The sequence below is a fragment of the Actinomadura sp. 6N118 genome (genome assembly GCF_044326415.1).
Classification (GTDB): domain Bacteria; phylum Actinomycetota; class Actinomycetes; order Streptosporangiales; family Streptosporangiaceae; genus Spirillospora.
The window spans coordinates 1-49,384 of the sequence record NZ_JBIRAZ010000042.1; the positions used below are offsets into that span (position 1 = coordinate 1).

Genomic DNA, 49,384 nt, shown 5'->3' on the forward strand with positions numbered 1-49,384 from the left:
CGCCGGCGAGTTCGGCGACCAGGTCATGCACTCTGCGGCCCAGCCGCGCCAGGTTCCGCGCCGACACCCCGCCAGCCACCGCCTCCAACAAAATGCCCTCGGCCGCCGCACAGTCCTCATCGTTCAGGCGCTGCACGGCGTCGGCGATGGTCGCGGCATACCCATACGAGAGGGCGCCGGTGGCCAGCTGCTGGTTCACCTGCTGCAGGCGGGGGAGTTGCCGGGCCAGGGTGAGGCGCTCTTGGGCGCGGCCCTCGCGCATGCCCAGCCGGCACCGCAACCACGCCTGAGTGGACGCCAGACCCCAGTGCTTGGGCTCGCCGGTCCGGTCCACCACCGCGATCAACCCCGCCAGCACATGCTCACCCTGATCCAACGCGGCAGCGAACTGCTCGGCCAACTCCATGCAGGCGGTCCCGGAATCGGGTGCCGCTCGCTGGGCGAGTTGGGTGGTGATCGCGGCGGCCGCTTCCACCAAGTCAGCGGTGGAAGCGGAATCTAGACCCGCCACGATCGAATCCATGCTGTTATTCTATCGTCACGTTCGGTGATATCGCAAGGTGTTGAGTGATGATTACTGACGGTACCTGGCCACCTTTTTGTGCCGGGTGCGACAGGTGGCCGTCCCGCGATTTCCGTTGATCAGGAGCGGCGAGCCGGAAGGTTATGTCGATGTCGTTCGCGGGGATCGGTGTGGCTGTTTGTGGCCTGTTTTTGTGGGTGGCTGGGGTGGGAGTGTCGTCCCACGGTCGTTGTCGGTTGCGGACGGGTGAGTCGGAGGTTAAGTCGGCTGGTTTGGGTGGGTGGTTGAGCGGTGCCGAAATGACCGTTTGCGGGTTTGTGCGGCTTTGTCGTGGGTTGCGGTCACGTTGGTTGCGGTTGCGGGAGTCCAGCCATGCGACACAAGGGTGAGGGCGGGCGGTGGCCTGAGGTTGTGGCACATCCCGCGCTCCGCGCGGGCTTAAGGTCGAACATCAGCCACCAGCAAACCCGCACATCACCAACCAGCCGCGCCCGCCGCCCGCCTTCTTGTCACCGCCGCTTTTAGGTCTTCAGCCCCGCCCCACCCGCTGGCCGGGCCAGGTGCGAAGCCATAGGGGTGACCGCTGCCGCAACCGCGCAGCGGCACGAAGTAGGCTGCCGCCCGGAAACCGGTGCGTACGCACCTGCCGTGCCCGCCGTTTGCCTTCTTGTCGCCGCCGCTTTTAGACCTTCAGCCCCAACCGACCCGCCTGCCGGGCGGCGTGCGGCGCCAGAGGGGTGACCGCTGCCGCCAACCGCGCAGCGGCAGATCAGTAAGCTGCCGCCCGGAAACATGTGCCTACGCACCTGCCGTCCCCGCCGTCTGCCTTCTTGTCGCCGCCGCTTTTAGACCTTCAGCCCCAACCGACCCGACAGCCGGGCGGCGTGCGGCGCCAGAGGGGTGACCGCTGCCGCCAACCGCGAAGCGGCACGAAGTAACCTGCCCCCCAGCAACCGTGCGGACGCACCTGCCCCCGCCGCGGCCCACCTTCTCGTCGCCGCGCTTTTAGGCCTTCAGCCCCGCCTCACCCGCCTGCCGGGCGGAGTGCGAAGCCAAAGGGGAGACCGGTGCCGCTGACCGCGCAGCAGTAACCTACAAATTCACAAACCGGCAGGCGGACGAACGAGAACCCAAAGCCCTCGGAAATTTGGTGAATGGGACAAGTGACATGCCATTCTGGTACGCCAAATTGACTGCGGCATCCGAAACTCGAGTGGCATGTGTGGGCATGACGAATACGCTTGGGCAAGTTGATCTCAGGTCAGATTGTGTCCGCAATCGGGGAAGTTGAGTGCGGTGTCACCATGGTTCCGGGAGGGGAGACTATCTGGCTCGACTCACCCGACAATCTGACCGCTAAAGGGCGGGATTGTGCTGCAGTGCCTATGTAACGCCGCGTTCAGGATTGATCGGAGGTGATGCCGTTTAGAAGGAGGGACAAGCCGCCTCGGAACTCCTCGTCTGGAGTCACCCCACGAGCACTGCGGGCGGTTTCGGCCATGTTGGGGAACGTGTCGCTAGGCAGGTCGGCGATGGCTGAGGTACCGGGGCCCGAAAGGGGGCCTCGGTGTTCGAGCTGGATCGCGCCTATGACGTAGCCCAGGAGGCCGCGAAGGGCGATGGCGCGGCGGGCGCCCTCGATGCCTGCTTCGGCCAGGGTGCCGGCCACGGCTTCCGACCAGCGGAGCAGGGCGTGTGAGCTGTGGCGGTGGGTCATCGTGAGCGGGATGACCTCGGGGTGGGCAACGATCACGGTGCGGAGGCGTTCGACCAGTTCCTCGATCCGGGCGCGCCAGGGCGCGGCGGGCGGCGGGGTCGGGTCGACGGCGCCGAGGACCAACTCGACGACCAGGCCTTCCAGCTCGTGGCGATCGTCCACGTACCGGTAGAGGGCCATGGTGCTCATGCCGAGCACCTTGGCGACGGCGCGCATCGAGAGGCCGGCGAGGCCGTCACGGTCGATGACGGTGAGGGCGGCTTCGGCGATCTGGGTCTGGGTGAGTGAACGTGGTCTCGGCATGACGGTTGACAGCGTACGGCATACGCCTATGATCGTTAGTGTATTGCGTACACCTAAGAGGAGGAACGATGCACGTGCTGGACAGGACCGCCGACGCCGAGCGGTACGACGTGGTCAGCGGCGGTTATGACCTTGATCTGTTCGCGGCGGCCGGCATCGGGGTCGATGAGCATGTGCTGGACATCGGCTGCGGTTACGGGAGCACCACCCGGGCGGCCGCACGGCGGGCGTCGCGAGGGGCCGCCGTGGGCAACGACGTCACGGAGCCGATGCTGGAGAAGGCCCGTGCCCTCGCGGCAGCGGAGGGGCTCGGCAACGTGTCCTTCGAAGCGGGAGACGCACAGACCCATCCGTTTCCTGAAAGCGCCTTCGATGTGGCGATCAGCCGCTTCGGGGTGATGTTCTTCGCCGATCCGGTCGCCGCGTTCGCCAACATAAGGAGGGCACTCAGGCCGGGTGGGCGGCTGGCCTTCGTGACTGTCGGCCCGCCTGAGGGCAACGATCTGCCGAAGGTGGTGGGTGCGGCGATGCCGCGCCGCACGGGGCAGGCGGGCGCCGCGGCCGTGCACTCGCTGGCAGATCCGGCTCGCATCGAGGCCGTGCTCACCGGCGCCGGATTCCAGGCTTCCGTGTCGTCGGTGGAGACGACGATCGAACTGGGTGCGGATGCTGAGGCGGCGGCCGCGTTCGTTCTGGAGTGGGGCGCGTTCCGTGACGCGATCGAGGACGAGGACGAGGCTCGTGCGGCGCTGACGGAGGCCGCCCGGCCGTTCGAGGGGCCGGGCGGCGTCCGGTTGCGTGGCGCTGCTTGGCTGGTGAGAGCTGTCAGATCTTGAGGACGAGTTTGCCGGTGGTGGAGCCTGACTCGATGCGGCGGTGGGCTTCGGCGGCTTGTTCTAGGGGGAGCTCTTCGACTTGGAGGTGGAGGTCGCCGGCGGCGGAGACTGCTCGGCGTAGGGCCCGGCCTGCTTCGGCTGGGAAGGCAGCGGCGAACGCGGCGAGGTTGAAGCCGGACACGGTCTTGTTGGTGAACCAGAGTTCGTTGGCTGATATGCCGACGTCGTCGGCGCCGGAGGCGTTGCCCATCACGACCATGCGGCCCATCGGGGCGAGGGCGTTGAGGCTGGCGCGGCGGGCCGGGCCGCCGACCATGTCGACGACGATGTCGAATTCGCCGGTGCTGGTGAGGTCATCGCGGAGGATCACTTCGTCGTAGCCGAAGGACTTGGCGGTCTCGATTTTGGCGGGGTTGCCGACCGTGCCGACTATGTGAGTCGCGCCTAGGAGGCGGGCCGCTTGGCCTAGTTGGGATCCGACTCCTCCGGCGGCGGCGTGGACCAGGACGGACTCGCCGGGTTCGATGCGCGCCACGCGATCGAGGACCAGGAAGGCGGTGGTGCTGTTGGACGGCACCGCCGCGGCGATGTCCAGGCCGCTTTGGATCGGGGCCACCAGGTCGGCGGCCGTGACCACGACCTCGGCGTAGCCGCCGCTGTCGACGATGGTGAGTGCGGCCACCGGTTGGCCGATGCGGAAGCCTTCTACGTCGGGGCCCATGGCGCGGATGTGGCCGGATACCTCGATGCCGGGGACGAACGGCAAGGGGACGTCCACGACGCCTTGGCGATAGAGGATCTCGGCGAAGTTCGCGCCCGCGTACGTGACGTCGATCGCGACTTGGCCTGGGCCTGGTTCGGGTGGCTCTATGTCGGCGAGGGTCAGGACGTCAGCTTCCCCGAATTCGGGGATGGTGACTGCCTTCATCAGTATCGGCTCCCAACGGCGGCCGGTACGTCGTTCAGCTCGGCCAGGTCGGCCGGGGTGAGATCGAGGTCGGCGGCGCCGGCGTTCTCGTTCAGGTACTTGGACTTCTTGGTGCCGGGGATCGGGATGATGTGGTCGCCCTGCGCAAGCGTCCAGGCGATGGCGACCTGGGCCGGGGTTGCGCCATGGCGGGTTGCGACGCCCTTGACGATGTCGACGATCCGCAGATTGGCCTGGAGCGCCTCTTCCTGGAAGCGCGGGTTGCGGCCGCGGTAGTCGGAGTCCTCGAAGTCGGCGGCGGTGACGGCGCCCGTGAGGAAGCCCCGGCCGAGGGGAGAGAACGGCGCGAAAGCGGCGTTGTGATCCCGGCACCAGCCGACCACGTCGCCCGGTCCGTCACCCGAGAGGGTGTCGCCCGAGAAGCCTCCGGCGCTGCCCCCGGGTGCGTCCATCGGGTCCCGCGTCCACAGCGACAGCTCTGACTGGATCGCCGCAACCGGGTGGATGCCGTGCGCCTCCTGAGCCTCCGCGACGGTCACCTCGGACAGGCCCAGGTGCCGGACCTTGCCTTCGGCGACCAGTTCGGCCATCGCTCCCCACGTGTCGGCAAGGGGGACCTCGGGATCGATCCGGTGCAGGTAGTAGAGGTCGATGACGTCGGTGTCCAGGCGGCGCAGACTGTCTTCCAGCGACCTCTTCACATGCTCGGGAGAGCCGTCACGCTGCATGGAGATGGTCGCGCGGTCCGTGACCCGCAAGCCGGTCTTGGTGGCGAGCACGACCTGGTCCCGACGGCCGGCGAGGGCGCGGCCGAGGAGTGCCTCGTTGTCCCCGTCGCCGTAGACCTGGGCGGTGTCGAGAAAGGTGACGCCGAGGTCGATCGCCTCGTGGATCAGGGCGATCGAGGCGGCGTCGTCCCGCTCGGATTCGCCGTAGGCCCAGCTCATGCCCATGCAGCCGAGCCCGACCGCGCCGACCTGCGTGCCTGCGAACGTACGTGTCCTCATGATTCTTCCTTTCAGGCGGGGACGGCCGTGACGAGGCCGCCGTCGATGACCAGGTCCTGGCCGTTGATGTACGAGGCCTCGGCGGAGGCCAGGAAGGCGACCGCGCCAGCGATGTCCTCCGAGGAACCCAGACGGCCGGCGACCACCTGGGCGGTGTAGGCCGCAGCTTCCTCCTCGGAGGGGGCCGCGCCGCGGAACATCGGGGTGTCGATGTAACCGGGACTGACGGAGTTGACCCGGATGCGCCGCGGGGCCAGGTCGGCGGCGAGGGTCCGGGCCAGATTGTGCACGGCGGCCTTGGTCGCCGAGTACACCGAGGCGACCGGCAGGCCACGGTAGAGCGTCCAGGAGGCGTTGATCACGATGGCGCCGCCGTCGCTCAGCAACGGCACGGCCTTCTGGACGGTGAAGTAGACGCCCTTGAAGTTGACCGCCACCGTCTCGTCGAAGTCGGCCTCGGTGATCTCGGCGCTCGGCTTGAACGTGCCGACGCCCGCATTGGCGAAGACCACGTCCAGGCGTCCGAGCCGCTCCCGGACGGTCGCCATCAGGGTGTCGAGATCGGCAAGGCTTGCCGCGTCCGCGCGCACAGCCAGGACGCGGTCGCCGGCGTCCAGTTCCTTGACGGCGGCGTCCAGGCGGGTCTGGTCGCGGCCGGTGATGATCAACTGTGCGTCCTCGGCCAGCAGGCGGGCGGCCGTGGCCAGGCCCATGCCGCTCGTGCCGCCGGTGATCAGCGCGATCTTGCCGGTGAAGCGTCCCTCGTTCGTCATGACACTGATCGTGCTGGACGTCCGGGGAGACAAACAGACGCGGCTTATCCTGGGTGTGGCACCACCAGGATGCGGATCAGCTCGCTTGAACGAGGCGGACGCGGCGCATCAGGCGTTCGAGCCGTTCGTGGGTCTGCGTCCCCGGCTTGGGGTTGTGCAGCACCAGGTGGTGGCCGGGAATCTCCTCCAGCGGCATCGCCAGCGCCTCGAACGCCAGCTCCCCCACGTCCGGATGGTCGATGGTCTTGACGGCGGTGGTCTCGCCGGTGACCTCGTGCCGGGCCCAGATCTCGGCGAACTCGGGGCTGACCGCACTCAGATCCGCGGCGATCCGGCCGAACTCGGGGTCGTCCGGATAGCGGGCGGCGTCCGCGCGGAACCGGCCCGCCACCTTCTCCGCGGCCACGGCCCACTGGGTGTCCCGCGCGCGGTAACGCTCGTTGGTGAAGAACGTCACCACACAGTTGTGGTCATGCACGTCATAGCCGAAGACGACCTGCGCGGCCTGGTTGATCGCCGCGAAGTTCCAGTAGCGGTCCCGGACATAGGCGGGGCGCGGCGACCATGCGTCCAGTACCCGCTGGAGCTCGGGGCTGATCTCCACTGCGGTCTTCGCCTCGGCCTGGGGCGGATTGAGCCCGGCGAGGAGATACAGGTGCTGCCGTTCGGCCTCGTCCAGCCGCAGCGCGCGGGCGATCGCGTCGAGCACGTCCTCGGAGACCTTGATGTCGCGGCCCTGTTCGAGCCAGGTGTACCAGGACACCCCCACCCCGGCCAGGACGGCGACCTCCTCGCGCCGCAGGCCCGGCGTCCGGCGCCGCCCCGCGTCCGGCATGCCCACGTCCCGCGGCGTGAGCCGGGCGCGCCGCGTCCGCAGGAAGTCCCGCAGTTCGTCGCGGCGGAGACCGTGCGAGGTGCCCTTTGGACCGTCCGAGGTGCCTTCTGGACCGTCCGAGGTGCCCCCTGGAATGTTCGCGCTGCCCTCTGGACCGTTCGCGCTGCTCATTTCCCCCACGATAGCCGCGGCCCCGCGCCGGTCCGGACCCGCGCTGGCCCTTGATCACCCGCCGCTCTAGGCTGGCCCCGTGATCGGTTCGGGTCCGGCGATGCCGCGGTATGCGCGGGGTGGCTTCCTAGCTGCCGCCTGCACGCTGCTCGCACTCACCGGTCACTCGCTGGGCGCCGGCGGACCGTGCTGCCTGCCGCCCCTCCCCGCGGTGTTCGTGACCGGCGGCGTCGTGGGTGTGCTCTGCGTCACGATGGCCGCACGGCTGCTCTCGTTCTGGAAGATCCTGGTCGTGGTCGGCTGGGCCCAGGTCGCCTTCCACTTGTCCTTCTCAATGATGGCCTCCGGTCCGGCCCACCACCCGGGAGCCGCTCCCCCGGCGCCTCCGGCCGGGACGGCCGAAACGGCAGGCGCTGTAGAGGCGGCAGGCGCGGCAGGCGCGGCGTTTGGGCCGTCGATGCTCGTCGGGCACCTGATGGCCGCGATCGCCGCCGCCGCGCTGCTCGCCGGTGCCGACTGGGCCCTCTGGTGGCTCCTCACCGCCGTCTTCGCGATCGCGGTCACGTTCGTGTGGCCGATCCCGCGCCGCGTCGAGGCTCATCGCCCGCCGTGGGCAGTGCTGGTCGCCGCTGACCCGGCGCCGCTCCTCGGTGTGCTGCTCGCCCGTTCCGTCCGGCGTCGCGGGCCTCCGGTGGTACGACCGCACGCCGCCGCCTGATCCCATCGCTCCCGGTGGGCGGGCCCGGCGTGCCTTCATGCACGCCATCCGTCCACCGGAAGCAAGGAATCCCCCGATGCACGTTCGTACGATGCTGCCTGCCTTCGCCGCCCTCACGCTCGCCATCACTGCGACCGCAGCGGCCGGATGCGGCGGCTCCTCGTCCGGAGCCGACACCGTCTCGCCTGGCGCCGATGCCGCCCCGGCCAAGACCAGCTACCCGCTCACGTTCGACAACTGCGGCCAGAAGGTCACCTTCGCCAAGCCACCGCAGCGCGTCCTCATCCTCAACGGAACGTCGGTCGCCGAGGTCGAGAGCTTCATTCTTCTCGGCCTCCAGAAGCACATCCACGCCAACGCCCAGTCGTACGGGGTGTCGGATGAGCCCTCGATGATCCCGGCCATCAAGGCCCTCCCCACCGGCGGCCTCACGATGAACAAGAACTTCGAGGTGCCCGCCGAACAGGTCCTCGCGGCCAAGCCCGACCTGGTGATCTCGCACTGGTCGGGCGGCTTCGACGCGAAGAAGGGCATGGCGACGCGCGAGCAGCTCGCCGCCGCAGGCATCGCCACCCTCGTCAACCCGGTCAACTGCGCGTACGGCAAGCCGACCGCCACGCAGGCCGAACGGACGACGTACAAGAACGCCTCCATCGAGTCGTCGCACGACTTCCTGCGGCTCCTCGGCCGCGTCTTCGACGTCCAGCACAAGGCCGCCCAGGTCACCGGGGATCTCCGGCGCCGCATCGAGGCCGTCCGCGCGCGGACCGCGGGCAAGACCCCCAAGAAGATCCTCATCGCCTATCCCGGCATGGCGATGATGAACGCGCACGGGCTCCCCGCCGTCTGGACCGGTGGCGTCGCCGACCAGGTGCTCAAGGCCGCCGGAGGCGTCAACGCCTTCGCGGGCCTGGCACCCGAGGCGGTCTCGTCCATCAACAAGGAGCAGCTGGCCACCGCGCAGGTGGACGTGCTCGTGGTGGGCGCGTTCCAGCCGACGGAGGACCCGGCGGCCGAAGCCCGGAAGCTCTTCGCGCAGTACCCGCAGTGGCAGGCCTCCAAGACCCGCTCGTTCGCGACGGTCGCCGACGGCGTGTTCCTGGGGCCGCTGAACGCCGTGGCCGTCGAGAAGCTCGCCAAGGCGGTGCACGGTGTCGGCTGATCTCAAACATGAGTCGGTTGATCTCAAGCATGGGTCGGCTGATCCCAAACATGGGTCGGCTGATCTCAAACGTGGACCGCATCTGGTCTCGGGGCCGATGACCGGTGTGCTCATCGCCGGGCTGGCCGCAGGCCTGGTCCTGATGACGGTCGCGGCGATCTCGATCGGTTCGGTGAACCTCCCGCTCGGGTCGGTCTGGAACGTGATCGGCACGCGGCTCACCGGCGCCGGTGCGGGCGACCCGCTGCGCGACCAGGTGATCTGGGACATCCGGACACCTCGCGTCCTGGTCGCGGCACTCGTCGGTGCCGGGCTCAGCGTCGCGGGTGTCGCCCTCCAGGCCCTGGTCCGCAACCCGCTTGCCGACCCGTACATCCTCGGCATCTCGTCCGGGGCGTCGCTCGGCGCGGTCCTGGTCGTCGCGTTCGGCGCCTCCGCGGTGGGCGGGCTCGGGGTCACGGGCGCCGCGTTCGCCACGTCCATCCTGAGCGTGCTGGCGGTGTACGCGCTGTCGCAACGCGGAGGGCGGCTGCTCGACTCCCGGCTGGTCCTGATCGGCGTCGCGGTGGGGTATCTGTGCTCGGCCGCGACCACGTACCTCCAGCTGCAGGTCAACCCGACCGAACTGCACGGCTTGATGTTCTGGTTGATGGGCAGTGTCGCGGGCGCCACCTGGTCCGATCTCGGGGTCCCCGCCGCCGTGATCACGGCCTGCATGGTGTTCCTGCTGCTCCAGGCCCGCAACCTGAACGCGCTGATGGCGGGCGAGGACGCGGCGGCGGGCCTCGGCACGTCGGTGCGGTCGCTGCGGATCGCGCTGCTGGTGATCGGCTCGCTGCTGACCGCGACCGCCGTGAGCGTGGTCGGCGGAATCGGGTTCGTCGGCCTGATGGTGCCGCACGCGTCCCGGTTCCTGGTGGGCGGCGACCACCGTCGTGTGCTGCCCGTGGCGCTCCTGATGGGCGCGGTGTTCCTGGTCGCGGTCGACATCGCCTGCCGGACGGTCGACCGGCCGAACGAGCTGCCCGTCGGCATCTTCACGACCGGGCTCGGCGTGCCGTTCTTCATCTGGCTGCTGCTACGGCGTCGCTCGGGAGGTGCGTGAGGATGCGGCTGGTCATCGAGGACGTCACGGCCGAGATCGACTCCACGCCGATCGTGTCCGGCGTCGATCTCGTCGCCGAGCCCGGCCAGTTCGTCGGGCTGATCGGGCCGAACGGGAGCGGCAAGTCGACCCTGCTGCGCACCGTCTACCGGGCGTTGCGGCCCGCCGCCGGGGTCGTTTCGCTGAACGGGGCGGACCTGTGGCGGATGCCCGCCAAACGCGCCGCCCGGCATCGCGCGGTGGTGACCCAGCACGGCGACCTGACGGCGGAGTTCTCGGTCGCGGAGGTCGTCGCGATGGGGCGTGCGCCGCACAAGGGCCTGCTCGATCGCGAGGACGTCGCCGACCGAGCCGCGGTGGCGGAGTCGCTCAAACGGGTGGAACTGGCGTGGGCCGCCGACCGGCTGTTCTCGACGTTGTCGGGAGGCGAGCGGCAGCGGGTGCTGCTGGCCCGCGCGCTCGCCCAGGAGGCTCCGCTCCTCATCCTCGATGAGCCGACCAACCATCTGGACGTACGGGCGCAGCTGGGCCTGCTCGACCTGATCCGTTCGCTCGGGCTCACCCTGCTCACGGCGCTGCACGACCTGGATCACGCGGCTGCGTACTGCGACCACGTGGTCGTGCTGGAGAACGGTGCCGTACGGGCGGCGGGACCCCCGCTGGAGGTGCTCACGCCGGACTTCGTGGCGGAGGTGTTCGGGGTCCGGGCGCATATCGGCCCGCATCCGATCACCGGACGCCCGCACATCGCCGTGGCGTCGATATGAGCGCGTCGATATGAGCCCCGTCGAAAGAGCCGCGCCGATATGAGTCAGAAATGAGTCGATATGATCCGTTCTTCCGCGTGCGGCCCCGCGCCGCGAGAAGGAGACGCCGGTGTCCCTTGACCCCCCGCCCCCGGCCGCCGCCACTCCGCGCCGAGCCCGTGTGGTCATCGCGCTGCTGATGGCGTTCATGGCGCTCAACTTCGCGGACAAGGGGGTGCTCGGTCTCGTCGCCGATCCCATCCGCGACGATCTCGATTTGACCGCCACCGAGTTCGGCACCATCGCGAGCGCCTTCTACCTGCTCTTCAGCCTGTCAGCGGTGCTGGTGGGGTTCCTCGGCAACCGGATGCGCGCCCGGCCCCTGCTGGCCGTGCTCGTGCTGATCTGGTCCGTGGCGCAGCTTCCCATCCTGCTGCCCGTGGCCGGTTTCGCCGTGTTGCTGGGGACGCGCGTCCTGCTCGGCGCCGGCGAAGGGCCGAGCCTGCCGCTGGCCAACCACACCGCGTTCGGCTGGTTCCCGCAGGAACGGCGGTCGCTGCCTGCGGCGCTCGTCACCATGGGCGGCGCCCTCGGCGCGGTCATCGGCGCGCCGCTGGTCCTCGTCGTCAACAGCACCCTCGGCTGGCGTGGCTCGTTCGGGATCCTCGGTGTGCTGGGGCTGCTCTGGCTGCTGGCGTGGTGGCGGTGGGGCGGCGACGGCCCGTACGCGTCGGCGTCGACATCGGCGTCGGCGTCGGCGTCGGCATCGGCGTCGGCATCGGCGTCGGCATCGACCCAGGACACCGGGCAGGAGGAGGCGCGCGTGCCCTACCGGCGCGTCTTCCTCACCGGCACGTGGCTCGGCGGCACGTTCTCGATGTTCACGGTCATGTGGTCGCTCGCGCTGGCGCTCACCTGGCTCCCCACGTGGCTGGAGGACCACGTCCACTTCAGCGACGCCGAGGTCAGCGGAGCGATCGGACTGCCCAGCGTGTCGGGGCTCGTCCTCGCGCTGAGCGCGGGCGTTCTCGCGCAGCGCCTGTTGAAGCGGGGTGCCTCGCCGCGGCTCGCGCAGGGCGTGGTCGGCGCGATCGCGACTCTTGCCGCCGGTGCGTGCCTGCTCGGGCTGACGCGAGTCGGCCCGGTCGCGCTGATGTTGCCGCTGATGGCTATCGGTTTCGCGGCGGGCAACGCGCAGACGCCGCTGACCAACGCGGCGATCGCCCGGATCTGCCCTGCCGGGCAGCGCGCGGCCGCGCTCGCCACCGCGTACGCGATCGCGGCGACGTCGAGCATCCTGGCGCCGTACGTGTCAGGCCGCCTGATCGACTCAGCGGCGAACGAGGCCGCGGGCTTCGATCATGCCTTCGACCTGTCGGGATGGCTGCTGCTGGCCGGCGGCCTGGTCGCGTTCCTGACGGTCCGGCCCGACCGGGACGCTCAGGCGACCGCGCCGGAGGATCGCAGGCCGTCGATCGTCCCGGCGTCGTAACCGAGCTCGGCGAGCACCACCTCGGTGTGCTCGCCGAGCTCGGGGATCGGTGCCATCCGTGCCTCGGCGTCCGCGAACGTGATCGGCGGTAGGATCGCGGGCAGCGTGCCGGCCGGCGAGCCGACCTCGCGCCAGCGATCACGCTCGGCGAGCTGCGGATGGGCGAGCAGGCCGTGAGTGTCGTTGATGGAGGCGTTGGGCACCCCGGCGTCGTCCAGGCGCCGCACCAGTTCGTCGCGCGTCGTGCCGGCGGTCACCTCGGCGATGAGGGTGTCGACCTTCGCCCGGTTGCGGACGCGGGCCTGGTTGGTGGCGAACTCGGGATCGGAGGCCAGGAACGCCCGGTTGAGGACGCGTGTCACCAGGGCCACCCACTGCCGGTCGTTCTGCACACCGATGACGACGTCCTCGCCGTACGCGGTCGGGTACGCGTCGTACGGGGAGATGAGCGGGTGGCCGAGCGCCGACCGTGGCGGAACCTCCCCGGTGTAGCGGGTGGCGTACATGGCCTGGCTCATCCACTCGGCGACGGCGTCGAACATCGTCACCTCGACCGACGCGCCCTGCCCGGTGGTCCCACGCCGGACGAGAGCGGCGAGGGCACCGGAGAACGCGTACATCCCGGCGGCGATGTCGGCCAGGGGCGAACCCGCCTTGACCGGGGTCTCGGGAGTGCCCGTCACCGAGATGAGCCCTGCTTCGGCCTGGACGAGCATGTCGTAGGCGCGCTTGTCGCGGTACGGGCCACGCGAGCCGTACCCCGACATGTCGATCACGATGAGACGCGGGTGCCGGGCCCGCAGCTCGTCGGCGCCGAAGCCGAGGCGGGCGGCGGCGCCCGGCGCGAGGTTCTGGAGGAAGACGTCGGCCGTGGCGACCAGCTCGGCGAGGATCGTCCGGCCCTCCTCGCGCTTGAGGTGGAGCGCGACCGACTCCTTCGAACGGTTGAGCCAGGCGAAATGCGTGCCGAGCCCGCCGCTGTTGTGGGAGCCGGTGCTGGTGAGCGGGTCAGTGCTGGTGAGTGGGTCAGTGCTGTCGAGAGAGTCGGTGCTGATGAGTGAGTCATAAGCGCGGGCGAAGTCGCCGCCGTCCACCCGTTCGACCTTGATGACGCGGGCGCCGAGGTCGGCGAGCTGCCGGCTGGCGAACGGCGCCGCCACCGCCTGCTCCAGCGCGACGACCGTGATGCCTTCCAGGGGCAGCGTCCCGTCCACGGGCGGCATCTACGACTCCGCCAGCAGGCGGCGCCCGATGATCATCTTCTGGATGTCGGCCGTGCCCTCGCCGATCAGCAACATCGGCGCCTCCCGGTAGAGCCGTTCGATCTCGAACTCCTTGGAGTAGGCGTAGCCGCCGTGGATGCGGAACGAGTCCTCGACGACCTCCTTGCAGTACTCGCTGGCCAGGTACTTGGCCATCCCGGCCTCAAGGTCGTTGCGCTCGCCCGAGTCCTTGCGCCGCGCCGCCATCACCATCATCTGGTGCGCGGCCTCGACCTTGGTGGCCATCTCCGCGAGGCGGAACATGACCGCCTGATGCTCGGCGATCGGCTTGCCGAACGTCTCGCGTTCCTTGGCGTAGGCGAGGCCCAGCTCGTACGCGCGCCGTGCCACCCCGCAACCGCGCGCCGCCACGTTGACGCGGCCCACCTCGACGCCGTCCATCATCTGGTAGAAACCGCGGCCCGTCTCGCCGCCGAGGATCTGCGCGGCCGGGATGCGGTACGCGTCGAAGAGCAGCTCGGTGGTGTCGACGCCCTTGTACCCCATCTTCTCGATCTTGCCGGGAACGGTCAGGCCGGGCGCGACCTCGCCGAAGCCGGGCTCCTTGTCGACGAGGAAGGTCGTCATGCCCCGGTGCCCGGCCGCCGGGTCGGTCTTGACGAGAGTCGCCACCAGGTTGGACGTGGCGCCGTTCGTCAGCCACATCTTCTGGCCGGTGATCGAGTAGGCGTCGGCCCCGGCCAGCACCGCGCGGGTCTGGATCGCCGACACGTCTGAGCCGCAACCGGGCTCCGACATCGAGAACGCGCCGCGGACCTCGCCGGTGGCCATCCGAGGCAGATAGAAGGCCTTCTGCTCGGGGGTGCCGTGATGGCTGATCATCCAGGCCACGATGAAGTGCGTGTTGACGATGCCCGACACGCTCATCCAGCCGCGTGACAGCTCCTCCACCACCAGGGCGTAGGTCAGCAGCGACTCACCGAGCCCGCCGTACTCCTCTTCGATCATGAGGCCGAAGAGCCCGAGCTCCCGCATCCCGTCCACGATGGCCTGCGGATAGGCGTCGGCGTGTTCAAGCTCGGTCGCGACCGGGAGGATCTCCTTGTCCACGAACGCGCGGACGGTCGCCAGGATCTCGTGTTGCTCGTCGGTCAGCCCGTATGTCTGCTGCAATCTGCCCACGGTTCCCCAGAGTATTAGAACCACATTCTGGAAAGGGAGACCGGGGCGGGTTGTTCACGCCGATCGTTCGGCGCCGACCGTGACCGGCGGCGATCCAGGGACGCTGAGGGCCGCCACGAGCTCCCGGTAGAGCTCATCGGCCGCGAGCAGCTCGGCGTGCCGTCCCTGGGCGCGGATGCGGCCCGCCTCCATCACGAGGATGGTGTCGGCGTCGACCACCGTGGACAGCCGATGGGCGATCGTCACCACCGCTCCTTCGGCGGCACGACTGCGGATGCAGTCATGGATGGCCGCCTCCGTGAGCCCGTCGAGCTGCGCCGTGGCCTCGTCCAGCAGGAGCACGTCTGGGGTGCGGAGCAGGGCCCGCGCGAGCGCGATGCGCTGGCGTTCACCGCCGGACACCGAGGTGGACGACAGCGGCGTGTCCAGTCCGGATTCGAGGGCGCCGACCCGGTCGGCCAGCCGGACGTCCCGAAGCACCCTGTCGAGTTCCTCGGCGGTCGCATCCGGATGGGAGAACAGCAGGTTGTCGCGGATCGTACCCGGGACGATCGGGGTGTCCTGCTCCACGTACGCCAGCCGCTCGCGCAGCCGTTCGTGCCCGTGGTGGCTGTACGGCAGGCCGTCCAGGAGCAGCTCGCCTTCCTGCGGTTCGAGGAAGCGCAGGAAGAGGGAGAAGAGGGTCGTCTTCCCGGCTCCGGAAGGCCCGACGATGGCGGTATGCCCCCTGCGCGGAATGACGAGGTCCAGCCTGCGTACCACCGGATCGAGGTCAGGCCCGTAAGAGGCCGTGACGCCGCGCATCTCCAGCAGCGGGCCTCTGCCGTCCACGACGAGGGCGCGGGCAGGCACCGCCGGTGAGTCGATCTCCGACTCCAGCGCGTCCACCTCGCGGATCCGCTGCGCGGCGGCCATGCCCGACTGGAGGGTGGTGAGGTTCTGGCTGAGCTCGGTGATCGGGTCGATCAAGCCGAACGCGTACAGCAGGAACGCGATCAGGCCGGACACCTCCAGGCCACCCTGGTCCACCCGCCAGGCACCGACGGCGAGGATCAGGATGATCGCGAGCTGGAGTCCGGTCCAGGCGATCGTCCACGCCGTGGCCTCGCGCCGGACGGCGCGGACGCCGTGCACGGCCGAAGCGCGGGCGTCGGTCATGATCCGCTCGCTCTGGCGGTCCTCGGCCAGGCTGACCTTCACCGTCCGGATGGCCCGCAGCGTGCCCTCCAGCACGCCGCCGAGGCGCCCGATGTGGTCCTGAACCCGTTCCTGCGCCTTGGCGATCGACGGCATCAGCAGGGCGAACAGCACGACGACCACGGCGAGCGCCGCGACCGTGGTGCCGAGGAGCACCAGGTCGAGCACGCCCATGAGGATCAGCGTCCCGGCGAGCATGACCGCTCCGTTGATCAACCCGATCACGCTGGACGACGCGGCCTCCCTCAGCAGCACCGTGTCCGAGGTGACCCGGGTGACCATCTCCCCCACCGGGCGGGCGGTGATCGCGGGCACCGTCGCGCGCAGGAACCGCCGGACGAGCGACTCCCGCGCGTCCAGCACCACCCGTTCGCCCAGCGCGCCGAGGAGCGTCCACTGCCAGAACGCGACGCCCGCGCCGAGGACCATCAGCACCAGCAGGGCGATGATCGGGCCGCTCAGGGAACGGTCCTCGCCCAGCGAGTCCAGCACCCATTTGGTCACCATCGGCATCGCGAGGCCGAGCGCCGACCCGGCCAGCGCGAGAACGAGAGCGAGCGCCAGCTTGGCCGTGTGGGGGCGGGCGAACGACCACAGGATCCGCAGTCTCGGGAAGCGCCCCGACTGAACTGGAGCGGACTCAACTGAAACCGGCTCAACTGGAACAGACATGTCACCAATGGAACATCACTGTTCCGTTCTAGTCAAATGAGTTTCACTTTGGAGGAGGCGGTACCATCACTGCATGACAGCGGAGACCAAGACCCGGGTGCGGACCCGCCGCGCCATCCTGGACGCGGCCGTCTCGGTCCTCGCCAAGAATCCCGCCGCCTCCCTCGCCGACGTGGCGGCCGAGGCGGCGGTGGGACGTACGACCATCCACCGTTACTTCCCCGAGCGTTCCGATCTGCTGACCGCGATCGGGGCTGACGTGCTCGACAAGATCGCCGCCGCCACGGATCGGTCCCGCCCCGCCGAGGGCCCGTCACTGGAGGCGATCGCGCGGCTCTGCTCGGAGTTCTTCGATCTCGGCGAGAACCTGACCCTGATCTTCAATGTGCCGGAGTTCGGGGACTGGGAGGGCTGGGAGCAGGAGACCGCGGCCGACCGGGCCATGCTCGATCTCATCAAGCGCGGCCAGGCCGAGGGCGACATCGACCGCGAGATGGATGCGGTGTGGATCCAGCACCTGATCTGGTGCATGCTCTACACGGCCTGGTCGCACACCCACACCAACGGCGCGTCCAAGCACGAGTCCCTGACCCTGTGCCTGCGAAGCCTCAAGAAAGCGATCACCGCCTAAGCCGGGATCGTCGGCGGCCACGCAGCGGCACGCAGCGGCACGAGGGCACCGCCGCACTCGCGCTTCGTGGCCTTCCCCTCCTCATCGTGGGACGGAGCTACTCCTGAATGTGCGGTGAGTAGAGGACCGCGAGGAAGCGGACGAGCAGCGCTTCGCGGGTGGCGGGTGGCAACGCGTCAAGGATCGCGTTGACCACGGCCATCTCCGGGTCGCCGGCACCGCCGAGGTCGACGCCCACCGAGGCGAGCAGCCCGGCGAAGCCGGCGTCGTCGATCGCGTCGAGGTCGAGCCCGGCCAAGGCGTCCACGAGCTCGGCGGGCACATCGGGCGGCCCGGACGCGCGGGCGGCCTCGGCTGATTCGCGCAGCACGGACAGCAGCTCACCGGCTCGGTTGCCGCTCACGCCGGTCAGCGTCATATGCAGGTTGGCAGGGCTGTCGCCCGACGAGAGCTGCACCTGGAAGAACCAGCCGCGCTGGCGGGCCTCGTCGGCGAGGGTGAAGACGCACAAGCCCGGGTCGTCGGAAGCGATCGCGACCAGAGGCGCGTCCGGTTCGCCGAGGACGTGCAGCCCGGGGATCCCGGCGACTCCCGCGACGAGCCGTCCGGTCGCGCGCATGGCCTCGGCCGCCAGGACGCGGTATCCCTCCGCGCCGATCGCCTGGAGGGTCGCCCATGCCGCGCCGAGCGGACCGGCGCTGCGGCTGCTCTGCACGGTCGTGTTGATCACCGGGTAGCCCGGCCACTCCGCCGAGGCGAAGTAGGCACGCCGCCGCATCGCCTCGTCCGCGAACAGCACCACGGACGCACCCTTCGGCGCATACCCGTACTTGTGCAGATCGCAGGAGATCGACGTCACGCCTGGGACGGACAAGTCGAACAGGGGCACGTCCTGCCCATTCTCCCGGAGCCACGGCAGCACCCAGCCGCCCACGCACGCGTCCACGTGGCACGGCACACCCGCGCCGGCGGCCAAGGCGGCGATGCCGGCCACCGGGTCGAGGACGCCGTGCGGGTAGGACGGAGCGGAGGCCACGACGAGGGCGGTACGCGACGTCAGCGCGGCCGCGGTCGCCGCCGGGTCGGCCCGGAACGTCACCGGGTCGACCGGCACGGTAACCAGCTCCATGCCGAGGTAGTGCACGGCTTTGGCGAACGCAGGATGCGCTGTCGCCGGCGCCACGACCTGAAGCCGCCCGTATTCAGCCGGTCCAGCGTGGGCGGGGCGGGCATCACGGGCATCGCGGGCGGCCTTGACCGCCAGCATGATCGACTCGGTGCCGCCGCTGGTGAAGATCCCCGGTGTGCCCGCGTCCCCGCCCAGCCGCTCGGCGACGGCGGCGACCAGCTGCCGTTCCAGCGCGACGATGCTCGGGAACGCCGTCGGGTCCAGGCAGTTGACCTCCAGCATCTCCAGGTGTGCCCGGGCCGCCGCGTCGTGCACCTCAGCACGGCCTGTGTCGTAGACGTAGGCCGTGACGTTGCCGCCGCGCACGGGCAGGTCGCGGTCCCGGAGCCGGGCCAGCTCGCCGAGCAGCTCCGCGGCGGAACGACCGGTCTCGGGCAGCCCCGCCGCACGGGCCGGGTTCTCAAGCGGCGGCATGTTTCCCCCTGGAACGGCTGAGCGGGCTCGTCACTCCGCGACCTCGGGCAGGCCGAGCATGTGCCCGACGAGACGATGCAGGTGTGCGCGGAACCGTGTCAGCTGGCGAGGGTCGCCCATACCGACGCGCCGCCCGTCCGCGTCCAGCACGCCGCCGCGCCCGAAGCCGTGCGTGCACCAGATGACCGTCATCAGGGCGTATTCGAGGTCGACCTCCTCGCTGACGGCAGGCCTCACCACCTCGATGACCATGTTGAGCATGGGCCGGACGTAGAGGCTCTCCAGATGGGCGACGTCGGCCGCGTCCGACAACCACCGGTGCATCCAGAGCGCCGGCACCTCTGGATGCTCGACGCAGAAATCGAGATAGCCGTCCACGAGCCGCCGCACGCCCGCGGCGTCCGGGGTGAACTCTGCGAGGACGCTTTCCAGGGCGGCACGTTCGGTCCGGTGGGCCCGTTCCATGACGGCCAGGTACAGGTCGCGTTTGCCGCCCACGTGGTAAGCGACCGTGGCGATGTTGAGCCCGGCGGCCTCGGCGATCATGCGGGTCGGGGTCCCGTCATAGCCGAGTTCGGCGAACAAACGGGTGGCCACGTCCAGCACCCGTCCCGGGCCGGAATCGCTCGTCATGGCGGACACGTTAGAGAGGCCCGCGGAAGCCAGTCAATCGTTTGATGGAGACGGGCCTTTCCGCCTGTTCATCACTCCTGGATCAAAGACGCTCCAGGATGGTGACGTTGGCCTGGCCGCCTCCCTCGCACATGGTCTGCAGGCCGTAGCGGCCGCCGGTGCGCTCCAGCTCGTGCAGGAGCGTGGTCATCAGGCGCGCGCCGGTGGCGCCGAGCGGATGGCCGAGCGCGATCGCGCCGCCGTTGGGGTTGGTCTTGGCCGGGTCGGCCCCGGTCTCCTTGAGCCAGGCGAGCACGACCGAGGCGAACGCCTCGTTGATCTCGATGGCGTCGATGTCGGCCATGGTCATGCCGGTCTTCTTGAACGCGTGCGCCGTGGCCGGGATCGGCGCGGACAACATCCGGATGGGGTCCTCGCCGCGAGCCGAGATGTGGTGGATCCGGGCGCGCGGGGTGAGGCCGTGGTCGCGGACGGCCTGCTCGGAGGCGATGAGCAGGGCGGCTGCGCCGTCGGAGATCTGGGAGGAGAGCGCGGCGGTCAGCCGGCCTCCTTCGACCAGGGTCTTGAGGCCTGCCATCTTCTCGCGCGTGGTGTCGCGGCGCGGCCCCTCGTCGGTGGTGACACGCAGTGTCTCACCCCCCTGGCTACGCCCCACCGCCCCCGTATACGGGGCGATCTCGCGTTCGAAGCGGCCCTCGTCGATGGCGCGGATCGCGCGCTGGTGCGACTCGTACGCGAACGCCTCCATCTCCTCGCGGGAGATGTCCCAGTCGCGGGCGATCTGCTCGGCTCCCGCGAACTGCGAGACCTCGCCGTCGCCGTAGCGCCGCACCCATCCCTTGGAGCCGGCGAACGGTCCCTTGTCGAAACCGAGCGGCTCGGCGGCGGTCATCGCGTACGCGATCGGGATCTGCGACATGTTCTGCACGCCGCCCGCGACCACCAGGTCCGAGGTGCCGGACAACACCGCCTGGGCGGCGAAGTGCACCGCCTGCTGCGAGGAGCCGCACTGGCGGTCGACGGTGACGCCGGGGACCTCCTCGGGCAGCCCCGCCGCCAGCCAGCAGGTGCGGGCGATGTCGCCGGCCTGCGGGCCGACGTTGTCGACGCAGCCGAACACGACGTCCTCGACGGCCGCCGGGTCGACCTTCGTGCGGTCCATCAGCGTCGACAGGACGTGGGCGCCCATGTCGGCCGGGTGCACCGCGGCGAACCCGCCGCCGCGGCGCCCGACCGGAGCGCGGACCGCCTCGACGATGTAGGCCTCGGCCATGACGTGCCTCCTCAGGGGGTCGTGTACAGAGGTTTCAGGTCGCCTGGATCCCTTCCAGGACCATGGCGAGATACTGCTTGGCGATCTCCTCGGCGGACAGCCGCCCGCCGGCGTGGTACCAGGTCGCCGCGACCCACACGGTGTCGCGGATGAACCGGTAGACCAGGGACCGGTCGAGGTCGGGCCGGAACTCGCCCTCCTCGATGCCCCGGTCCAGCAGTGACAACCACATCTCCTCGAACCGCCGGCGCGATTCGAGGAGATAGTGGAAACGTTCGCTGGTGGCGAGGTGCTTGGACTCGTTCTGGTAGATGACGACGGCGGGCCGGTGCCGGTCGATCGAGCGGAACGACTCGACGACGAGGGCCTCCAGCGTCTCGCGGGCGCCGAGCCCGGAGGCGAGGACGCGGTCGTAGGCGGCCCACATCTCGTCCAGGAACGTCGACAGGATCTCGTCGGCCATCGACTCCTTGGAGTCGAAGTGGTAGTACAGGCTGCCGCCGAGGATCCCGGCGGCGTCGGCCACCTTCCGGACCGTGGTGGCGCTGTACCCCTGCTCGGCGAACACCTCGGCGGCGGTGGCGAGCAGCTCGGCCCGCCGCTCCGCCCGCGCCGCGGCGGTGCCCTCGGCGTCGCGCCGTCGTGGACTCATGATCGCTGGGTTCCTAGGGGTGCTGAGAGGAGACGGAGACGACCTCGCCCGTCATGTAGGACGAGTAGTCGCTGGCCAGGAAGACGATAACGTTGGCCACTTCCCAGGGCTCGGCGTAGCGGCCGAAGGCCTCGCGGCGCGTCAGCTCCTCCAGCAGCTCCTCCGACGTGACCTTGACCAGATGCGGGTGCATGGCGAGGGACGGCGACACCGCGTTGATCCGCACACCGAAGTCGGCGGCCTCCAGCGCGGCGCAGCGGGTGAGCGCCATGACCCCGGCCTTGGCGGCGGCGTAGTGCGACTGGCCCTTCTGTGCCCGCCAGCCGATCACCGACGCGTTGTTGACGATGACGCCGGCGCCCTGGTCGCGCATGCGGCGGAGGGCGGCGCGGGTGCAGCGCATGGTGCCGTTGAGGGTGATGTCGAGAACGCGGTCCCACTGGTCGTCCTGCATGTCGACCAGGTCGGCCGTGCCGCCGAGACCGGCGTTGTTGACGGCGATGTCGATGCGCCCGAAACGCTCGACGGCGAGATCATAGAGCGCCTGGACCTGCTCCTCCGCCGTCACGTCACAGGGCAGCGCGGCGACCCTGTCGGTGCCGAACTCCTTCTCCAGCTCGGCGAGCGACTGCCCGAGCCGCCGTTCGTGCGCATCGGAGATCAGGACGCGGGCGCCCTCCTCCAGGCAGCGCCGCGCGGTCGCCCCGCCGATGCCGGCCCCGGCCGCCGCGGTGATCACCACCACGCGGTCCTTGAGCAGGCCGTGCCCGGGCACGTAGGTAGGGGTCACGGCCGCGCCTCTCTGGTCTTGGATTCACGGGTCTTGGGTTCACGGATCTTGGGTTCACGCGGAAGGCCGAGCACGCGCTCGGCGATGATGTTGCGCTGGATCTCGTTCGACCCGGCGTAGATGGTGTCGGAACGCGAGAAGAGGAAGAGCCGCTGCCAGTCGTTCAGGTCATAGGGTGCGGCGTCGGCCACGAGCCCGGCGGCTCCGAGGACGTCCATGGCCAGCTCGCCGAGATCGCGGTGCCAGGTGGCCCAGACCAGCTTGGAGATCGACGATTCGGGGCCGGGCGCGCCGGACGCGACGCCCGCCATGGTGCGCATCGCGTTCAGGCGCATGATCTCCAGCCCCATCCAGGCGCGGGTGAGCCGGTCGCGCATCAGCGGATCGCCGATCGCACCGGTGCGCCGGGCCAGCTCGATGACGCCGTCCAGCTCGCGGCGGAAGCCGACCTGCTGGCCGAGCGTGGCGACGCCGCGCTCGAAGCCGAGCGTGGCCATCGCGATCTTCCAGCCGTCGCCGGGCGCGCCCACGATGTCGCCCGCGTCCGTACGGGCGTTGTCGAAGAACACCTCGTTGAACTCGGAGGTGCCGGTGAGCTGCACGATGGGCCGGATGTCGACGCCGGTCTGCTTCATCGGAACCAGCAGATAGGACAGTCCGTCATGGCGCACCGAACCCGGCTCGGTACGGCAGATGACGAAGCACCAGTCGGACTCCATCGCCAGCGACGTCCACACCTTCTGCCCGTTGATCCGCCAGCCGCCGTCCTCCAGGACCGCCCGGGTCTGCACGTTGGCCAGGTCGGAGCCCGCGTTGGGCTCGGAATAGCCCTGGCACCAGAGTTCCTCGACCGCGACGATCGGCGGGAGGAACCGCGCGCGCTGCTCGTCGGTGCCGAACGCGATGATCGTCGGCCCGAGGAGGTTCTCGCCGATGTGGCCGACACGCGCGGGGGCGTCGGCGAGGGCGTACTCCTCGTTGAAGATCACCTGCTGCTCGACGGTCGCCCCGCGGCCGCCGTACTCCTCGGGCCAGCCCACGCACGTCCAGCCCGCCGCGGCCATGTGCCGCTCCCAGGCGAGCCGTTCCGGGAACGCCTCGTGCTCGCGCCCGGGCCCGCCCAGCCCGCGGGCGTGCGCGAACTCGCCCGACAGGTGATGTTCCAGCCAGTCGCGGACCTCGGCCCGGAAAGCCCGGTCCGCAGGGGTCTCGTTCTGGTTCACGACAGGAACTCTACCAAACAGTTGTTAGAAAGAATCATCCCGGACCGCGCTCTGGACCCTGCGCTGGGACCCTGACGCTGCTCCGGAAGGCCGCTGCGGGATCAGCGGACGCGCAGCGCGAAGAGCGTCGTGTCGTCGGCGAAGCGGTCGAGCGCCATGCCCTTCAGGATGTCGTCCAGCATCTGGTGCAGCTCGCCGCCATGGCTCACGACGATCCCGGCCAGCATGTCGATCTGGTCGTCCAGGTCGGTGCCGCGCCGTTCGACCAGGCCGTCGGTGTAGAGCACGATCAGGTCGCCGCTGCGAAGCCGGACGGTGCTCGTCCGGTACTCCATGCCGGGGAACGCGCCGAGCAGCGGATCGGGCTCGCCGCCCGCCTCCAGGAGGCGGGCCCGGCCGTCCCGGACCAGGATCGGCGGCGGATGGCCCGCGCCCGCCCAGCACAGCTCGCGGGTCTCGGGATCGAAGTGCCCGATCACGGCCGTTCCCGTGGTGGCCGGGCCCACGTCGTGCACCAGGTCGTTGAGCCAGCTGAGGAGCCGTCCCGCGTCCTCACCCGTGTAGGCGAGGCCGAGCAGGCCGTTGCGCATCCGCGCCATGTCGGCGGTGGCCGCCAGTCCGTGGCCGCTGGCGTCCCCGACGGCGAACATCGAACGGCCGCCGGGCAGCACACGGGTCACGTACCAGTCACCGCCGATGCGCGCGGTGTTCTCGGCGGGGATGCTCCGGACGGCGGCGCTCACCCCCGGCGCGCCCGCGAGCACCCGGTCGGGCGGCAGCACCGCGCGGCGCAGCGTCAGCGCCACCTGCCGCTCGCGGGCCGTCTCGCCCTGCAGCCGGAGCAGGTCACGGCGGGTCTCGGCGAGCACTCCCTCCATGGAACGGCGGCTGGTGATGTCCTGCGTGAGCGCGCTGATGTTCGTCAGCAGGCCGGAGCGGTCCAGGGTCGGCTCGGCGTAGAGCCACAGGTGCCGGTTCGCTCCGTCCGGCGTGCGGATCCGGAACTCGACCTGGACGGGCTCGCGCCGGTTGAACAGGACGTGTACGGCCTGCTCGAAGAGGGGCAGGTCCGCAGGCTCGACGATCTTCGGCAGCTCATCCAGCACAAGGGGGCCCTCGTCCTCGAGCCGCCCGTAGTTGGCAAGCATCTGCGGCGACCAGTCGTGCTCATCGGTGGCCAGGTTCCACTCCGAGAAGCCGATCTTGGCGAGCCGTTCCGAGCGATCCAGGCGACGCCGGAGCCGCTCTTCCTCGTCGTGGAACCGCCAGGTCAGGCACACGCCCGTCGGCACACGGACGCAGCGGATGCTCAGCTGAACGATGCGCGAGGTGCCGTGGTGCACGGCGGTGTAGTCGAACGGCCCGCGCGCGAACGGCCGTCCCGTCTCCAGGACCTCGACGTAGGCGGGAAAGAGCCCGTTCAGCCGCGAGCCCGGATCGGTGCGCAACAGCCGCCGGCCGATCAGCTCCTCCGGGCTCCGGCCGAAGATGTCCTCGGCCACGGCGCCGAACGCCGCGTGCAGGAAGTCGACCACGTGCCCGTCGACGGCCCGGATCGGAACCAGGAGGCAGGCCGAGCCGAGGGCCGCGTCGAGCACCGCCTGCGCGACCGGGTCCTCGGGCGTGCCCTCCAGCAGCCGGGCGTCGGACTCCATGTCCGCCTCCGCAGGCCTCGCCGTGTCCGCCTCCAGAGGTCTCGCCGTGTCCGCCTCCGCAGGCCTGCCGGGGGGTTCGTTCACCGCAGGCGGTTCGTTCAGTGTGCCTGGTTCGTTCAGCGTGCCTGGTTCGCCGCCGCCGGCCGCTGCCTCGACCGTCCGGTACGCCTGGTGCGCGGCTTCCACTGATCTCCGCATCAGCTCGGCGTCCGCCGGTAGATCCGGCACGTCCGCGCCGGCCGGGCTGTGGGCGATGAGCAGCGACGCCGCGTCCTCGAGCTCCATGCCGAGGTCCCTGGCGAGCCAGATCAGATGTTGCAGGGCTTCGGCCTCATGGCACCCGAGCCGGTCGGCCAGCACCACCCGGGCCTCGGCCACCACAGCCCTGCCCCGCATGGCCGCCCGGAGCTCGCTCAGGTCGGGCATCTTCATCCCGATGGATCCCATCCTCAGGCACGCTCCAGCAAAGTCCGCATCCCCGAAATATAGGGCCGTTCTGCGGCGGACTCGCCCGAGGGCTCCCAAAGGGCTGAACTGTAGAGCAAGTCATGGCATTGCCTGATTAAAGGTCAGCTCACGAATCACCCTCCGGAGTCAAAGAGAACGGCTTGGATTCCACTCCCACGGCCGTTCCAGGCAATGCTGCGGAAAATTCGCCGTCGAACTGGCAGCTCGTTCCGGCTTGCGCTGGAAGAGCAGATGTGTCTCGGTGGAGCAGGCAGAACAGCCGTTCCCACCGGTCGAGCACCGCGTCCGGGCGTAGGCGCAGGACCGAGACGCGGGCCTGGGCGCCCATTGAGCGGCGCAGCGCGGCGTCCTCCATCAGCGTGCCGAGCGCCGCCGCGAAGGCCACCGTGTCTCCAGGGGGCACCAGCGTGCCCTCCAGGCCGTCGGTGATCAGCTCTCGGACGCCGGGCGCGCAGTCGAACGCGACCGTGGGCAGGCCGTACGCCATGGACTCCAGCACCGACATCGGGAACCCCTCGTCCCGGGACGGCAGCGCGAAGACCGACGACCCGATGAGCGCCGCCTCGACGTCGCCGGTGACGCCCCGGAACTCGACCGAGCCGGCGATGCCGGCGTTCCCGGCCTGTTCCCACAGCTCGGCCTCCTGCGGGCCGGCCCCGTACAGGCGCAGCCGCCACCCGGGATGCCGGGGCGCGACCTCCTGCCACGCCTCCAGCATCATGTCCAGGCCCTTCTCATAGGAGAGCCGCCCGATGCAGGTGACAACGGGCTCGTTGAGCGTGGGGAAACGGGTGGGTGACACGTGCAGCGGATTCGGCATGTGGTCGGCGTTGGTCATGCCTTCCCTGGCCCAGGCGTCGGCGTCCTCGGGCGTGAGGGTGAGCATCCGGTCGACACCGGCGTAGTGTTCCTTGATCCGCGCGTACCGGGACGAGCGCCGGGTCGCCGCGTACGACTCGTGGCTCATTCCGATGACCTTCAGGTCGCGCGTGTCGGCGCACGCGACCCATTCCATCGCCCAGATCTGCGCGGCGATCACCACGGCTCCCGGGCGGGCGGCGGCGAACAGCCCCGAAAGCCGGTCGGCCCCTCTTCGCATTTCCTTGGTGCGCCATAGGTCCCGGCTGTACGCGGCAATGTTGAGACGTTGAGGTAGCCCCCGCGGGCGCCATTTAAGGATGGGCGGTCGCCATTCGTCGTAAAGAACGATCACGCGGTACGAGTCGTCCTGGCCGTAGTCATGCGGCTCCGGCGCATGGGTGATGCCGACGAGGGTGACAAAGTGCCCCCGAGCCGACAGCAGGCGGGCCATATGGTGCGCCCACCGCTGGAGTCCGCCCATCCCGTCGATGTTGTTGCAGACGATGATCACGTCATGCGGCTCGGCCACGCGGGCTCCCTTCCTTGGCCGCCCTGGCTCCCTTGGCCGCCCTGGTTCTCATGGCCGCCCTGGTTCTCATGGCCGCCCTGGTTCTCATGGCCGGCCTGGTTCCCTTGGCTCTCCTGGCTTCCCGGAAGAATCGGTCCACCACGGTGCGTGCGGCGGTGCCGCGGTCGTACTCGCCGAACCGTTCGGCGAAGCCCCGGCGGCGGCCCTCTCCCGGGTCGTCCCCGGCGGCGAGCGCGGACAGCGCGGCGACCAGGTCGTCCTCGGTCCGTGTGATCGGGCCGGGCGCGTGCCGGGTGAGGTCGAAGTAGCCGCGCCCGAACGCCACGTCCTCGGAAAGGTGGAAGATCATCGGCCGGTCGAGCAGGGCGTAGTCGAACATGATCGAGGACTGGTCGGTGATGAGCACGTCCGCGAGCAGCAACAGCAGGGTCACGTCGGGGACGTCGCCCACGTCCCGTATCGAGCTCTGGACGGCCGGCGGCAGCCGCACGGTGCTGCGGTAGTGGGGGCGGACGAGCAGGAGGAAGTCGTCCCCCAGCTCATGGACGAACCGGTCCGGGTCGACGGGCGGGTCGAGGTTGCGGACCGGGCGGCCGTCCGGGTGTGAACGGGAGGTCGGCGCGTACAGCACCACCCGGCGCCCGTCGTCGTTCAGGCCGAGCCGTTCGCGCAGCGCGGCCAGTTCGCCGGCGAGCTCGCGATCGCCCTGGCCCTTGGTGACCAGCGGGTCGTTGCGCGGGTAGCCGGCGGGCAGCAGTTCCGCTCGGACGCCCAGTCCCTTGACCAGCGTCCCGACGTCGTGTTGTGACCGCACCAGGAAGCAGTCGTAGCGCTCCACCATGCGCTGGAGGCGTGCCCGTTGGGCGCGCGTGCCGCTCTTGATCCTCGGCTGGTCGAATCCCATGGTCTTGAGAGCCGATCCGTGCCAGGTCTGGATGTAGGTGGTCTCTGGGCGTTTCCTGATGCCGTCGGGGAAACCCTGGTTGTCGATCCAGTACTCGGCCCTGGCCAGTGCGAGGTAGTAGCCCCACGAGCCCCGCTTGACGAGTGTCGCGTCGGAGGGGAAGCCACGGGTGGACGACTCGTACGACCACACGGCATGCACGGGGATGCGGGATCGGCGCAGCTCGCGGTAGATGTACTTGGGGTTGTCGGAGTACTGCTTGCCGAGGTGGCTCTCAAAGACCACGCTGCCGGAACGCACCGGCAACCTGCTGAGCACGCGGTTGAAGACGGCGACCTTGGTCTTGCGGGCGGTGAGCGTACGCCGGACGGATCGTTCGAACGTGCGGACGCGCTTCCAGGCGCTGCGACCCGGCGACGTGGCCGCCGCCCAGTGCACCGTCGCCATCGTGGCCTGCGTCAGCCTGCTTCCACCCTGGAGTTTGAACGCCAGATGGCCCGCGTGCGTGACGTACGAGCGCATGCCGTCGGCGGCGAGCCGGGTGAGGCGAGGCCGCACCGGCAGAACGACCCCGTCGAACGCCTCCCCTTCGCCGGTGCCCTCCCCCGGCAGGGTCAAGATCTCCTCACCGTCGACGTCGAGACGGAGGCGCACGTCCCAGATCGAATCGGCGAACCCGTAGGGACGAACCTGCCGTATCGGATCGAAGTCGGCCTGCCAGCGGAGCCGGGCTCCCTCATGGGTCACGGTGGCGGGGATGTGGCGCACCCGCATGGGGCGGCGGCGATCGTTCAGTTCGAGGGTGGCGCTGAGCTCCGCGTGGGCGGGGACACGATCTAGCACGTTCAGCACATGGCCTTCGAGATGCGCGAGGTGGCCCCACATGGCCAGGCCCGTGACGGTGTTGGCGGGTGTCAGCTCGCGGAGCGGCCGCTGGTGCAGGCCGAGGCCGGTGACGTCGAGGACGCGGCGGGCCAGGGCACTGTCCGCGCGCCGGGTGCCCCAGAAGATGCGGCCGTTCTGCTCCCGCAGCGCGCTGCGCAGCTCCAGCCGCTTGCCCCGCCCGTACTCGGCCGCGGCGAGCGCACCGGTCAGGTCACGTTCGCGCAGCAGGAACGCGGCGATCGCGGGGACCGGGTGGGCCGCCGCGAAGACCCGCGGATCCAGCTCCGCCAGGTAGGCGGCCGCCAGTTCCAGGAAGCTCGCCCGGTAGACGGGGTCGCGGACGCGCAGGTCGCGCAGGTAGAGGAGCAGATCGTGGTTGACGAACTTGGCGTCCTTGGCCCGCTCCAGCTCGTACGCGCCGCGCAGCCGGAACAGTGCGTCGATCCGGCGGTGGATCTCCAGCCGGTCGGCGAAGTTGGCCAGCTCGGCGCGGCGGTTGGAGATCGACGGCGCCGTCTCCGCCCTCGGCTCGACAAACCAGTTGTAGACGCGGTGCGGGATGAGGGCGGTCCTGTCGGCGGCGAGGTAGGCCTCGGCGGAGAACAGGAGATCCTCGTAGTGCAGGCACTCGACGAAGCGCAGCCCGTGGTCTTCGAGGAAGCTGCGGCGGTAGGCCTTGTTGGTCGACAGGGTGTCGTAGAGAAGGTCGGGCTTGTCGCGGAGGGACCCGAAGACCGCGCGGCGGGCGTAGAGCCACGGGTACCACCTGCGTTCCTTGCACGAGGCGTTGGGCAACGCGAGCACGATCCGCGTGCAGAGGCCCGACACCAGATCGGCCCCGGTCTCCTCGGCGGCGGCGATCAGATTGAGGCAGGCGTGCCGGTCGAGGAGGTCGTCGCTGTCCAGGAACATCACGTACCGGCCGCGCGCGTGCTCGGCCCCGACGTTGCGCGGCCGGCCGCAGCCACCCGAGTTGGACGGCAGGCGGATGGAGCGGACCCGCCCCGGGTGCTCGGCCGCCAGCCGGTCGGCCACCTCGCCGGTCCCGTCCGTGCTGCCGTCGTCGACGACCACCGCCTCGACTCCGCCGAGCGACTGGCCCAGCACGGAGCCGACGGCGCGCGGCAGCCGCGCTGCGTCGTTGTAACCGATCACGACGACGGTGACATCCGGGCGCCCCGGCATCGAATGCTCCCTCCGCTCCGTCCCATCCCGTCCCGTCCCGTTCGCCGTGTTCCTTTCCAGAAACGCGGGATCATGGGCCTAAGCAGGGGCAAAGCGTCCGAATGATTCGTATTACCCGGGAGGCGCCGAACTCGGCCTAGGGAGGCTTAGACAGGCATAGCGAGGCTTAGGAAGGCATAGGGAGGCTTAGGAAGGCATAGGGAGGCTTAGGAAGGCATAGGGAGGCTCAGGGACGAGAGCGGGCAGAAACACCCGAAGGCGCCCAGCCGGAGCCGTACGCCTTCGAAGCGGGGTGGGGGAAGGTCTTTGGGGTCAGGACTTCTTGTAGTCGGCGTAGTCGGGGTAGCCGTAGCCCACGACGGACGACTTCGGCCGGACCTTGCTGACCACGGAGTTGCTGATGTTGCCCTCGATGGTGGAAATGGTGCCGTTGCCGTTGTCCTTGACGACCATGCCGACGTGGTCGATGCCGTCGACGCCGCCTGACGAGCCGTTCTGCCAGTCGAAGAAGACGAGGGCGCCCGGCTTGGCCCGCTGGCCCCACCGCTTGGTCTTCGCAAGCCACCTGGCGTGCTGGACGGTGTAGGCGTCCCAGCCCATGCCCTTGACGCCGGTCTGCGCACCGACCCAGGACACGAACATGTTGCACCAGGCTGCGCCGCTGTATTCGGCGATGTTGCCGCCGTCACGCCGGGCGGTGAGCTTGGCCTCGTTGGTCTTGATGTACCAGTCGTGGAACTTGGTCCGGCCGTTGGCGCCTTCGGTGATGCCGACCTGCTTCAGTGCCAGGCTGATCGCCTTGGCCGAGCTCGCGGCTGTGGCGGCCTTCTTGGCCTTGGCCTTCTTGGCCTTTCGAGCCTTACCGGCGGCCTTGTGGGCGTGCGCGGAGCCGGCGACCCGGGCGTCGGCGCGGGCCTCGGCGGTGCCGGAGAAGTTGACGGGGCTGAAGACCGAGAGCCCGAGGGCACCAGCCAGGACGGCGCTGAGGGCGACGCCCACGGCGGCGGCCGGATCATCGGACACAGGCTTCACGATCTTGCGGTCGAACATCAAAGAGAACTCCCTTACTCCCATGACGCCTACCGGGTTAGCTGACGGATTCGGGCATGGAAGAGCCCTACGGCGCACGCGAAGGAGCGCCGATTCACCCCTGCAAAATGGGTCCCCGGCTCCGCATCCAGTGGAGGGGGATGCGGACTCGGCCTAGGGCACCGCGAGCGCGGTGCCCGGCTATTCGGATTGATCTCGTAACGAGGCGCGGAACACACGGCCGCGCGTCATGGCCAGGTAAAACGGGCCATGTTGGGGGGTCAAGTCCCTGATGGGGCTCGAGACCTGGGCACAACGCATGGGGTGCGTCGCGAGATTGCAATAGAAGGTATCAAACCCTCACGCGATGGCAAACCACCACCAAAGATTCTTCTTGAAGAGGTCACAGGATCCCAACGTAAGCATGCTCCAGACCATTCCCGGACCACCAAAGTGGGGTCAAGATTGTTTGTCAGGAGGGGCCGGGAGGCACGGAAAGACGGGGTGTGCGGCGCCTCAGCCGAGGGGGTCGCGGACGCGGCGTCGCGCCGTACGAAGTGAGATGCGTCACCAATCGGCGACGAAGATCTCTTCACCTTCGCCTTCCACAAGATCGGTGAGCCCGGCCAGGCCACCGGCGCCGGCGAGAACGCGGCCCTGTGCCGCTCCTGCCCAGGCGCGGCTCCTGCGGCGATTCCGTCCTTGCCGTCCCGGCCGGATCATGCGCTTGACCCCACGATGACCAAATGCGTGTTTCTAACAGGAACATGTGCGTTCGACTAGATCATCCGGCTGTGCGCACCACCGAGGTTCCGCGTCATGGGAGGCTGGGGCCATGATTCGAGGATGCGGACGGTGAAGCGCACCGTCACCCGACTGGCGGACGGCCGCGAACTGATCTACTTCGACCGGCGGGACGACGCCGACCGGAGCGCCATCGACGAGCGGCCGCTGCCGGAACGCGCCACGGCGTCGGAGCTCCGGCACGACCCGCTGCTCGACGAATGGGTCGCCATCGCCGCGCACCGCCAGACCAGGACCTTCCTGCCCTCGACGGACGACTGTCCCCTCTGCCCCTCCACACCGGGGCGCCCGACCGAGATCCCGGCGCCGGACTACGAGGTCGTGGTCTTCGAAAACCGGTTCCCCTCGTACGGCGACGGCGCCTCCGGCGGGCGTTGCGAGGTGGTGTGCTTCACCTCCGAGCACGGCAGGTCGTTCGCCGAACTGCCCCCCGAGCAGGTGCAGACCGTCATCGAGGCCTGGGCGGACCGTACCGCCGAGTTGTCCACGTACCCCGGCGTCGAGCAGGTCTTCTGCTTCGAGAACCGCGGCGAGGCGATCGGCGTCACCCTGCACCACCCGCACGGGCAGATCTACGGCTACCCGTTCGTGCCCCCGCGCACCCGGCGCATGCTGGACGTCGCGCGCCGCCACCCTGGTGATCTCTTCGCGGAGGTGCTGTCGGCCGAACGCGAGGAGGGCGTACGCGTTGTGGCGGCCAACGACCTGTGGACGGCGTTCGTGCCCAAGGCGGCCCGCTGGCCGTATGAGGTGCACGTCTATCCGCATCGCCGCGTACCCGACCTGCCCGCCCTGGATAGCGCCGAGCGCGAAGCCCTCGGAGCGCTCTATCTCGACCTGCTGGGGCGCCTCGACCGGCTCTTCGGCATGCCGCTTCCCTATGTGTCGGCGTGGCACCAAGCCCCTGTCCGTACAGACCGCGACTTGGCGTGGCTGCACCTGGAGCTCTTCTCGATCCAGCGCGCGCCGGGGAAGCTCAAATATCTGGCGGGCTCGGAGTCGGCCATGGGCGCGTTCGTGAACGACGTAAGCCCGGAAGACGCCGCTCGCAGGCTCCGCGAGGCCTGACCCTGGCCTAAACCCGGCCTGCCCCCGGCCTGACCCGCCAGGCCACTTCCCGGCATTGGCCCGCGACACGGCACAAGCACGTTCTCTAGCGTTCATGAGGCGCCCTCCCGACCCTAGGAGACCGTCATGGACGCCCGGCTAGCAGATGACCTTGCCCGAATGCCCGAACTGCTTGAACACGTGCGGGTGCGCGCCGCCGACCTCCTCGCCGGGCTCGCTGAGCGCCCCGCCGCGGTCCCACCCGTCCCCGCCAAGCCGCTCGCGCTCCCGCCGTCCGGAATCGGCCTGGACAACGCCCTGGCCGATTTCGCCGAACGCTGGGAGCCCGGCTTCTCCGGCAGCGCGGGCCCCCGCTACCTCGGTTTCGTCACCGGGGGCGCGACCCCCGCGTCCGTCGCCGGTGACTGGCTGACCAGCGTGCTCGACCAGAACGCCGCCCCCGGCCTGGACTCGTCCGCGCCCGACCTCGAACGGGAGACGATCACTTGGCTCCGCGAGCTCTTCGGAATCGGCGAGGAGCACACGGGCTCGTTCGTCTCCGGCGCGACGATGTCCAACACCGTCGGCCTAGCCCTCGCACGCGAATGGCTAGGCGAACAACAAGGCATCTCCATCGCTGATGCAGGCGTCGGCGCCCTGGCCGACGTGACAGTCCTGTCTGGCACACCGCACTCCAGCATCTACAAGGCCCTGTCCATGCTGGGCATCGGCCGTGACCGCCTCCGCACGATCCCGACCCTCCCCGACCGCGAAGCCGTCGACATCGACGCCCTCGCCTCCGCCCTGGCCGACCTGCCGGGCCCCGCCATCGTCGTGGCGAACGCAGGCACGGTGAACACCGTCGACTTCGACGACCTCGAAGCCATCGCCGCCCTCCGCGATCGCCACCCGTTCTGGCTCCATGTGGACGCCGCGTTCGGCGCGTTCGCCGCCCTCACCCCCGCCCACGCGCACCTCGTCGCCGGCCTCACCCTCGCCGACTCGATCTGCGTGGACCTGCACAAGTGGCTGAACGTCCCGTACGACTCGGCGATCCAGCTCACCAACCGCCAGGATCTCCAGGTCCACGTGTTCCAGAACTCAGCCGCTTATCTAGGACTGCCGACGACCACCCCAGACTTCGTTCACCTGACCCCAGAGAACTCCAGGCGCCTGCGAGCCCTCCCCGCCTGGTTCACGCTCCGCGCGTACGGCCGTGAGGGTCACCGCTCGATCGTCGAACGCAACATCGCCCAAGCCCAGCGCCTAGGAGAGGCCATATCGGTCTCTCCCCACTGGCGCCTGCTAGCCCCAGTCCGCCTGAACGTGGTCTGCTTCACCCTCGCCGACAGCCCAACCAATGCAGCCATCGACACAATCACTCAGAATCTGGCCGCCGCCGGCACGACGTTCCTCACGCCCACCGTCTACGCAGGAACCCCCGCCCTCCGCGCCGCGTTCAGCAACTGGCGCACCACCGACGCCGACGTAGAACGAATCGCAAAGGAGATCAATGCAGGAGACCGTCACCTATCTGGAAATGACCAGCCCTGACGACATCAACCCCGCGGACCCCGTCCCCACCGTCACCCTGGCTCCCGCCGACCCCGAGACCCACCGCGCCCTCAACATCAGGATCGGCGAAAGGTACCTCTGGGAGAGTGTCACCTTCACAGAAGCCCAATGGGCGAAATACCTGGCCGACCCCGACGCCCAAACGTGGCTGATTAGATCCGGCGATGAGAACGCTGGCCTGGCCCGCTATGCCATCGCCGCAACAGAAGTAGAGATAAGCACGTTCGGCCTAGTCCCTGAGTTCGTAGGCCGCGGCATAGGCGCCTACGCCCTTACCCTGACGCTCCAGAAGGCCTGGGAAATCTCCCCCAACACCCGCCGCGTGTGGCTGCACACCTCCACACTCGACCATCCGAACGCGCTGCCCAACTACCAGAAGCGCGGCCTGCGCCCCTTCCGCACAGAGGTCCGTCAGCGCGACGACGCTCGATAGAGATCCCGGGTCAGCCGAGTAACCCGTTCACTCGCAGCCCTAAAGGAACTCCCCACAGGCTGCAGCGTCAACACGACAAAAATCCGCTGACCCACGATCCCCGTGGTGTGCAACACCGGTCGCCCAAGCCCGAGATCAGGCCCCACCACCGGCTTGAACGATCCTTCCCTACACCGCACAGCCGGAACGTCCCCGAACCCCGACCACCCCTGCTTGATCGCCCAGGGCTTGGGCACCGCCCGCGGAATCCCGAAGAACTGGTCAAACCCATCGGTCCCGCACTGCGTGGCGCGCCCCAACTCCCTGACCACAAACTCCCGATGCCCCTTGGGCGCCTTTTCCAGCAGATACCGATAAGTCTTGAGCACGTCCCCGGCGCTCAAGGCCGTATACCCCCAGAACCCGGGCTTGTCCGCTGGAGGCCCCGCAGTCTCCGTCAACCCCGCCTTCGGCGCCATCCGCTTGATGATCTGCCCCTGACCACCCCGCCGCCAGAAGTACGTGGCCGCCTTGTCATCGCTGGACCGGAGCATCTTCCCCATCAAGGCCCGATCCCCACCCCGCCCCAGCTGATCGAGCGCAATCAGGATCTTCACCACCGAAGCCGACCGCACCGTCTGCCGAACCCGATGCTGAAGCAGAACCTTCCTGCTCCGCCGATCGAAAACGACATACCCGGCCCGCACCCCCGCAGGCACCTTCACAGAGACAGCCCGCTTAGGAGGCGCCGCCCTCTCAGACGTCCGAGCAACGGAAGGCGTACCACTGGCCGTCGCCTGAGGAGGCTCCTCACCTGCGCACCCACAGAGCCCGGTCACCCCGACCGCGACCGCCATCCCCCCACGCGCCATCAACGAGTTCACCCGGCATGCCTACCAGACATCCATCCCGCCGTATCTCGGTACGCAGGAGGGCGCAGACTGCGCTAGAGTAATCACGCCCGCTCAGCCGGGCACCGGGACGTAGCGCAGTTTGGCAGCGCACTTGACTGGGGGTCAAGGGGTCGTGGGTTCAAATCCCGCCGTCCCGACAGAACGCCAAGGCCTGATGATCACGGACTTTTCCGAGGTCACCAGGCCTTTTGCGTATCCGGCCGAAGCGGCTGGCCGTCACTCGACGAGCCGCAGCCGGGGACCATCTGGGGACCGCCGCACGCTGAGGTGAAGGCTCAGAGCCTCCCCCGCCGCACTAATCGACTTGGCGTCCGGATGCAGATACCGCTGCGTCGTGGAAAGCGATCCATGTCCAGCGATCTTCCGCAAGACATGGACCGGCACCCCGGCATCGGCCATCCAGGTCAGCCCGGTATGGCGTAGATCGTGCCGCCGCAGGTACTCGTACCCGAGCCGTTGCACGACCTCGTCCCAATGGGTGGCGTCCCGGAGGACGGCGGTGGTGATTCGTCCGCCTCGCGGTCCGGTGAAGAGTCGGCCCATCGGGTCCTTACCCACCGCATCCAGGCGTCGGCCGACCAGATCCCGGATTTCCTCGATAAGGGGAACGGTGCGAGCGCGCTTGCCCTTGGTGCCCTTGTCGACCAGTCCGCCGGGGCTCGGAGTGGTCTGGCGCCGCACGGTCCAGGTCCACGCATCGCGATCAATGTCGCCCGCTCGTACGCCCGAGACTTCACCGATCCGGGCCGCGGTGCATGCGGCGAAGATGATGACCTCTCCCCAGCCTTGGTAGTGATTGGTGGACCGGGCGACCAGAGCTTCCGCGAGCTCGATGAGCGCGGCCCAATCCGGCAAGGCCAACGATCGAGGGTCGTCGAGCTCGTCTTCTGCCTGCTTGTACTGCTGCTGCCATCCCGTGATGCGGGCTGGGTTGCGATCGATGATTCCGTCCCGGACGGCCTGCTCCATCACGCGGACGAGTGCGGCGAGGCTGTTCTTCACGGTGGAGCGCCCGCAGGCATCGGCAATCCATGCATGCACCGTGCGATCAACGGCGCCGTTACTGATCATCCGTACCGGTAGATGTCCAAGCGAGGGCACAACCCGGCATCGCCATCCAGCCATGTATGGATCAAGGGTCTTGCTCTCCAGGCCACGCATGGCGAGATCCATGACACTGTCGCCATATTCGACGAGCACCATTGTGGCGGTGGCCGGGTCGATTCCTCCTCGTGCGGCGACCTGTATCTCATCAATCCACGCGGCAGCTTCTTCTTCCTCCTTCTTTGCTTCTGAGAGTGACTTGCGGCGGCCTGTGGTGGGGTCGGTCCAGCGGACCCGAGCGCGATAGGGCTTGGGGCGTCCAGGTCGATACTCGATGTCGGTTGAGAGCGAGACCCCGAGAGGGAGTTGCTCCCGGTGGCTCACGCCGCCACATCCTTGGGGTCAGTGCGATGACTCAACAGCCAGCGCTGAACGTCGATGGCGCTGTATCGGGTGACGGCACCGCTCATCTTGACGAAGGGTGGCCCCTGGATCGGATGAGCGGTTCGCCACCGGCGGAGCGTCGAGGGGTCCACTCCGATGATTTCGGCGAGTTCCTCGGTGGTGTACCAACCGCCGAGCAACAGCCTGTCGGGGCTCTGGCTTTCGGTGATGTCGATTGACATGCGTTCTCCTTGCAGCTCATGAGGTTTCCTTCCGTGTTGGACATGAAGCTCAGGTCGAGATCTTCGCGTCCGGGCCTATTTCTTGCTCCCGCATCAGCGGGGCCTTGGACCCCTGATCGGTCGCCCACAGGGACGACTGTTTATGCTGCATGTGGCTGTTGGCCTTGAGCATGCTCGTGGGCGAGTTCTTCGCGTCCGGCTTGGTGTCGACGGCGGGCTTGGTCGGCGGCGGTGTTGGCGAGGAGGGCGTCAGCGGTGGTGTGCCAGCCGGTTCCGACGTAGGTGAGGGTGCCGACGATGAGCGTCGTTTGGTCGCCAAGGTTGTCTTGACGGTGGAATGCGTCCGCTGGGTGGTCGGGACCTTGTGTTTGGGTGCGGCGGTAGTGGATGCGTGCGGCGCGTAGGGCGGCGAAGGTGATCGAATAGCGGCGGGCTTTGGTGAGGAAGTGTCCGCCGAAGCCGAGCATGTGGGCCCACCTGCGTAGTTTGGCATGGTCGGGGTGTTCGCCCAGGGTCCAGCAGGCCGCGATGAGTCGGGCGGTGTGGTCGCCGCCAGGGTCGGCGTAGAGCCGGACGGTGGCGGGGGTGAGCCGTTGTGAGGCGTGGCCGGTGATCTCGGTGCCTTTGGTGGCGTACTTGGCCAGGTAGGCGGCAACCATGGCGTCGGTGACGGTGTCGCCGGTGTGCAGGGTGATGGGCCGGATATCGAGAGCCTTGGCGGGGTCGCCCCAGGTAATGGGCCAGCCGCCGGGGTTTTCGGGGTGGCCAGGTGTGGTGGTGCGGGTGTGGATGACGGCATACCGAATGGCGTCGTCGAGATCAGCGACGGTGAAGCCGGACGGTGGCGGGATGACGGCGTCGAGGTCGATGGAGTCGATGCCGTCGAGGCGCAGGAGAGCATGGAAGTGGACGATGCCTCGTTGCTGGTATTCGGCGGCTTTGCCGTGTGAGAGCCGGACGGACGGGAGCCTGCGTTGCCGGGCGAGGCGGTTCAGGTAGCGTTCGGCGGCTTGTTTGGTTCGTCGCCATAGTTCGCCCGCGTGCTGATTCCAGATCACGTGGTGGTCGTGGTCGTAGCAGTCCAGGCACAGTGGTTTCCCGAGCCGCTGGTCGCTGGATTCATGGCGGGCGAAACAGGCCAACGTAATGCCGTGCGGGCAGACCTCAGCGGTACCAGTACGACGGGCATGGCAAGGATCAGGTCGGCAGCCGCACCGAGTCTTGTCTCGGCAGGTGTGGTGTTTGACGTGACGGGCATGCACCGGTCCGAACGAGGGTGCGGTGAGAGTCGCGAACACGGCGGGATGGCTGTTGACGGTGGTGGGCACGGTTTTGCCGCCGGTCAGCCCGGTGCGGATGAGTTGGTAGGCGTCGCCTTGGTAGGTGTAGGCGCAGGAGGGGCAGACGATGTGGCGGCGGTTGCCGCACGCTTTGTAGATGACGCCGTCCGGTAGCGCGCTGGTGGGTGTGGTGGCCAGGACTTCACCGGTGCGGGTGTCGACGGTGTCGAGATGGCCGAGCAGTCGGATGGGGCGGGTGCAGCCTGCGGCGGGCCAGACGTGGTCGAGCCAGTCGAAGTAGCCGTCGCCACCTCGGATGAGCGCGGTGTCGGTCGCCAGGATAGGGCGGCGGGTGATCTTTGAGGGTGGTAGCGGGGAGACGGTGAGGCACAGTTGGGTGGGGTGTGCGGGTTCGGTGTTCGCCCCGGTACCCGGGCGGAGGGAAGTCCGTCCGGGTGCCAGAGCCAGCGCCGAACGGGGCGCGGGGATGTGGGTCATGGGCGCCCGCCGGTGTCGGAGGCGTCGTTGTCGTTGGTGGTGTCGCCGTTGAGGGTGTTCAGGACGGCGGTGGCGAGGGTGTGGTCGATGCCGAGGTGTTCGGCGAGTGCGAGGGTGCCGATGGGGTGGCCGTGGGTTTGGCGGTGGATGTGGTCGGCCATCCGGGCGCCGGTGACCAGCTGTGCCGGGACGGCCTGTGTGACCGGTTGGGTGGTGGGCTGGTCGGTGGGTTGGGTGAGGGCGGGTGGTTGTTGTGCCGCTGCGTGCACGGTAACCGCGTCGTCGTGCTGGCCCTCGTTGTCGATTGGGTTGTGGCTGGTGAGTGCGGGTGTGGACAGCACGAGTTTGGTCAGCGCCAGGAAGGCCAGGGCGGGTACTGCCGACAGCAGCCAGCCGACGGGGGTGGGTTCGGCGACGGCGAGTTGGGCGGCGATGGATAGTCCGGCTGCCAGGATCAGGACGGTCATGGGGTAGCCGACTGGGTGGCCGTGTCGTTTGCGGCGGCGGATTTCCAGGGCGGCGGCGGTGGGGGTGAGTTCGGAGATGACGGCGTTGGCCCAGCCGAACCAGTCGCCGGTGCCGGGTGGGCTGTTGGTCATGGTCCAGTCGTGGACGTGGGTAAAGGAGGCGGCGCCGGCCATCGAGGCAACGGCGAGCAGGATGAGGATCTGGGCGGTGGATTCGATTCGTTCGGCGGTTTTGGTGGTGGTCATGTGCGGTCACCGCCCCAGCGTTGTTGGGCGGCTTGGCGGGTGATGCCCAGGGGGCGGGCGATGTCGGCCCAGGAGTAGCCCCAGTCGCTACGCAGGCCGTGGACGGCTTGGGCGATGGCGTCGTCGAGCTCTTGGGAGAGTTGAACGGCGTCGGCGATGGCTTCGATGTCGCCGGAGGCGATGCGGCGGCTGTAGGCGCGGATAATGCGGCGCAGGAACGCGACGTAGTCGTCGTTCTCGACCACGTGTCGGGGCCGCTTTCTGAGTGGTTCGGGCGTCAAGGCCATGTTGACGGTGGGGGCGCTCATGACAGGGCCCCGGAGGCTTCGGCGCAATCGAGGCATTCGCCCAGCGAGCGCGGAATGTAGTAGCTCTTGGTCCGCCCGCAGCTAGAGCAGGTACGGCGGGCCTTCAGCGCTTTGGCGATGGCCGCGTGCTGGGCGGGGGTGGCGGTGCGCTTGGGTTTGGCGTCGGCCTCGCGGTAGAGGTAAGCGACGCGGGCGCCGTCGCGCCACAAGATTTGGGCGTGTACGGGTTGGCCGCCGGGGCGTAGTCCTTTGGCGCGGAGCTGGCGGCGGGTGAGCAGGCCTGCCGGTGCCCACCGGTAGGGGTAGGTGGGGATGCCGTAGCGGGTGCCGGTGGGGTCGTAGTGCTTGAGGTAGATGCCGCGTTGGGACAGCGCGTCCAGGGCGGACACGTGCGGCCCGGTGGTTTGGGCGCAGGTGTAGCCGGTAGCGTGCATGGTGATACCACGTCCTTCCTTTGCTGGTGGGGTGGTTCGGCGAGGGCCGGGATTCTTTGGCGAGAGGTCCGGCCCTCAGCCGTGTTCAGGTTCTAGGTGCGGTTTCGTCGCAGACTTCGAAGGTGGTTCCGTCTGAGGCTTGAATGGTCCACACGTCACGGGTCTCGTCGTAGCTAGCGACACCGGTACGCTCGAATTCTTCGAGGGTGTCGAGTTCGTAACCGCCGTATCGGGTTAGATAGCGATCCCATTCGTCCGCCGGGTTGTATCCGAGCGAGGTGTAATCGTCGGGGTGCATGGCATTCTCCTTGTCGTCAGGAGGTTGACGCTTAAGCGTCAAGAGGGGTCTTTGGGTTCGAAGTCCTCGCCGCAGGCTCCGCAGGTGACGGGTGCTTGCTCCAGTGAGGAGGCGGCGATGCGGATGGTGCGTTCGCATGGGCAGATGGCGGCGATGAGGTTGCTGCTTTTGGTCTTAGTGGTGGTGGCGGTGAGTTCGTCGCGGCGCCACAGCACCATGGCTTTTTCCAGGGCGCGGAGTTGCGCGCGGTAGATGGTCTGGGTGGTGTCGGGGACGGTGGTGGTGCTCCACCCGAACTTGTCGTTTTTGGTGACGTCGATGCCGAGTTCGTGGGCCAGGTCGCGGAACTTGGTGTTGTGGTAGCGGCCTTGGCGGCTGGTGTCTTTGATGTCGCGTGTTTGCGCGAGTGCGTGGGTGGCTTCGTGCAGCAGGGTGCCGAGAACTTCGGTGGGGGTGCGGCGGAGTCCTTCGCCGCTGATCATGATTTCGGTGCGGTCGGTGTCTCCGACGCGCCATCGGTCGGCGGCGTGGTGGCCCCAGCGGGCTTGTTTGCCTTCGGTGCCGGACGCCACGATGAGCACCACTTGTGGGATTTCGGGGTGCCGGGTGCGGATGGCGGCCCAGGTGTTTTCCAGCACGCGTAGCAGGGTGCTGGCGGTGTCTGGGGCCCGGGTGGCGGTCATGGCTGCCACTCCTCGGGAATGTCCCAGCCGTCGATCAGGTCGCTGCACAGTTGTTCGGCGGTGTAGGACCACAGGGTGGCGGTGCAGTCCAGGCAGGCCGCGCAGCATGGCCCGGGGTGGTCATGGTCGTCGGCGCGCAGGAAGTCCATTTCGCTGCTGCCGCAGTTTCGGCAGCGGATACTCCACACGATGAGGTTGGCGGCCTCGTAGAAGAAGCAGTCCGGGCAGTAAGCGCGGGTACCGGGGCGTGTGCTGATCAGCCATTGCGCCGTCATGGTGGACAGCATGAGTTCGGTGACGCCGCAGCCGGGGGTGTCGCATTCGACGAGCCAGCGGCGCAGGTCGGGGGTGCCGTTGTGGTTGTAGCGTTTGTGGATCACAGCCACCACTTCCTTTTGTCGCGGTAGTCGTGTTGGCCGATAGCCATGGCTCGGCCGTTGGGGTGGATGTCGAAATCCTCGGAATCGTCGTCGCGGATTTCGGCGATGGGCCGGACATGATCGACGGTTCGATCAGCGAAGTAGTAGCGGCCTTCTTCGCTTTCCAGCCATTCAATGGCGGGAGTGACGCAGAAGCCGGTGTCATTGTGGATCACAGCCACCACCGGTTCTTGTCGTAGTAGTCGTTCTGGATGACGGTCATGCCGGTGGCGGCGAGAGTGTATTCGTCCTGTTTGAGCATGATCATGGGTTGCCGGACGCCGTGGTTGTGATGGGTCGCGGCATGGATAACGGCGGCCAAAAGATGTTGGGTGTTCTCCAGCCACTCCACAGCGGGAGTGAGGCGAAAAATCCTGGTGTCGGTCATGCCGCCCACATCCCGTCGCACAATCCGCACCGCAAGGCGTATTCGCTGGTGCGTTCGTCGATGGTGACGAGGACTTCACTAATGTCATCGGTAGCGCCGCAGTACAGACACGCCAGGACATGAGCAGATGTGCCGGTGATGGCGCCCGAAGCGGCGTGTTCGAGCCCGCAGATGTGGCGCTGTGCCCATTGCTCTAGCTCGGGGTATTGGTCCGGGGTGACCGAGTGGGTGGCCCAGCAGTTCAGGCATAGGCCGGTGAGGCCGGTGAAGTCAGCGACGGTGACCGGGGTGATGTAGATCCGGTTGAGGATGTGCATAACGGGGCCTCCTTTCAGGCGGCGAGGCCTTGTGCGGCCGGTGTGGTGCTGCCGTGGGGGCGATGACGGTCGCGGGTCCACAGGGCGTGGTCGACGATGTGACCGATGTGGTCGTCGGTGAGGTAGGCGACCTTGATCAGGCGGGGAAGTCCGCCTTCGGCGATGAGGTAGCAGACGCCTTGGGAGGTGGGCGCGATGTCGGTGGCGGTGTAGCCAGCTCCCGACCAGCCGTCGCCCAGGATGATGTCGCTGGACCCGGTGGAGGTGCAGCGGAAGGCGGCGCGGTAGGAGAACAGGTCCCGCATGGATTTGGGGATGATGTCCACGCTGGGGCGTTGGGTGGCGGCGATGACGATGACGCCGCAGGCGCGGCCACGGGCGACCAGGTCACGCAGCAGTGCGATGAATTCTTGCTGCTGTTGGGGGGTGCCGACGGTGGCGGAGAAGTAGGCGATTTCGTCGATGATGACGACGATGGTGTTGACGTCGTCGCCGGGTTCGATCTTGCGGCGGCCGTGCCGCAGCAGCCAGGTGTAACGGCGGTTCATCATTTCTTGCAGTCGGCGCAGGGTGATGATGGCGTCGGCGATGTCGGGGCCGACGAATTTGTCGGCGACTGGGGCGTATAGGCCGAGTTCGACTTGTTTGCCGTCCAGCAGGACCAGCCGGGTGCGGTCGGCCAAGGCGGCATGCGAAGCGATGGTCTGCAACAGGCCGGATTTGCCGCCGCCGGGTTCGCCGGCGGCCAGGATGTTGCGGTAGGCCATCGGCAGGTAGACCGGGGCGCGCATTTCGTCGATGCCAGTGAAGATCGGGTCGTACATCGACAGCATCGGCCCGACCGGCACAGTGGGTGCGGTGCCGGTGGGCAAGTGGGTATCCACGGGCAATCTCATAAGCGATCAGCTCCTTGGGGGTTGAAGCGGTGAGGGGCGCGGAGACCGCGAGATGGGTTCCACGCCCGCTCACCTAAGGGAGATGTGGCGCGGTCGCGATGCAACACGCAGGTGTCAAACAGGTGTTGACGCTGTTGTCGCTGCCACAAGCCCGGGGGTCACCGGTAGTCGGCGTAGGGGTCGTCGTCGGCAGCGGGCACTGTGGCCGGTTGCGTGACCGGCTTCTTGCGGGCTCCGCCGTTGCTATCGGCGGGCTTTGTGTTGGTCTTGCCGTTGGTCTTGGGCGGGTCGCTCACCTGTTCGGCGGTGACGTCGTCCAGGTCCAGGCCCGCGTCTGTTGCGGGCAGGTCATCAGGTGACATCTGGCGCGTGGAGTGCTCGCCGTTGGCGACCGCGTCGGCCAGGGCGGGATCTTGCACCAGGGTGGGGACCACGGTCCCGGTGAGCGCGTCGCGGCGCTTGACGTGCAGCCGCACGTAGGCGGCGTTGGTCTGCTTTCCGGCCAGTTCGACGGTGACGCTTGCGGCCCAGCAGGTGACCGCGATCTTTTCCAGCGAGGTTTGCAGCTCGCTGAGCGACAGGCCGGGGCGTAGCCAGACCCAGACGTCTTCGCCGACCGGGGTGGGCTTGGCCCACAGGATGAGCGGGAGGGAACCGCGGTTGTTGCCGATCAGGAAGTCGGCGAAGCAGGTCCGGATGCGGTGCCGGACGATGAAGCAGTAAGCGATCTTGGTGACGTACTGGCGGATGTTAGGCACCGCCAGCGGCGCGAGTACCGCCATGACGACGGCGAGCCGGACCGGCAGCGGCGTGTGCTGGCACAGCAGCACGAACCCATACAGCACGGTCAGCGCGATGAGGATTTCAGGAAGCCACCACCACAGGGCGCGGATGACCGGCCAGGCCGCGATGATCCCGGCAACGGGTGCGGCCACGGCGACACCGACGATCAGGCCGATGAACAGCGCGATCACGGGGTGGCGCACATACTCGGGGAAGGCGGTGGCGATGGTGGCGGCCAGCAGCCCGACCACCACGGTGATGATGTAGAAGGCGATCTTGGCAGTGCGGGCGTAGGACCGCGAGACCCGGTCTTCGATGATGGTGACGGTGCCACCACGACGGTGCCCGCTGCGCGGGGTCGAGGCTCGCCCGAACATCGAGGCGCCTCTAGACTTGGACATGACGAACTCTCCTCTTGGCTTGAGAGGGTTTGTTGATGACGAGCGGGGTCGGCAGGTTGGTGACCGGTACCGACCCCGTTCGCGATCAGGGGATAACTTCGTTGATCAGCCAGCGGTGCGCATCGCACCGGGAAGCTCGTCGGGCTCCAGGCTGAAGAAGGTCACCAGCGGTCTGGGGCTGATGCCGCACTCGGCGGCGATGGTGGTGACCCGTTCCTTGAAGATTTGGCTGCGACTGGCCGGTGACGACACCGGGATGACACCGTAAGCGGTGACACTTCTCCCGCTGCTGGGGTCAGACAGCGTGATGACGTAGTGGTAGTCCATGGCTGCCTCTCCGGATGTCAGTGGTTGGCTTCCGGCGGCGGCCCGAAGTTCTCTTCCTCGTCGATCCAGGTCTGGATCTGCCTGGCCTGGTACTCGTAGGCCTGGGCTCCGGTGAGGTTGCCGTCGTTCCGGGCGTGGGTGGCGGCCACGAGGCAGTCGTGCGCGGCTACGCGCAGGTTGGTGAGTCGCTGCTGCGATGAGACAGTGGTCATGTCTTCTCCTTGGGCAGGTGCCTGGTAGGCGCGGGTGAGAAGGCCGGTGGTGTTGCGGTCGACGAGTCTGTTGAAGGCGATGGCGCGTCCACCGCGCGGGCTGATGACCTTGAGGTTGTCGAGCACGAACCAGGGGGTGTGCTGTTCGTCCAGCCACACATCTCCAGGTGTGGCCAGGCCGTATCCCGGTTGCATACGTCCGTCTCCGTCCTTCGGTGCGGGCGACGGGGGGTAGCCCGATCAGGGCTGTTGCCTGTGGATCAGCAGGCCGAGGCCTGCGATCGTGAAGGGGAATGCGTGTTGCTGTGAACCGGCTCAGGGCCGGGGACAAGCCCCGGCACCAAGCCAGGTCTTCTCGTGCGGGTACAGCTAGCTCCGGTCAGGCAGACTTGACCGCCGCAGGTGCGGCCGCCTTGAGCTCCACCGCGCGAAACGCCACGCCGCTGCGACCATTGGTCGACCACGGCAGGGCCTCCAGTCCGGACACGATGACGGGCTGCCCGACCTTCACGTTCGGCTTTTCACCAGCCGTAGTGATGGTGAGAATCTCGCCACCGTCCTCGTCCAGGACGAACACCTGCGTCGACCACATCGGACGGCCGGTGTTCCGCTCGGTCCGCTGACGACCGTTCTGATCGGTCTTCTCCTCCGAAGCCCGCGTCACGGTGACCTGCTTCGTACTGGTGTCCACGATGAGCTTCATAAAAGCTCTCCCTTCGATCTCGGGCGGCACAAGTGAGTACCGAACCCTTCGATTTCGTGACCACGTCGGTCACACTGGAGAGCATCAAGGCAGCTGGTAGGACCTCTCGCGGATCCATCACGGACATGCCCGGACATGAAGCGGACATCGCGCGGACGTCTTCACCGGGCGTCTTGCCGCTCGCAGTGAGAACAGATCAGCCTGAGAACTCAACACAGTTCGACTAGGGAGGATCAAGGTGTCAAAGGACGCGCCTCGCACTGTCCTTGAGTTCCTGGTCCGAGAGAGCGATCACACGTACGGCGAGCTTTCGAGTCAATTCAACAGCCTCGCCAAGACCCTCGGTGTGAAAGCGACGATCAGCGATCGACACCTCCGTCGGCTTGCCTCAGGGCAAAATACCGGGGAACAGCACCCCGCTACACGTCGTGTTCTTCAGAGAATGTTCGGTCGTCAAATCGACGAGCTTCTATCTCCGTACAACGAACACGACAGCATCTCTCCCGTTGACGAGTCCGACGAATCGGTCGGCATCTCAGGTCGAATCGTCACTCACACCGTGGAAGGAGCTCTCAGCATGGCTGCCCAGCGTGCTCGCCAATTCGCCCTATCGACCGGACAGGTCGGACTCACCGCCGAAGCCCTCGACCAGATTCACCAGGACGTGCACGAACTCGCGCTTGCGTACCCACAACGTCCGCTGTCCGAGATTCTCGGTGATCTGGTCAACGTCCAGGACATCATGTTCACGCTACTTGAACAGCGACAGCGCCCCCAGCAGGCAAGTCACCTGTACTTCCTGGCCGGTGTCACCGGAGGAATGCTGGCCAAGGCGTCGCACGACCTGGCCGAGCCCCACGCCGCCATGACACAGGCACGTACCGCGTTCCTCTGCGCGGACACTGCTGGTCACGATGGTCTGCGGGCTTGGCTGCGCGGCCTTCAGTCGTTCATCACCTACTGGGCCGGGCGTCCCCACGAGTCCGTGCGGTACGCGCAGGAAGGAGCCGAGTTCGCCGACAGGGCTGGAAACAGCTCCACTGTTTGGCTTGCCATGAATGAGGCTCGCGCTTGGGCGGCTCTCCGCAACCCAGCCAACACCACCGCAGCCATCAGACGCGCTGAGGATGCATGGGACCGGGTGCAGCCCGACGACATGGACGAGCTAGGCGGTCTAGCGACGTTCTCACGCGCTCGCCAGCTCTACTACGCAGCAGACGCCCTGGCATGGCTGCCCGATGAGGCCGCAGAAGCCGAGCGGTACTCCTCAGAGGCCGTGTCGGCTTACAGCGATCCCTCGCGTCCCGAATGGGCCTTCGGAGATCAGGCAGGCAGTCACACCGACCTCGCCATTTCCCGCATCGCCCAAGGTGAGCTGGAAGGTGCCTCCGAGGCTCTGGCCCCGGTCCTCGATCTTCCTCCGGAACTCCGCATCAACGGGATCGTCAACTCAGTCGATCGCGTGCACCGCGCTCTGACGGCTGCCAGCGAGTCCTCAATCGGGACTGAGCTGCAGGAACGGATAGAGTTGTTCACGCACACACCGTTGAAGGCTCTTCCGCGTTAGGACAGCCCCTGATGTTCCCCGTTACCCTCACGGGTGACCGTGTCCGCCTTCGTGAGTTCGGGAATGACGACGTCAATGACGCCTTGACGATCGTCGGGGACAACCGAGTCACGGACTGGCTGTCCTTCGACGCCAAGTCTCTCGACGAGACGGCAGCGATGATCGAAGGAATCATCGATCGCACCAGCGCGTCACCCCGCACCGAGTTCTACCTCGCGGTGACGCCCGTCCAAGACGACCGGGTCGTTGGGTTCGTTCGACTTGGACTGGCTGGAGTCCGAGCCGCGAAGCTTGGATTCGCCATCGCTGCGGACCACTGGGGGAAGGGCTACGCCACCGACGCAGCCCGAACCCTCACCGACTTCGGTTTCAGAGAACTGGGCCTACACCGGATCAGTGCCGCAGTCGGCCCCGAGAATCTCGCCTCCGCAGTCATCGTGACCAAGCTCGGGCTACGCCCTGAAGGCCGGATTCGGGACCATGTGTTCACAAACGGACAATGGCGAGACAGTCTGCTGTTCTCCGTCCTTGAGCATGAGTGGAACCGCCAGGCAACCTAGAGGAGCAAACCTCTAGCACTCCAGGAATCCGGCACTCTCCACCACCCAGAAGCAGCGATGCACGCTGTTCAACCTGCGCCGATATCCGTTCCATTGCATCAGGCAGTCCGCAAGACCTGAAGCACGGTCATAGGCCACGCCAAACCAGTCATTAGCGCTGTCGACCTCAGAGGCGGCCAGCAGGACAGCTGAGCGAACGTGGTCTGTGAGAACTTTCTGTACGTCTTAGATGCGGCCCGACAAGCGGGCCGCTCGCGCCGCCGACTCGGCGGCCGGCCGCTCGCCTCAACCTGGCGGACCGGCGGCGGCCAAGGCCCTGAACGCCGGTCGGCAGGCGCGCAAACCAGAAGATGTCGCGGGCCGCAGAAGACGGCAGCCAGTCTCACGGGGTTTATCTGGCCACGCCAGGTGCCGCTGGCCGCTTCCCGACTTGCGCGGGGACCCCGCGCGGGGCCTCGCGACGGGCCAGTGCGGGCAGGCAGGTGCCGCCCGTCCGCCGATCAAGGCTACGAGGCCCCGCCCCCACACAAGTCCGGAACCGTCCAGCTACCGAACATGGAACGTCCCTGGATCACTGCCCATTTGGCGTAACTACAGCGGTCAACTGCACATACGAGAAATCGGCCGTGCCGGACACGCTGGGGCTTGGAAGATCATGCGATACCGGCAACTTTTCAGCAAGCAAGATCAGTTGATCAAGAAAACTCTGAAGCTTGCCAGTCGTCATCCTCTTGCTGGCATCTTCGCTGAAGTCCAGTGTGAGATTGATCTTTAGCTGTCGGCATGTAGCGGGATTGTTGTCCTTGGTGACCTTGCGAACGCTCGCAGAACCCATGTCGGCTCTCCTTAGAGAGTAGGCAGATAGTAACCATACCTCCAACTACTTAGAAGTTTCAGGGTTACTGCACACATGAGGACGCCAACGACGATGCGTGACCTCCCCAGCCCCAATCGCCCACAGCTTGACGCTTAAGCGTCAAAGGCTGGGGACCAGGTGGGGACCACACGCCATGCACGAGGGCTCACACGGCCACGATCAGCGAACTTCGTACATTCGTTCGAAAGTGGTTCTGAGCTGCAACAACCACTACCCGACCGTCCTGGGGGTCAAGGGGTCGTGGGTTCAAATCCCGCCGTCCCGACAGTGTGATGTCTCAGGACATCGGAATGACCCTGAACCCACGATTGTGGGTTCAGGGTCGTTTTGGTTGTGGGCCGGGTGGGCGTCCGGTGGGTTGGTAGTCGCGGGTGGGGTCGATGGTGA

General features: G+C 68.1%; 50 protein-coding genes, 1 tRNA gene and 1 riboswitch. Of the genes, 13 read left to right on the forward strand and 38 right to left on the reverse strand.

The genetic code is table 11. The features are described from left to right. Both ACH34W_RS52700 and ACH34W_RS52705 read right to left on the reverse strand, forming a co-directional pair. Nucleotides 1-523 (reverse strand): DUF222 domain-containing protein (locus ACH34W_RS52700; protein ID WP_395968848.1); only part of this gene is annotated, 523 nt, incomplete at its 3' end. A gap of 1,399 nt (nucleotides 524-1,922) precedes the next feature. Then, the gene (locus tag ACH34W_RS52705; RefSeq protein ID WP_395968849.1) at nucleotides 1,923-2,543 is read right to left on the reverse strand and encodes a TetR/AcrR family transcriptional regulator; all 621 of its coding nucleotides are present in this window, start codon (nucleotides 2,541-2,543) and stop codon (nucleotides 1,923-1,925) included. A 68-nt stretch (nucleotides 2,544-2,611) separates the two neighbouring features. Here ACH34W_RS52705 and ACH34W_RS52710 point away from each other — a divergent pair, with 68 nt between their 5' ends. Beyond that, nucleotides 2,612-3,379 carry a class I SAM-dependent methyltransferase gene (locus ACH34W_RS52710; RefSeq protein WP_395968850.1) on the forward strand — a complete coding sequence of 256 codons (768 nt, stop codon included), beginning with the start codon at nucleotides 2,612-2,614 and terminating at the stop codon, nucleotides 3,377-3,379. Here the strand turns inward: ACH34W_RS52710 and ACH34W_RS52715 are convergent. The 4 genes from ACH34W_RS52715 to ACH34W_RS52730 form a co-directional block, all read right to left on the reverse strand. After that, nucleotides 3,369-4,307 carry a zinc-binding alcohol dehydrogenase family protein gene (locus ACH34W_RS52715; protein WP_395968851.1) on the reverse strand — a complete coding sequence of 313 codons (939 nt, stop codon included), beginning with the start codon at nucleotides 4,305-4,307 and terminating at the stop codon, nucleotides 3,369-3,371. The genes ACH34W_RS52710 and ACH34W_RS52715 overlap by 11 nt on opposite strands. Next, nucleotides 4,307-5,314: an aldo/keto reductase gene (locus ACH34W_RS52720; protein ID WP_395968852.1), complete on the reverse strand. Its 1,008-nt coding sequence runs from the start codon at nucleotides 5,312-5,314 to the stop codon at nucleotides 4,307-4,309. Before ACH34W_RS52720 ends, ACH34W_RS52715 begins: the two co-directional genes overlap by 1 nt. An 11-nt stretch (nucleotides 5,315-5,325) precedes the next feature. Continuing rightward, complete coding sequence (locus ACH34W_RS52725; protein ID WP_395968853.1) at nucleotides 5,326-6,087, reverse strand: SDR family NAD(P)-dependent oxidoreductase; 762 nt, start codon at nucleotides 6,085-6,087, stop codon at nucleotides 5,326-5,328. Between the two features lie 76 nt (nucleotides 6,088-6,163). After that, entirely contained in the window at nucleotides 6,164-7,093 is a 930-nt protein-coding gene (locus ACH34W_RS52730) for a helix-turn-helix transcriptional regulator (protein ID WP_395968854.1), read from the reverse strand. 79 nt (nucleotides 7,094-7,172) lie between these two features. On the opposite strand from ACH34W_RS52730, the gene ACH34W_RS52735 reads away from it, so the two are divergent. From ACH34W_RS52735 to ACH34W_RS52755, 5 genes are all read left to right on the forward strand, one after another. Beyond that, nucleotides 7,173-7,811 (forward strand): hypothetical protein, encoded by a 639-nt coding sequence (locus tag ACH34W_RS52735; protein ID WP_395968855.1) that lies wholly within the window; start codon nucleotides 7,173-7,175, stop codon nucleotides 7,809-7,811. A gap of 76 nt (nucleotides 7,812-7,887) precedes the next feature. After that, nucleotides 7,888-8,973 carry an ABC transporter substrate-binding protein gene (locus ACH34W_RS52740; RefSeq protein WP_395968856.1) on the forward strand — a complete coding sequence of 362 codons (1,086 nt, stop codon included), beginning with the start codon at nucleotides 7,888-7,890 and terminating at the stop codon, nucleotides 8,971-8,973. Between the two features lie 97 nt (nucleotides 8,974-9,070). After that, nucleotides 9,071-10,078 (forward strand): FecCD family ABC transporter permease, encoded by a 1,008-nt coding sequence (locus ACH34W_RS52745; RefSeq protein ID WP_395968857.1) that lies wholly within the window; start codon nucleotides 9,071-9,073, stop codon nucleotides 10,076-10,078. A gap of 2 nt (nucleotides 10,079-10,080) precedes the next feature. Further along, the gene (locus ACH34W_RS52750; RefSeq protein ID WP_395968858.1) at nucleotides 10,081-10,845 is read left to right on the forward strand and encodes an ABC transporter ATP-binding protein; all 765 of its coding nucleotides are present in this window, start codon (nucleotides 10,081-10,083) and stop codon (nucleotides 10,843-10,845) included. A 109-nt stretch (nucleotides 10,846-10,954) separates the two neighbouring features. Continuing rightward, nucleotides 10,955-12,316 carry an MFS transporter gene (locus ACH34W_RS52755; protein ID WP_395968859.1) on the forward strand — a complete coding sequence of 454 codons (1,362 nt, stop codon included), beginning with the start codon at nucleotides 10,955-10,957 and terminating at the stop codon, nucleotides 12,314-12,316. Here ACH34W_RS52755 and ACH34W_RS52760 read toward each other — a convergent pair. Genes ACH34W_RS52760 through ACH34W_RS52770 form a run of 3 tightly spaced genes read right to left on the reverse strand, consistent with a single transcriptional unit; the run spans nucleotide 12,265 to nucleotide 16,518 of the window. After that, nucleotides 12,265-13,539, reverse strand: a complete 1,275-nt coding sequence (locus ACH34W_RS52760; RefSeq protein WP_395968860.1) for a CaiB/BaiF CoA transferase family protein — start codon at nucleotides 13,537-13,539, stop codon at nucleotides 12,265-12,267. The genes ACH34W_RS52755 and ACH34W_RS52760 overlap by 52 nt on opposite strands. Then, nucleotides 13,540-14,721, reverse strand: coding sequence for an acyl-CoA dehydrogenase family protein (locus ACH34W_RS52765; protein WP_395968861.1), 1,182 nt, complete (start codon nucleotides 14,719-14,721; stop codon nucleotides 13,540-13,542). A 54-nt stretch (nucleotides 14,722-14,775) separates the two neighbouring features. After that, nucleotides 14,776-16,518 carry an ABC transporter ATP-binding protein gene (locus ACH34W_RS52770; RefSeq protein ID WP_395968896.1) on the reverse strand — a complete coding sequence of 581 codons (1,743 nt, stop codon included), beginning with the start codon at nucleotides 16,516-16,518 and terminating at the stop codon, nucleotides 14,776-14,778. A gap of 145 nt (nucleotides 16,519-16,663) precedes the next feature. Between ACH34W_RS52770 and ACH34W_RS52775 the strand changes: the two genes are divergently transcribed. Next, on the forward strand, nucleotides 16,664-17,221 hold the full coding sequence (locus tag ACH34W_RS52775; protein WP_395968862.1) for a TetR/AcrR family transcriptional regulator: 558 nt from the start codon (nucleotides 16,664-16,666) through the stop codon (nucleotides 17,219-17,221). Nucleotides 17,222-17,318: 97 nt separating this feature from the next. On the opposite strand, the gene ACH34W_RS52780 is transcribed toward ACH34W_RS52775, so the two are convergent. From ACH34W_RS52780 to ACH34W_RS52825, 10 genes are all read right to left on the reverse strand, one after another. After that, on the reverse strand, nucleotides 17,319-18,824 hold the full coding sequence (locus ACH34W_RS52780; RefSeq protein ID WP_395968863.1) for a pyridoxal phosphate-dependent decarboxylase family protein: 1,506 nt from the start codon (nucleotides 18,822-18,824) through the stop codon (nucleotides 17,319-17,321). A 30-nt stretch (nucleotides 18,825-18,854) separates the two neighbouring features. Next, entirely contained in the window at nucleotides 18,855-19,457 is a 603-nt protein-coding gene (locus ACH34W_RS52785; RefSeq protein ID WP_395968864.1) for a TetR/AcrR family transcriptional regulator, read from the reverse strand. An 82-nt stretch (nucleotides 19,458-19,539) separates the two neighbouring features. Continuing rightward, entirely contained in the window at nucleotides 19,540-20,730 is a 1,191-nt protein-coding gene (locus ACH34W_RS52790; protein WP_395968865.1) for an acetyl-CoA C-acetyltransferase, read from the reverse strand. 34 nt (nucleotides 20,731-20,764) lie between these two features. After that, the gene (locus tag ACH34W_RS52795) at nucleotides 20,765-21,382 is read right to left on the reverse strand and encodes a TetR/AcrR family transcriptional regulator (RefSeq protein ID WP_395968866.1); all 618 of its coding nucleotides are present in this window, start codon (nucleotides 21,380-21,382) and stop codon (nucleotides 20,765-20,767) included. 13 nt (nucleotides 21,383-21,395) lie between these two features. Continuing rightward, entirely contained in the window at nucleotides 21,396-22,172 is a 777-nt protein-coding gene (locus ACH34W_RS52800) for an SDR family oxidoreductase (protein WP_395968867.1), read from the reverse strand. After that, nucleotides 22,169-23,395: an acyl-CoA dehydrogenase family protein gene (locus tag ACH34W_RS52805; RefSeq protein WP_395968868.1), complete on the reverse strand. Its 1,227-nt coding sequence runs from the start codon at nucleotides 23,393-23,395 to the stop codon at nucleotides 22,169-22,171. The genes ACH34W_RS52800 and ACH34W_RS52805 overlap by 4 nt, the downstream gene beginning before the upstream one ends. Nucleotides 23,396-23,496: 101 nt before the next feature. Further along, nucleotides 23,497-25,497 carry a SpoIIE family protein phosphatase gene (locus ACH34W_RS52810; RefSeq protein ID WP_395968869.1) on the reverse strand — a complete coding sequence of 667 codons (2,001 nt, stop codon included), beginning with the start codon at nucleotides 25,495-25,497 and terminating at the stop codon, nucleotides 23,497-23,499. Nucleotides 25,498-25,624: 127 nt separating this feature from the next. After that, nucleotides 25,625-26,908 (reverse strand): glycosyltransferase, encoded by a 1,284-nt coding sequence (locus ACH34W_RS52815; protein WP_395968870.1) that lies wholly within the window; start codon nucleotides 26,906-26,908, stop codon nucleotides 25,625-25,627. Further along, complete coding sequence (locus ACH34W_RS52820; protein ID WP_395968871.1) at nucleotides 26,892-29,882, reverse strand: CDP-glycerol glycerophosphotransferase family protein; 2,991 nt, start codon at nucleotides 29,880-29,882, stop codon at nucleotides 26,892-26,894. Before ACH34W_RS52820 ends, ACH34W_RS52815 begins: the two co-directional genes overlap by 17 nt. A gap of 312 nt (nucleotides 29,883-30,194) precedes the next feature. Further along, nucleotides 30,195-30,932, reverse strand: a complete 738-nt coding sequence (locus ACH34W_RS52825; protein ID WP_395968872.1) for a CHAP domain-containing protein — start codon at nucleotides 30,930-30,932, stop codon at nucleotides 30,195-30,197. 12 nt (nucleotides 30,933-30,944) lie between these two features. After that, nucleotides 30,945-31,096, reverse strand: a riboswitch (cyclic di-AMP (ydaO/yuaA leader). 670 nt (nucleotides 31,097-31,766) lie between these two features. On the opposite strand from ACH34W_RS52825, the gene galT reads away from it, so the two are divergent. From galT to ACH34W_RS52840, 3 genes are all read left to right on the forward strand, one after another. Then, entirely contained in the window at nucleotides 31,767-32,783 is a 1,017-nt protein-coding gene (gene galT, locus ACH34W_RS52830; protein ID WP_395968897.1) for a galactose-1-phosphate uridylyltransferase, read from the forward strand. A gap of 159 nt (nucleotides 32,784-32,942) precedes the next feature. Then, nucleotides 32,943-34,316 carry a pyridoxal phosphate-dependent decarboxylase family protein gene (locus ACH34W_RS52835; protein WP_395968873.1) on the forward strand — a complete coding sequence of 458 codons (1,374 nt, stop codon included), beginning with the start codon at nucleotides 32,943-32,945 and terminating at the stop codon, nucleotides 34,314-34,316. Continuing rightward, nucleotides 34,276-34,770, forward strand: a complete 495-nt coding sequence (locus ACH34W_RS52840) for a GNAT family N-acetyltransferase (protein WP_395968874.1) — start codon at nucleotides 34,276-34,278, stop codon at nucleotides 34,768-34,770. The genes ACH34W_RS52835 and ACH34W_RS52840 overlap by 41 nt, the downstream gene beginning before the upstream one ends. Here the strand turns inward: ACH34W_RS52840 and ACH34W_RS52845 are convergent. After that, nucleotides 34,749-35,366: a hypothetical protein gene (locus ACH34W_RS52845; protein ID WP_395968875.1), complete on the reverse strand. Its 618-nt coding sequence runs from the start codon at nucleotides 35,364-35,366 to the stop codon at nucleotides 34,749-34,751. The genes ACH34W_RS52840 and ACH34W_RS52845 overlap by 22 nt on opposite strands. Nucleotides 35,367-35,726: 360 nt before the next feature. On the opposite strand from ACH34W_RS52845, the gene ACH34W_RS52850 reads away from it, so the two are divergent. Continuing rightward, nucleotides 35,727-35,800 (forward strand) — tRNA-Pro (locus ACH34W_RS52850). A gap of 79 nt (nucleotides 35,801-35,879) precedes the next feature. Here ACH34W_RS52850 and ACH34W_RS52855 read toward each other — a convergent pair. The 17 genes from ACH34W_RS52855 to ACH34W_RS52935 form a co-directional block, all read right to left on the reverse strand. Beyond that, entirely contained in the window at nucleotides 35,880-37,091 is a 1,212-nt protein-coding gene (locus ACH34W_RS52855; protein ID WP_395968876.1) for a tyrosine-type recombinase/integrase, read from the reverse strand. Continuing rightward, complete coding sequence (locus ACH34W_RS52860; RefSeq protein WP_395968877.1) at nucleotides 37,088-37,333, reverse strand: helix-turn-helix domain-containing protein; 246 nt, start codon at nucleotides 37,331-37,333, stop codon at nucleotides 37,088-37,090. The genes ACH34W_RS52855 and ACH34W_RS52860 overlap by 4 nt, the downstream gene beginning before the upstream one ends. A gap of 140 nt (nucleotides 37,334-37,473) precedes the next feature. Further along, on the reverse strand, nucleotides 37,474-39,111 hold the full coding sequence (locus ACH34W_RS52865) for a replication initiator (protein ID WP_395968878.1): 1,638 nt from the start codon (nucleotides 39,109-39,111) through the stop codon (nucleotides 37,474-37,476). Beyond that, nucleotides 39,108-39,824, reverse strand: a complete 717-nt coding sequence (locus ACH34W_RS52870; RefSeq protein ID WP_395968879.1) for a hypothetical protein — start codon at nucleotides 39,822-39,824, stop codon at nucleotides 39,108-39,110. Before ACH34W_RS52870 ends, ACH34W_RS52865 begins: the two co-directional genes overlap by 4 nt. After that, the gene (locus ACH34W_RS52875) at nucleotides 39,821-40,132 is read right to left on the reverse strand and encodes a hypothetical protein (RefSeq protein ID WP_395968880.1); all 312 of its coding nucleotides are present in this window, start codon (nucleotides 40,130-40,132) and stop codon (nucleotides 39,821-39,823) included. Before ACH34W_RS52875 ends, ACH34W_RS52870 begins: the two co-directional genes overlap by 4 nt. Continuing rightward, nucleotides 40,129-40,566 (reverse strand): RRQRL motif-containing zinc-binding protein, encoded by a 438-nt coding sequence (locus tag ACH34W_RS52880; protein WP_395968881.1) that lies wholly within the window; start codon nucleotides 40,564-40,566, stop codon nucleotides 40,129-40,131. The genes ACH34W_RS52875 and ACH34W_RS52880 overlap by 4 nt, the downstream gene beginning before the upstream one ends. A gap of 85 nt (nucleotides 40,567-40,651) precedes the next feature. Next, complete coding sequence (locus tag ACH34W_RS52885) at nucleotides 40,652-40,864, reverse strand: hypothetical protein (protein WP_395968882.1); 213 nt, start codon at nucleotides 40,862-40,864, stop codon at nucleotides 40,652-40,654. Nucleotides 40,865-40,902: 38 nt separating this feature from the next. After that, nucleotides 40,903-41,547 (reverse strand): hypothetical protein, encoded by a 645-nt coding sequence (locus ACH34W_RS52890; protein WP_395968883.1) that lies wholly within the window; start codon nucleotides 41,545-41,547, stop codon nucleotides 40,903-40,905. Continuing rightward, nucleotides 41,544-41,927, reverse strand: a complete 384-nt coding sequence (locus ACH34W_RS52895) for a hypothetical protein (RefSeq protein WP_395968884.1) — start codon at nucleotides 41,925-41,927, stop codon at nucleotides 41,544-41,546. Before ACH34W_RS52895 ends, ACH34W_RS52890 begins: the two co-directional genes overlap by 4 nt. Continuing rightward, on the reverse strand, nucleotides 41,924-42,148 hold the full coding sequence (locus ACH34W_RS52900) for a hypothetical protein (protein WP_395968885.1): 225 nt from the start codon (nucleotides 42,146-42,148) through the stop codon (nucleotides 41,924-41,926). Before ACH34W_RS52900 ends, ACH34W_RS52895 begins: the two co-directional genes overlap by 4 nt. After that, nucleotides 42,139-42,354: a hypothetical protein gene (locus ACH34W_RS52905; protein ID WP_395968886.1), complete on the reverse strand. Its 216-nt coding sequence runs from the start codon at nucleotides 42,352-42,354 to the stop codon at nucleotides 42,139-42,141. The genes ACH34W_RS52900 and ACH34W_RS52905 overlap by 10 nt, the downstream gene beginning before the upstream one ends. Further along, nucleotides 42,351-42,671, reverse strand: coding sequence for a hypothetical protein (locus ACH34W_RS52910; protein WP_395968887.1), 321 nt, complete (start codon nucleotides 42,669-42,671; stop codon nucleotides 42,351-42,353). The genes ACH34W_RS52905 and ACH34W_RS52910 overlap by 4 nt, the downstream gene beginning before the upstream one ends. A gap of 14 nt (nucleotides 42,672-42,685) precedes the next feature. Then, nucleotides 42,686-43,567 carry an FtsK/SpoIIIE domain-containing protein gene (locus tag ACH34W_RS52915; protein WP_395968888.1) on the reverse strand — a complete coding sequence of 294 codons (882 nt, stop codon included), beginning with the start codon at nucleotides 43,565-43,567 and terminating at the stop codon, nucleotides 42,686-42,688. A 158-nt stretch (nucleotides 43,568-43,725) separates the two neighbouring features. Beyond that, on the reverse strand, nucleotides 43,726-44,751 hold the full coding sequence (locus tag ACH34W_RS52920; protein WP_395968889.1) for a hypothetical protein: 1,026 nt from the start codon (nucleotides 44,749-44,751) through the stop codon (nucleotides 43,726-43,728). A gap of 105 nt (nucleotides 44,752-44,856) precedes the next feature. Then, the gene (locus tag ACH34W_RS52925) at nucleotides 44,857-45,078 is read right to left on the reverse strand and encodes a hypothetical protein (RefSeq protein ID WP_395968890.1); all 222 of its coding nucleotides are present in this window, start codon (nucleotides 45,076-45,078) and stop codon (nucleotides 44,857-44,859) included. A 17-nt stretch (nucleotides 45,079-45,095) separates the two neighbouring features. Then, on the reverse strand, nucleotides 45,096-45,485 hold the full coding sequence (locus tag ACH34W_RS52930; protein WP_395968891.1) for a hypothetical protein: 390 nt from the start codon (nucleotides 45,483-45,485) through the stop codon (nucleotides 45,096-45,098). 184 nt (nucleotides 45,486-45,669) lie between these two features. Next, nucleotides 45,670-46,023 carry a hypothetical protein gene (locus ACH34W_RS52935; protein ID WP_395968892.1) on the reverse strand — a complete coding sequence of 118 codons (354 nt, stop codon included), beginning with the start codon at nucleotides 46,021-46,023 and terminating at the stop codon, nucleotides 45,670-45,672. Nucleotides 46,024-46,231: 208 nt separating this feature from the next. On the opposite strand from ACH34W_RS52935, the gene ACH34W_RS52940 reads away from it, so the two are divergent. Next, complete coding sequence (locus tag ACH34W_RS52940) at nucleotides 46,232-47,560, forward strand: hypothetical protein (RefSeq protein ID WP_395968893.1); 1,329 nt, start codon at nucleotides 46,232-46,234, stop codon at nucleotides 47,558-47,560. 11 nt (nucleotides 47,561-47,571) lie between these two features. After that, on the forward strand, nucleotides 47,572-48,120 hold the full coding sequence (locus tag ACH34W_RS52945; RefSeq protein WP_395968894.1) for a GNAT family N-acetyltransferase: 549 nt from the start codon (nucleotides 47,572-47,574) through the stop codon (nucleotides 48,118-48,120). Between the two features lie 571 nt (nucleotides 48,121-48,691). Here ACH34W_RS52945 and ACH34W_RS52950 read toward each other — a convergent pair. Then, nucleotides 48,692-48,955 carry a hypothetical protein gene (locus tag ACH34W_RS52950; RefSeq protein ID WP_395968895.1) on the reverse strand — a complete coding sequence of 88 codons (264 nt, stop codon included), beginning with the start codon at nucleotides 48,953-48,955 and terminating at the stop codon, nucleotides 48,692-48,694. Nucleotides 48,956-49,384 lie beyond the last annotated feature (429 nt).

What these genes read in the sequence shown, in the direction of transcription:
- ACH34W_RS52705 (WP_395968849.1), bottom strand. Translation starts at nt 2,543, where the DNA reads ATGCCGAGACCACGTTCACTCACCCAGACCCAGATCGCCGAAGCCGCC.
- ACH34W_RS52710 (WP_395968850.1), top strand. Translation starts at nt 2,612, where the DNA reads ATGCACGTGCTGGACAGGACCGCCGACGCCGAGCGGTACGACGTGGTC.
- ACH34W_RS52715 (WP_395968851.1), bottom strand. Translation starts at nt 4,307, where the DNA reads ATGAAGGCAGTCACCATCCCCGAATTCGGGGAAGCTGACGTCCTGACC.
- ACH34W_RS52720 (WP_395968852.1), bottom strand. Translation starts at nt 5,314, where the DNA reads ATGAGGACACGTACGTTCGCAGGCACGCAGGTCGGCGCGGTCGGGCTC.
- ACH34W_RS52725 (WP_395968853.1), bottom strand. Translation starts at nt 6,087, where the DNA reads ATGACGAACGAGGGACGCTTCACCGGCAAGATCGCGCTGATCACCGGC.
- ACH34W_RS52730 (WP_395968854.1), bottom strand. Translation starts at nt 7,093, where the DNA reads ATGAGCAGCGCGAACGGTCCAGAGGGCAGCGCGAACATTCCAGGGGGC.
- ACH34W_RS52740 (WP_395968856.1), top strand. Translation starts at nt 7,888, where the DNA reads ATGCACGTTCGTACGATGCTGCCTGCCTTCGCCGCCCTCACGCTCGCC.
- ACH34W_RS52745 (WP_395968857.1), top strand. Translation starts at nt 9,071, where the DNA reads ATGACCGGTGTGCTCATCGCCGGGCTGGCCGCAGGCCTGGTCCTGATG.
- ACH34W_RS52750 (WP_395968858.1), top strand. Translation starts at nt 10,081, where the DNA reads ATGCGGCTGGTCATCGAGGACGTCACGGCCGAGATCGACTCCACGCCG.
- ACH34W_RS52760 (WP_395968860.1), bottom strand. Translation starts at nt 13,539, where the DNA reads ATGCCGCCCGTGGACGGGACGCTGCCCCTGGAAGGCATCACGGTCGTC.
- ACH34W_RS52775 (WP_395968862.1), top strand. Translation starts at nt 16,664, where the DNA reads ATGACAGCGGAGACCAAGACCCGGGTGCGGACCCGCCGCGCCATCCTG.
- ACH34W_RS52780 (WP_395968863.1), bottom strand. Translation starts at nt 18,824, where the DNA reads ATGCCGCCGCTTGAGAACCCGGCCCGTGCGGCGGGGCTGCCCGAGACC.
- ACH34W_RS52785 (WP_395968864.1), bottom strand. Translation starts at nt 19,457, where the DNA reads ATGACGAGCGATTCCGGCCCGGGACGGGTGCTGGACGTGGCCACCCGT.
- ACH34W_RS52790 (WP_395968865.1), bottom strand. Translation starts at nt 20,730, where the DNA reads ATGGCCGAGGCCTACATCGTCGAGGCGGTCCGCGCTCCGGTCGGGCGC.
- ACH34W_RS52795 (WP_395968866.1), bottom strand. Translation starts at nt 21,382, where the DNA reads ATGAGTCCACGACGGCGCGACGCCGAGGGCACCGCCGCGGCGCGGGCG.
- ACH34W_RS52810 (WP_395968869.1), bottom strand. Translation starts at nt 25,497, where the DNA reads ATGGGATCCATCGGGATGAAGATGCCCGACCTGAGCGAGCTCCGGGCG.
- ACH34W_RS52820 (WP_395968871.1), bottom strand. Translation starts at nt 29,882, where the DNA reads ATGCCGGGGCGCCCGGATGTCACCGTCGTCGTGATCGGTTACAACGAC.
- ACH34W_RS52825 (WP_395968872.1), bottom strand. Translation starts at nt 30,932, where the DNA reads ATGTTCGACCGCAAGATCGTGAAGCCTGTGTCCGATGATCCGGCCGCC.
- ACH34W_RS52835 (WP_395968873.1), top strand. Translation starts at nt 32,943, where the DNA reads ATGCCCGAACTGCTTGAACACGTGCGGGTGCGCGCCGCCGACCTCCTC.
- ACH34W_RS52840 (WP_395968874.1), top strand. Translation starts at nt 34,276, where the DNA reads ATGCAGGAGACCGTCACCTATCTGGAAATGACCAGCCCTGACGACATC.
- ACH34W_RS52860 (WP_395968877.1), bottom strand. Translation starts at nt 37,333, where the DNA reads ATGTCAATCGACATCACCGAAAGCCAGAGCCCCGACAGGCTGTTGCTC.
- ACH34W_RS52865 (WP_395968878.1), bottom strand. Translation starts at nt 39,111, where the DNA reads ATGACCCACATCCCCGCGCCCCGTTCGGCGCTGGCTCTGGCACCCGGA.
- ACH34W_RS52870 (WP_395968879.1), bottom strand. Translation starts at nt 39,824, where the DNA reads ATGACCACCACCAAAACCGCCGAACGAATCGAATCCACCGCCCAGATC.
- ACH34W_RS52875 (WP_395968880.1), bottom strand. Translation starts at nt 40,132, where the DNA reads ATGAGCGCCCCCACCGTCAACATGGCCTTGACGCCCGAACCACTCAGA.
- ACH34W_RS52880 (WP_395968881.1), bottom strand. Translation starts at nt 40,566, where the DNA reads ATGCACGCTACCGGCTACACCTGCGCCCAAACCACCGGGCCGCACGTG.
- ACH34W_RS52885 (WP_395968882.1), bottom strand. Translation starts at nt 40,864, where the DNA reads ATGCACCCCGACGATTACACCTCGCTCGGATACAACCCGGCGGACGAA.
- ACH34W_RS52890 (WP_395968883.1), bottom strand. Translation starts at nt 41,547, where the DNA reads ATGACCGCCACCCGGGCCCCAGACACCGCCAGCACCCTGCTACGCGTG.
- ACH34W_RS52905 (WP_395968886.1), bottom strand. Translation starts at nt 42,354, where the DNA reads ATGACCGACACCAGGATTTTTCGCCTCACTCCCGCTGTGGAGTGGCTG.
- ACH34W_RS52910 (WP_395968887.1), bottom strand. Translation starts at nt 42,671, where the DNA reads ATGCACATCCTCAACCGGATCTACATCACCCCGGTCACCGTCGCTGAC.
- ACH34W_RS52915 (WP_395968888.1), bottom strand. Translation starts at nt 43,567, where the DNA reads ATGAGATTGCCCGTGGATACCCACTTGCCCACCGGCACCGCACCCACT.
- ACH34W_RS52920 (WP_395968889.1), bottom strand. Translation starts at nt 44,751, where the DNA reads ATGTCCAAGTCTAGAGGCGCCTCGATGTTCGGGCGAGCCTCGACCCCG.
- ACH34W_RS52925 (WP_395968890.1), bottom strand. Translation starts at nt 45,078, where the DNA reads ATGGACTACCACTACGTCATCACGCTGTCTGACCCCAGCAGCGGGAGA.
- ACH34W_RS52930 (WP_395968891.1), bottom strand. Translation starts at nt 45,485, where the DNA reads ATGCAACCGGGATACGGCCTGGCCACACCTGGAGATGTGTGGCTGGAC.
- ACH34W_RS52945 (WP_395968894.1), top strand. Translation starts at nt 47,572, where the DNA reads ATGTTCCCCGTTACCCTCACGGGTGACCGTGTCCGCCTTCGTGAGTTC.
- ACH34W_RS52950 (WP_395968895.1), bottom strand. Translation starts at nt 48,955, where the DNA reads ATGGGTTCTGCGAGCGTTCGCAAGGTCACCAAGGACAACAATCCCGCT.